General features: G+C 69.3%; 46 protein-coding genes and 2 pseudogenes (1 of these 48 cut by a window edge). 20 read left to right on the forward strand and 28 right to left on the reverse strand.

Annotation, left to right across the window (positions count from 1 at the left end; translation table 11 throughout):
* From yvcK to uvrA, 5 genes are all read right to left on the reverse strand, one after another.
* Positions 1-597, reverse strand: the 5' portion of a protein-coding gene (gene yvcK / locus ACH4EW_RS23685) for a uridine diphosphate-N-acetylglucosamine-binding protein YvcK (RefSeq protein ID WP_398259964.1). It extends 438 nt beyond the left edge of the window; only the first 597 of its 1,035 coding nucleotides appear in the window; the start codon lies at positions 595-597; the stop codon falls past the left edge of the window.
* Entirely contained in the window at positions 594-1,553 is a 960-nt protein-coding gene (gene rapZ, locus ACH4EW_RS23690) for an RNase adapter RapZ (RefSeq protein WP_398259966.1), read from the reverse strand. Before rapZ ends, yvcK begins: the two co-directional genes overlap by 4 nt.
* Complete coding sequence (gene uvrC / locus ACH4EW_RS23695) at positions 1,550-3,661, reverse strand: excinuclease ABC subunit UvrC (RefSeq protein ID WP_398259968.1); 2,112 nt, start codon at positions 3,659-3,661, stop codon at positions 1,550-1,552. Before uvrC ends, rapZ begins: the two co-directional genes overlap by 4 nt.
* A gap of 245 nt (positions 3,662-3,906) precedes the next feature.
* Positions 3,907-4,335 (reverse strand): Rieske (2Fe-2S) protein, encoded by a 429-nt coding sequence (locus tag ACH4EW_RS23700; protein ID WP_398259970.1) that lies wholly within the window; start codon positions 4,333-4,335, stop codon positions 3,907-3,909.
* 418 nt (positions 4,336-4,753) lie between these two features.
* Entirely contained in the window at positions 4,754-7,804 is a 3,051-nt protein-coding gene (gene uvrA, locus ACH4EW_RS23705) for an excinuclease ABC subunit UvrA (protein WP_398259972.1), read from the reverse strand.
* Positions 7,805-7,979: 175 nt separating this feature from the next.
* On the opposite strand from uvrA, the gene ACH4EW_RS23710 reads away from it, so the two are divergent.
* Positions 7,980-8,669 (forward strand): maleylpyruvate isomerase family mycothiol-dependent enzyme, encoded by a 690-nt coding sequence (locus ACH4EW_RS23710; protein WP_398259974.1) that lies wholly within the window; start codon positions 7,980-7,982, stop codon positions 8,667-8,669.
* 10 nt (positions 8,670-8,679) lie between these two features.
* Positions 8,680-9,336: an MBL fold metallo-hydrolase gene (locus tag ACH4EW_RS23715; protein ID WP_398259976.1), complete on the forward strand. Its 657-nt coding sequence runs from the start codon at positions 8,680-8,682 to the stop codon at positions 9,334-9,336.
* Positions 9,337-9,460: 124 nt separating this feature from the next.
* Here ACH4EW_RS23715 and ACH4EW_RS23720 read toward each other — a convergent pair whose 3' ends face one another.
* The 5 genes from ACH4EW_RS23720 to ACH4EW_RS23740 all read right to left on the reverse strand — a co-directional run bounded on the left by ACH4EW_RS23720 (position 9,461) and on the right by ACH4EW_RS23740 (position 16,573).
* Positions 9,461-10,465: a TerC family protein gene (locus ACH4EW_RS23720; RefSeq protein WP_398259978.1), complete on the reverse strand. Its 1,005-nt coding sequence runs from the start codon at positions 10,463-10,465 to the stop codon at positions 9,461-9,463.
* A gap of 258 nt (positions 10,466-10,723) precedes the next feature.
* Positions 10,724-12,664, reverse strand: coding sequence for a TerD family protein (locus ACH4EW_RS23725; protein ID WP_398259980.1), 1,941 nt, complete (start codon positions 12,662-12,664; stop codon positions 10,724-10,726).
* Between the two features lie 128 nt (positions 12,665-12,792).
* Complete coding sequence (locus ACH4EW_RS23730) at positions 12,793-13,371, reverse strand: TerD family protein (RefSeq protein ID WP_073747806.1); 579 nt, start codon at positions 13,369-13,371, stop codon at positions 12,793-12,795.
* 131 nt (positions 13,372-13,502) lie between these two features.
* On the reverse strand, positions 13,503-15,623 hold the full coding sequence (gene uvrB, locus ACH4EW_RS23735) for an excinuclease ABC subunit UvrB (protein ID WP_398259982.1): 2,121 nt from the start codon (positions 15,621-15,623) through the stop codon (positions 13,503-13,505).
* A gap of 62 nt (positions 15,624-15,685) precedes the next feature.
* The gene (locus tag ACH4EW_RS23740; protein WP_398259984.1) at positions 15,686-16,573 is read right to left on the reverse strand and encodes an MHYT domain-containing protein; all 888 of its coding nucleotides are present in this window, start codon (positions 16,571-16,573) and stop codon (positions 15,686-15,688) included.
* A 213-nt stretch (positions 16,574-16,786) separates the two neighbouring features.
* Between ACH4EW_RS23740 and ACH4EW_RS23745 the strand changes: the two genes are divergently transcribed.
* The 3 genes from ACH4EW_RS23745 (at position 16,787) to ACH4EW_RS23755 (ending at position 19,793) form a co-directional block, all read left to right on the forward strand.
* Complete coding sequence (locus tag ACH4EW_RS23745; protein WP_398259986.1) at positions 16,787-17,743, forward strand: glycerophosphodiester phosphodiesterase; 957 nt, start codon at positions 16,787-16,789, stop codon at positions 17,741-17,743.
* A gap of 59 nt (positions 17,744-17,802) precedes the next feature.
* Positions 17,803-18,345: a methylated-DNA--[protein]-cysteine S-methyltransferase gene (locus tag ACH4EW_RS23750; protein ID WP_398259988.1), complete on the forward strand. Its 543-nt coding sequence runs from the start codon at positions 17,803-17,805 to the stop codon at positions 18,343-18,345.
* 170 nt (positions 18,346-18,515) lie between these two features.
* On the forward strand, positions 18,516-19,793 hold the full coding sequence (locus ACH4EW_RS23755; protein ID WP_398260123.1) for an MFS transporter: 1,278 nt from the start codon (positions 18,516-18,518) through the stop codon (positions 19,791-19,793).
* Positions 19,794-19,797: 4 nt separating this feature from the next.
* Here the strand turns inward: ACH4EW_RS23755 and ACH4EW_RS23760 are convergent, their stop codons facing one another.
* A complete protein-coding gene (locus ACH4EW_RS23760; protein ID WP_398259990.1) occupies positions 19,798-20,160 on the reverse strand; it encodes a cupin domain-containing protein in 363 nt (120 codons plus the stop codon).
* Between the two features lie 133 nt (positions 20,161-20,293).
* Here ACH4EW_RS23760 and ACH4EW_RS23765 point away from each other — a divergent pair, with 133 nt between their 5' ends.
* The gene (locus ACH4EW_RS23765) at positions 20,294-21,331 is read left to right on the forward strand and encodes a pseudouridine-5'-phosphate glycosidase (protein WP_398259992.1); all 1,038 of its coding nucleotides are present in this window, start codon (positions 20,294-20,296) and stop codon (positions 21,329-21,331) included.
* Between the two features lie 62 nt (positions 21,332-21,393).
* On the opposite strand, the gene ACH4EW_RS23770 is transcribed toward ACH4EW_RS23765, so the two are convergent.
* The gene (locus ACH4EW_RS23770) at positions 21,394-21,900 is read right to left on the reverse strand and encodes a cupin domain-containing protein (RefSeq protein WP_398259994.1); all 507 of its coding nucleotides are present in this window, start codon (positions 21,898-21,900) and stop codon (positions 21,394-21,396) included.
* Positions 21,901-22,079: 179 nt separating this feature from the next.
* On the opposite strand from ACH4EW_RS23770, the gene ACH4EW_RS23775 reads away from it, so the two are divergent.
* The gene (locus ACH4EW_RS23775; RefSeq protein WP_398259996.1) at positions 22,080-22,232 is read left to right on the forward strand and encodes a hypothetical protein; all 153 of its coding nucleotides are present in this window, start codon (positions 22,080-22,082) and stop codon (positions 22,230-22,232) included.
* 91 nt (positions 22,233-22,323) lie between these two features.
* On the opposite strand, the gene ACH4EW_RS23780 is transcribed toward ACH4EW_RS23775, so the two are convergent.
* Positions 22,324-22,734, reverse strand: coding sequence for a RidA family protein (locus ACH4EW_RS23780; RefSeq protein WP_398259998.1), 411 nt, complete (start codon positions 22,732-22,734; stop codon positions 22,324-22,326).
* Between the two features lie 229 nt (positions 22,735-22,963).
* Here ACH4EW_RS23780 and ACH4EW_RS23785 point away from each other — a divergent pair, with 229 nt between their 5' ends.
* Positions 22,964-23,452 carry a DUF3574 domain-containing protein gene (locus ACH4EW_RS23785; RefSeq protein ID WP_398260125.1) on the forward strand — a complete coding sequence of 163 codons (489 nt, stop codon included), beginning with the start codon at positions 22,964-22,966 and terminating at the stop codon, positions 23,450-23,452.
* A 181-nt stretch (positions 23,453-23,633) separates the two neighbouring features.
* Here ACH4EW_RS23785 and ACH4EW_RS23790 read toward each other — a convergent pair.
* From ACH4EW_RS23790 to ACH4EW_RS23800, 3 genes and pseudogenes are all read right to left on the reverse strand, one after another.
* A pseudogene (locus ACH4EW_RS23790) lies at positions 23,634-24,951 on the reverse strand (SWIM zinc finger family protein).
* The gene (locus ACH4EW_RS23795; protein WP_398260000.1) at positions 24,948-27,935 is read right to left on the reverse strand and encodes a DEAD/DEAH box helicase; all 2,988 of its coding nucleotides are present in this window, start codon (positions 27,933-27,935) and stop codon (positions 24,948-24,950) included. The pseudogene ACH4EW_RS23790 and the gene ACH4EW_RS23795 overlap by 4 nt, the downstream one beginning before the upstream one ends.
* 161 nt (positions 27,936-28,096) lie before the next feature.
* Positions 28,097-29,065, reverse strand: a complete 969-nt coding sequence (locus ACH4EW_RS23800; RefSeq protein WP_398260002.1) for a slipin family protein — start codon at positions 29,063-29,065, stop codon at positions 28,097-28,099.
* A gap of 235 nt (positions 29,066-29,300) precedes the next feature.
* Here ACH4EW_RS23800 and ACH4EW_RS23805 point away from each other — a divergent pair, with 235 nt between their 5' ends.
* Positions 29,301-29,648 (forward strand): hypothetical protein, encoded by a 348-nt coding sequence (locus ACH4EW_RS23805; protein ID WP_398260127.1) that lies wholly within the window; start codon positions 29,301-29,303, stop codon positions 29,646-29,648.
* Positions 29,649-29,886: 238 nt separating this feature from the next.
* On the opposite strand, the gene ACH4EW_RS23810 is transcribed toward ACH4EW_RS23805, so the two are convergent.
* The 3 genes from ACH4EW_RS23810 to ACH4EW_RS23820 all read right to left on the reverse strand — a co-directional run bounded on the left by ACH4EW_RS23810 (position 29,887) and on the right by ACH4EW_RS23820 (position 32,758).
* Positions 29,887-30,330, reverse strand: coding sequence for a hypothetical protein (locus ACH4EW_RS23810; protein WP_398260004.1), 444 nt, complete (start codon positions 30,328-30,330; stop codon positions 29,887-29,889).
* A 477-nt stretch (positions 30,331-30,807) separates the two neighbouring features.
* Positions 30,808-31,503, reverse strand: coding sequence for a class I SAM-dependent methyltransferase (locus tag ACH4EW_RS23815; protein WP_398260006.1), 696 nt, complete (start codon positions 31,501-31,503; stop codon positions 30,808-30,810).
* 136 nt (positions 31,504-31,639) lie between these two features.
* Positions 31,640-32,758: an ADP-ribosylglycohydrolase family protein gene (locus ACH4EW_RS23820; RefSeq protein WP_398260008.1), complete on the reverse strand. Its 1,119-nt coding sequence runs from the start codon at positions 32,756-32,758 to the stop codon at positions 31,640-31,642.
* Between the two features lie 77 nt (positions 32,759-32,835).
* On the opposite strand from ACH4EW_RS23820, the gene ACH4EW_RS23825 reads away from it, so the two are divergent.
* Positions 32,836-33,114, forward strand: coding sequence for a DUF6343 family protein (locus ACH4EW_RS23825; protein WP_398260010.1), 279 nt, complete (start codon positions 32,836-32,838; stop codon positions 33,112-33,114).
* Between the two features lie 58 nt (positions 33,115-33,172).
* On the opposite strand, the gene ACH4EW_RS23830 is transcribed toward ACH4EW_RS23825, so the two are convergent.
* The 4 genes from ACH4EW_RS23830 to rpsA all read right to left on the reverse strand — a co-directional run bounded on the left by ACH4EW_RS23830 (position 33,173) and on the right by rpsA (position 37,112).
* Complete coding sequence (locus ACH4EW_RS23830) at positions 33,173-33,541, reverse strand: tetratricopeptide repeat protein (protein WP_398260012.1); 369 nt, start codon at positions 33,539-33,541, stop codon at positions 33,173-33,175.
* A 68-nt stretch (positions 33,542-33,609) separates the two neighbouring features.
* Complete coding sequence (gene coaE / locus ACH4EW_RS23835) at positions 33,610-34,212, reverse strand: dephospho-CoA kinase (protein WP_398260014.1); 603 nt, start codon at positions 34,210-34,212, stop codon at positions 33,610-33,612.
* 214 nt (positions 34,213-34,426) lie between these two features.
* The gene (locus tag ACH4EW_RS23840) at positions 34,427-35,365 is read right to left on the reverse strand and encodes a PAC2 family protein (protein WP_398260016.1); all 939 of its coding nucleotides are present in this window, start codon (positions 35,363-35,365) and stop codon (positions 34,427-34,429) included.
* Positions 35,366-35,600: 235 nt separating this feature from the next.
* Complete coding sequence (rpsA, locus tag ACH4EW_RS23845) at positions 35,601-37,112, reverse strand: 30S ribosomal protein S1 (RefSeq protein ID WP_072483117.1); 1,512 nt, start codon at positions 37,110-37,112, stop codon at positions 35,601-35,603.
* 369 nt (positions 37,113-37,481) lie between these two features.
* Here rpsA and ACH4EW_RS23850 point away from each other — a divergent pair, with 369 nt between their 5' ends.
* Positions 37,482-38,294 (forward strand): class I SAM-dependent methyltransferase, encoded by an 813-nt coding sequence (locus ACH4EW_RS23850; protein ID WP_398260018.1) that lies wholly within the window; start codon positions 37,482-37,484, stop codon positions 38,292-38,294.
* Between the two features lie 50 nt (positions 38,295-38,344).
* Complete coding sequence (gene hrpB / locus ACH4EW_RS23855) at positions 38,345-40,843, forward strand: ATP-dependent helicase HrpB (protein WP_398260020.1); 2,499 nt, start codon at positions 38,345-38,347, stop codon at positions 40,841-40,843.
* A 40-nt stretch (positions 40,844-40,883) separates the two neighbouring features.
* On the opposite strand, the gene ACH4EW_RS23860 is transcribed toward hrpB, so the two are convergent.
* The 3 genes from ACH4EW_RS23860 to ACH4EW_RS23870 all read right to left on the reverse strand — a co-directional run bounded on the left by ACH4EW_RS23860 (position 40,884) and on the right by ACH4EW_RS23870 (position 43,840).
* The gene (locus tag ACH4EW_RS23860; RefSeq protein WP_398260022.1) at positions 40,884-41,855 is read right to left on the reverse strand and encodes a DUF3068 domain-containing protein; all 972 of its coding nucleotides are present in this window, start codon (positions 41,853-41,855) and stop codon (positions 40,884-40,886) included.
* A 37-nt stretch (positions 41,856-41,892) separates the two neighbouring features.
* Positions 41,893-42,033 (reverse strand): SPW_0924 family protein, encoded by a 141-nt coding sequence (locus tag ACH4EW_RS23865; RefSeq protein WP_351202575.1) that lies wholly within the window; start codon positions 42,031-42,033, stop codon positions 41,893-41,895.
* Between the two features lie 133 nt (positions 42,034-42,166).
* Positions 42,167-43,840, reverse strand: coding sequence for a lytic transglycosylase domain-containing protein (locus tag ACH4EW_RS23870; RefSeq protein ID WP_398260025.1), 1,674 nt, complete (start codon positions 43,838-43,840; stop codon positions 42,167-42,169).
* A gap of 185 nt (positions 43,841-44,025) precedes the next feature.
* Here ACH4EW_RS23870 and ACH4EW_RS23875 point away from each other — a divergent pair.
* Positions 44,026-44,762: pseudogene (locus tag ACH4EW_RS23875) on the forward strand (DUF4184 family protein).
* Between the two features lie 53 nt (positions 44,763-44,815).
* Here ACH4EW_RS23875 and polA read toward each other — a convergent pair.
* Complete coding sequence (polA, locus tag ACH4EW_RS23880; RefSeq protein WP_398260027.1) at positions 44,816-47,527, reverse strand: DNA polymerase I; 2,712 nt, start codon at positions 47,525-47,527, stop codon at positions 44,816-44,818.
* A gap of 160 nt (positions 47,528-47,687) precedes the next feature.
* Here polA and ACH4EW_RS23885 point away from each other — a divergent pair, with 160 nt between their 5' ends.
* From ACH4EW_RS23885 to ACH4EW_RS23915, 7 genes are all read left to right on the forward strand, one after another.
* Complete coding sequence (locus tag ACH4EW_RS23885) at positions 47,688-49,979, forward strand: FdhF/YdeP family oxidoreductase (RefSeq protein WP_398260029.1); 2,292 nt, start codon at positions 47,688-47,690, stop codon at positions 49,977-49,979.
* Between the two features lie 101 nt (positions 49,980-50,080).
* Entirely contained in the window at positions 50,081-50,551 is a 471-nt protein-coding gene (locus ACH4EW_RS23890) for a PaaI family thioesterase (protein ID WP_398260031.1), read from the forward strand.
* Between the two features lie 661 nt (positions 50,552-51,212).
* Positions 51,213-52,421 (forward strand): branched-chain amino acid ABC transporter substrate-binding protein, encoded by a 1,209-nt coding sequence (locus ACH4EW_RS23895; protein ID WP_398260129.1) that lies wholly within the window; start codon positions 51,213-51,215, stop codon positions 52,419-52,421.
* Between the two features lie 110 nt (positions 52,422-52,531).
* Positions 52,532-53,461, forward strand: coding sequence for a branched-chain amino acid ABC transporter permease (locus ACH4EW_RS23900; RefSeq protein WP_398260033.1), 930 nt, complete (start codon positions 52,532-52,534; stop codon positions 53,459-53,461).
* A 5-nt stretch (positions 53,462-53,466) separates the two neighbouring features.
* Complete coding sequence (locus ACH4EW_RS23905; protein WP_398260035.1) at positions 53,467-55,260, forward strand: branched-chain amino acid ABC transporter permease; 1,794 nt, start codon at positions 53,467-53,469, stop codon at positions 55,258-55,260.
* Positions 55,257-56,165, forward strand: coding sequence for an ABC transporter ATP-binding protein (locus ACH4EW_RS23910; RefSeq protein WP_398260037.1), 909 nt, complete (start codon positions 55,257-55,259; stop codon positions 56,163-56,165). The genes ACH4EW_RS23905 and ACH4EW_RS23910 overlap by 4 nt, the downstream gene beginning before the upstream one ends.
* Positions 56,162-56,878 (forward strand): ABC transporter ATP-binding protein, encoded by a 717-nt coding sequence (locus ACH4EW_RS23915; protein WP_398260039.1) that lies wholly within the window; start codon positions 56,162-56,164, stop codon positions 56,876-56,878. Before ACH4EW_RS23910 ends, ACH4EW_RS23915 begins: the two co-directional genes overlap by 4 nt.
* A gap of 73 nt (positions 56,879-56,951) precedes the next feature.
* On the opposite strand, the gene ACH4EW_RS23920 is transcribed toward ACH4EW_RS23915, so the two are convergent.
* Entirely contained in the window at positions 56,952-57,611 is a 660-nt protein-coding gene (locus ACH4EW_RS23920) for an ANTAR domain-containing response regulator (protein WP_398260041.1), read from the reverse strand.
* Positions 57,612-57,671 lie beyond the last annotated feature (60 nt).

Below are 57,671 nucleotides of genomic sequence, written 5' to 3' on the forward strand. Positions count from 1 at the left end.
CGGGTCGTTCGGGACGAGGTGGACGGACTGCACCTCGCCCGGGGTGAGCGCCACGGTGGCCTGGCCGCGCACCGTGTCCACGTCGTCCGGACGGGCCGGGTCGTGTCCCCGTACGAGCGCCTGCAGCTCCAGCGGCACGGCGGACATGGGCAGCACCCGACCGTGCGCCCCGAGGAGCTTGCCGACCAGGTCCAAGGCCTGGACATGGTCGCCGAGCTGCTCCCAGAGGGCGACGATCAGCAGATTGCCGACCGCGTGCTCGTGCAGATCGCCCTTGGACTGGAAGCGGTGCTGGATGACCTGGGCCCAGGTCTGGCCCCAGTCGTCGTCACCGCACAGGGCGGCGAGCGCCTTGCGCAGGTCGCCGGGTGGCAGGACGCCGAGCTCCTCGCGCAGTCGGCCGCTGGAGCCGCCGTCGTCGGCGACGGTGACCACGGCCGTGAGATCGCCGGTGATCCGGCGGAGCGCTGTGAGCGACGCGGACAGGCCCATGCCGCCGCCGAGGGCGACGACCTTGGGCTGCGCGCCGCGCTTGCGGCCGGAGAGCGCGGAGGTGGCTCTGCGCAGCCGCCGCAGGCGCAGATTACGACTGGTCACTCGCGCCCCATGTCCCGGTGGACGAGGACGGTCTCGATGCCTTCGGTCGCAAGCCTGGCCGCGAGCTTCTCGGACATGGCCACCGAGCGGTGCTTGCCGCCTGTGCAGCCGACGGCGATCGTCACATAGCGCTTGCCCTCGCGGCGGTACCCGGTGGCGATGAGCTGGAGCAGTTCCGTGTACTGGTTGAGGAATTCCTTGGCGCCGGGTTGATCGAAGACGTAGTCGGAGACCTCTTCGTTGAGCCCGGTGAACGGGCGCAGCTCGGGGACCCAGTGCGGGTTGGGCAGGAAGCGGCAGTCGACCACCAGGTCGGCATCGACCGGCAGGCCGTACTTGAAGCCGAACGACATCACCGTGGCGCGCAGCTCCGGCTCCTCGTCGCCGGCGAACTGGGCGTCCATCTTGGCGCGCAGTTCGTGCACATTGAGGCTGGAGGTATCGATCACCAGGTCGGCGTCGCCGCGCAGTTCGCGCAGCAGGTCGCGTTCGGCGGCGATGCCGTCGACGATCCGGCCGTCGCCCTGGAGGGGGTGCGGACGGCGGACCGATTCGAAGCGGCGGACCAGTGCGTCGTCGGACGACTCCAGGAAGACGATGCGCCGGGTGACGTGCTTCGCCTCCAGGTCTGCGAGGGACTCGCGGAGGTTGTCGAAGAAGCGGCGGCCCCGCACGTCGACGACGACGGCGATCCGGGCCACGTTGCCCTGCGAGCGGGCGCCGAGCTCGACCATCGTGGGGATCAGGGCGGGCGGCAGGTTGTCGACGACGAACCAGCCGAGGTCCTCCAGACACTTGGCCGCGGTGCTGCGCCCGGCGCCCGACATCCCCGAGATGATCACCAGCTCGGGGATGGTCGCATTCCCGTCGCCCGTGTCGATCGTGGTGCCCGTACTCACGTGTCCTGCTCCGTCTGCTCGGTCGGTGCTGTCGTGCTCGTGTTCGTGCTCAGTCATGTCGTGCTGCCCCCGTCGTCATCTTCGATGATCTCTCCTGTCGCCGTGTTCACGGCGGGTGTGGCCGGTGCGGCCGAGGCCAGGGCGACCGCCACGGATTGCGCCGTCCTGCGGCCTATCCCCGGCACCTCGCAGATCTCGTCGATTGTCGCCTGCTTCAGCTTCTTCACGGAGCCGAAATGCTTGATCAGCGCCCGTTTCCGGGTCTCGCCGAGGCCGGCGACGGCATCCAGGGGGCTGGAACGGATGCGCTTGGCCCGCTTGGCGCGCTGATATGTGATCGCGAAGCGGTGGGCCTCGTCACGGACGCGCTGGAGGAGGTAGAGGCCCTCGCTGGAGCGGGGCAGGACGACGGGGTCGTCCTCATCGGGCAGCCAGACCTCTTCAAGGCGTTTGGCGAGGCCGCAGACGGCGATGTCGTCGATCCCGAGCTCGTCGAGGGCACGCCTGGCGGCGGCGACCTGCGGCTGGCCGCCGTCGACCACGACGAGCTGCGGCGGATAGGCGAACCGCTTGGGACGGCCGTCGTCCTCACGGGGCTCGGCGTCCGGATCGGGGGTGGTGTCCGGCACGGGGGTGGTGGCTGCGCCGGGGATGGTGTCCGACCCGACGGCCGGCGCGGCCGGGCCGGTCAGGGCCACCGGGTCGGCTTGCGGGGCCGGGACGGGGCCGGTCGGCGCGGGGGTTTCCTCCCACTCCCCCGTCCGCTCCTTCTCCTGGAGGTACCGCTTGAAGCGGCGGCCGATCACCTCGTGCATCGACCGGACGTCGTCCTGGCCCTCGAAGCCCTTGATCTGGAAGCGGCGGTACTCGCTCTTGCGGGCCAGCCCGTCCTCGAACACGACCATGGAGGCGACCACGTCGTCACCCTGGAGATGGGAGATGTCGAAGCACTCGACGCGCAGCGGAGCCGTGTCGAGGCCGAGCGCCTCGGCGATCTCCTCCAGGGCGCGGGAGCGGGTCGTCAGATCGGAGGCGCGCTTGGTCTTGTGCAGCGCCAGGGCCTGCTGGGCGTTGCGCTGGACCGTCGCCATCAGGTCCTTCTTGTCGCCGCGCTGCGGGATGCGCAGGCTGACGTGGGAGCCCCTGCGGTCGGCGAGCCACTGGGAGACCGCGTCGGGGTCCTCGGGGAGGGCCGGGACGAGGACCTCCTTGGGGACGGAGTCGCCCGTCTCCTCGCCGTACAGCTGCTGCAGCGCGTGCTCGACCAGGCCCGAGGTGTCGACGTTCTCGACCTTGTCGGTGACCCAGCCGCGCTGGCCGCGCACCCGGCCGCCGCGCACATGGAAGATCTGGACGGCGGCTTCGAGCTCGTCCTCGGCAACCGCGATCAGGTCGGCGTCGGTGGCGTCGGCGAGGACGACGGCACTCTTCTCCATGGCCCGCTTGAGGGCCTCCACATCGTCGCGGAGCCGGGCCGCCCGCTCGTACTCCATCTCTTCGGCCGCCGCCATCATGTCCTTCTCCAGGCGTCGGATGTACGTGCCGGTGCGACCGGCCATGAAGTCGCAGAAGTCGCCCGCCAGTTCGCGGTGTTCCTCGGGGGTGACCCTGCCTACGCAGGGGGCCGAGCACTTGCCGATGTAGCCGAGGAGGCACGGGCGGCCGGTCCGCGCGGCGTTCTTGAAGACACCGGCGGAGCACGTACGTACGGGAAAGACCCGGAGCATCAGGTCAACCGTCTCACGGATGGCCCAGGCGTGGCCGTACGGACCGAAGTAGCGCACGCCCTTCTTCTTGGCTCCGCGCATGACCTGGACGCGCGGGAATTCCTCGTTGAGCGTGACCGCGAGATACGGATAGCTCTTGTCGTCGCGGTACTTGACGTTGAACCGGGGGTCGTACTCCTTGATCCAGGAGTACTCCAGCTGGAGCGCCTCGACCTCGGTGGCGACGACGGTCCACTCGACGGAGGCGGCCGTGGTGACCATCGTGCGCGTACGGGGGTGGAGATGGGCCAGGTCCTGGAAGTAGTTGGCCAGGCGCTGGCGCAGGCTCTTCGCCTTCCCGACGTAGATCACCCGGCGGTGCTCGTCGCGGAATCTGTAGACCCCCGGGGAGTCGGGGATCTGTCCCGGCTTGGGGCGGTAGCTGGAGGGGTCTGCCATGTGTCCCACCCTACTTGCGGGCAGTGACAGTGCAGATGGCTCGGCAGTGGTGCCGTGCTCCGGGGCGCGGGGTGAGGGAGCGCGCCCCGGAGCACGGAGTCAGCGGGCGCCGTTGCCGGTCACGGGGATTGCCGGCGGGGGCGGTTGCGCGATGCCGCCGGCACGGCGAGGGTCCCGTTCCGGCGCGGCAGGGGATAGGGCCCGGCCTCGTCGGGACTGGGAGTGAGTCCGTCCTCGGCAGGGCGTCAGGCCTCGGGGCCCGCGACGAGCTTTCCGCCCTCGATCCTGACCGGGACCGAAGACAGCGGCACGGTCGCCGGGCCGCGCATCACCTTGCCGGTCGTCGTATCGAAGCGGCTGCCGTGGCAGGGGCAGTTCCCCACGTTGTCCTCGACCTTGTCCAGCAGGCAGCCCCCGTGGGTGCACTGGGCGCTGAACGCCTTGTACTGCCCCTTGGCCGGGCACGTGACGACGACCCGCTGGTCGCGGTAGAGCTTGGATCCGCCGACCGAAACCTCTTCCGCTGCGCCGAGCTCGACCGGTGCGGTCGGCGTCGGGGTCTCGGCGTGGCCGAGCTTGGATTCGGTCGAGCAGGCGGACACTCCCAGCCCGGCGGCGCCGGCAAGAGCGGCACCCTTCAGCACGGTACGGCGGGCGGCGGGCTGGCCGGGCATGCGGTCTCCACTGGTCAGAGGGGCAGGGTGCAGAGGGTTCCGGCGGCGGCTGAGGCGCCGGGAGCACCACGGGTGCCCGCGGGCATCAGAGCCATCGGTGACAGAACCGACGATACCGGCGGAGATCGGAGAGTCGTTGGCCGGGCCACCCAAGTCCGATTGTCCCTGTTCAGAGCGTTAGGAACGGCTGGACAGGAACACCGGGGGTGTACGGACAGGCGCGCGGGGGCATGCGGGCACGCGACGACGCGGGGGCAGACCGGCGCGCCCTGCAACGTGCAGTCGTCGGGCGCGAGAGCGGGGGGGCGCGCAGGCCTCACCGAGGCCCGTGGCGGCAGGGCCGCGCCGCCCCCATTTGCCGGTCGGCCCGAAGCGGCGGCCCCTGATTTCCGGGAGCCGCCGCCCGGCCGCGGGGCCGTCAGGCTCTGCGCGCGCGGGTTGCCTTCTTCGCCGCGGGCTTCTTCGCCTCAGCCGTCTTGGCCGTGGCGGACTTGGCGGCCTGGCCCGCACTCGTCCTGGCCGTGGCCGTCTTCCTGACCGGGGCCGACTTTGCGGCGACCGCGTTCTTCGCGGCCACCTTCCGCACGGGCTTGCGGGCCGCGGGCACCGAGGCCTCGCTCACCCGGTCCGGGTCCAGGATGCATTGGAGGAACTTGCCGGTATGGCTGGTCGGAACCCCTGCGACCTGCTCCGGGGTTCCCTCGGCGATGACCAGACCGCCGCCGTTGCCCCCTTCTGGGCCCATGTCGATGACCCAGTCCGCAGTCTTGATGACATCGAGGTTGTGCTCGATGACGATTACCGAGTTGCCCTTGTCGACCAGCCCTGACAACACCTTGATGAGTTTGCTGATGTCCTCGAAGTGCAGACCCGTGGTCGGCTCGTCCAGGACGTAGACCGTGCGGCCGGTGGAGCGCTTCTGCAGTTCGCTCGCGAGCTTCACACGCTGCGCCTCGCCGCCGGAGAGCGTCGGCGCGGGCTGGCCGAGCCTGACGTATCCGAGGCCGACCTCATGAAGCGTGCGCAGGTGGCGGGCGATCGTCGGGACGGCTTCGAAGAACTCCAGGCCCTCCTCGATCGGCATGTCCAGCACCTCGGCGATGGACTTGCCCTTGTAGTGAACCTCCAAGGTCTCCCGGTTGTAGCGCGCTCCGTGGCAGACCTCGCACGGTACGTACACATCCGGCAGAAAGTTCATCTCGATCTTGATGGTGCCGTCGCCGGAGCAGTTCTCGCAGCGGCCGCCCTTGACGTTGAAGGAGAAGCGGCCCGGCAGATAGCCGCGCACCTTCGCCTCCATCGTCTCCGCGAACAGCTTGCGGACATGGTCGAAGACGCCGGTGTACGTGGCCGGGTTGGACCGGGGTGTTCGGCCGATGGGTGACTGGTCGACGTGCACGACCTTGTCGACCTGGTCGTCCCCGGCGACCCGGGTGTGGCGGCCGGGGACCGACTTGGCGCCGTTCAACTCGCGTGCCAGGTGGGTGTAGAGGATGTCGTTGACCAGCGTCGACTTTCCGGAGCCCGAGACACCCGTGACGGCCGTGAGTACGCCGAGCGGGAAAGAGACGTCGATGTCCTGGAGGTTGTTCTCCCGGGCGCCGTGCACCGTGAGTCTGCGCGCCGGGTCGACGGGGCGCCGGATGTCCGGCATCGCGATCGACTTCTTGCCGGCCAGATACTGGCCGGTGATCGACTCGCCGTTGCCGAGCAGTTCGTTGAGCGATCCGGAGTGGACCACCTTGCCGCCGTGCTCACCAGCGCCGGGGCCGATGTCGACGACCCAGTCGGCGACCTTGATGGTGTCCTCGTCGTGCTCGACGACGATGAGCGTGTTACCCATGTCGCGGAGCCGGACCAGGGTCTCGATCAGCCGGTGGTTGTCCCGCTGGTGCAGGCCGATGGACGGCTCGTCCAGCACGTACAACACGCCGACCAGGCCGGATCCGATCTGTGTGGCCAGCCGGATGCGCTGGGCCTCACCGCCGGACAGGGTGCCTGCCGCGCGGTTCAGCGAGAGGTAGTCGAGGCCGACGTCGACCAGGAACCTCAGCCGTTCGTTGACCTCCTTCAGCACCCGTTCGGCGATCTTCTTGTCGCGGGCGTTCAGCTTCAGCCGGCCGAGGAATTCGGCGCACTCGCTGATCGACATCGCGGAGACCTGGGCGATGGACTTCTCCATCACCGTCACCGCCAGGACGATCGGCTTGAGCCTGGTGCCCTCGCAGGTCGGGCAGGGCACCTCTCGCATATAGCCCTCGAAGCGCTCCCGGCTGGAGTCGCTCTCGGCCTCGGAGTACCGCCGCTTGACGAACTGGACCGCGCCCTCGAAGGCGGGAGTGGTGTAGGCGCGCTCGCGCCCGTAACGGTTGCGGTACCGGACCTCGGTCTGGATCTTGTGACCGAAGAGCAGGGCCTTCTTGGCACGCTGCGGCAGTCCGGCCCACGGGATGTCCGTACGGAATCCGAGCGCCTCGGCGAGGGCGCCGATCAGCCGGCCGAAGTAATCCTTGGTATGGCCGTGCGACCAGGGGTGGATCGCGCCCGCGTCGAGCGACCTCTCCTCGTCGGGGACGATCAGCTCCGGGTCGACCTCCATCCGTGTGCCGATGCCCGTGCAGTCGGGGCACGCGCCGAAGGGCGAGTTGAAGGAGAAGGAGCGCGGCTCCAGTTCCTCGAAGGAGAGGTCGTCGTACGGGCAGTAGAGATGCTCGGAGTACATCCGCTCACGCTCGGGGTCGTCCTCGGGAAGGTCGACGAAGTCGAGCACGACCATGCCGCCGGAGAGCCCGAGCGCGGTCTCGACCGAGTCGGTCAGCCGACGCTTGGCGCTGTCCTTCACCGTAAGGCGGTCGATGACCACCTCGATGGTGTGCTTCTCCTGCTTCTTCAGCTTGGGCGGCTCGGAGAGGTGGATCGTCTCACCGTCGACCCGGGCCCTGCTGTAGCCCTTGGTCTGCAGATCGGCGAAGAGATCGACGAACTCGCCCTTGCGCTCGCGCACCAGCGGCGAGAGCACCTGGAAGCGGCTGCCCTCGGGAAGACCGAGCACCTTGTCGACGATGGCCTGCGGCGACTGGCGCGAGATCGGCCGGCCGCACTCGGGGCAGTGCGGCTTGCCGATCCGGGCGAAAAGCAGACGGAGGTAGTCGTAGACCTCGGTGATGGTGCCGACCGTCGAGCGAGGGTTGCGCGAGGTCGACTTCTGGTCGATGGAGACGGCGGGCGAGAGGCCCTCGATGAAGTCGACGTCCGGCTTGTCCATCTGGCCGAGGAACTGGCGGGCGTACGAGGAGAGGGACTCCACGTAGCGTCGCTGCCCCTCGGCGAAAATCGTGTCGAACGCGAGAGACGACTTGCCCGACCCGGAAAGCCCGGTGAAGACGATGAGGGAGTCGCGGGGAAGGTCGAGCGAGACGTTCTTGAGGTTGTGCTCGCGAGCGCCACGGACGATGAGACGGTCGACCACGCTGGTCCGCACCTTTCTTGAGAGAAGTGGGGGAACTGAGCCCCCGTCCCAGGGTATGGGGGGCGCCACAGCGATGTACGAAGCTTGCGACTCCGAGCGTATAGCACGCGCATTCGATTTACGGACGGTCGCAGACTCCTTCACCCGAATGAGTGGCGAGGCTAGGCTCAGCCTCATGATTGATCACGCGCACGACCTGGACGCCGTACGTGAAGCGACCGATCGGCTGCTCAGCGCCACCGAGAAATTGGACGACGCCGCGCTTGCCGAGCCGTCGCGATTGCCGGGCTGGAGCCGCGGCCATGTCATTGCGCACCTCTCCCGTAACGCCGACGCGCTCGTAAATGTTCTCCAGGGCCGGCCCATGTACGCAGACAGCGAAACCCGCGACCGCGACATCGAGCGCGGCGCACCCCGGCCGAAGGCCGAGCAGCTGGCCGACCTGATCGAAAGCGCGGCACGCTTCGTGGACGCGGCCTCGGCCCCGGCCGACTGGTCCCGCACGGTGACGATGCGCAACGGCGTGACCGACTCGGCCTCCCGGATCCCCTTCCGCCGCCGCATCGAGATCGAGCTGCACCATGTCGACCTGGGCATCGGCTACGAGCTGGAGGATCTCCCGGACGAGTTCGTCACCCGGGAGATCGACTTTCTCGCCGAGCGGTTCGACGGACACCCCGATGTCGTGTCCACGGGTATGGCCGACGAAAAGGGCCGGATCCGGACGACGGGCGGCGGCGCCGAAGGTGGTCGTGTCACGGTCCGCGGTACGGCCCCCGAGCTGCTCGGCTGGCTCTGCGGGCGCCGCGACGGCTCGGCACTGACCGTCGAAGGCGGCCCCCTTCCCGCACTGCCCCCGCTATAGGCTGAGACATATGACGTACAGCGGAGCGGTCAAGGTCGGCGGGCGTGCGGATGTACACGAGTTGACGGATCTGATGATCTCCAAGGTCGCCGTCGGCCCGATGAACAACAATGCCTATCTGCTGCGCTGCCGGGCCACCGGCGAGCAGCTCCTGATCGACGCGGCCAACGAGGCCGGGACCCTGCTGCAGCTGATCGGTGACGACGGCATCGCCTCCGTCGTCACCACCCATAGGCACGGCGACCACTGGCAGGCGCTCGGCGAGGTCGTGGCGGCCACCGGCGCGCGTACGTACGCCGGGCGGTACGACGCCGCGGGCATCCCGGTCCCGACCGATGTCCTGGTCGACGACAACGGCACGATCCAGGTGGGCCGGGTCACCCTGACCGCGCGTCACCTCGTCGGTCACACCCCGGGCTCCATCGTGCTTGTCTACGACGACCCGCACGGCGCCCCGCATCTTTTCACCGGGGACTGCCTCTTCCCAGGCGGGGTCGGCAATACGCACAAGGATCCCGAGGCCTTCGCGAGCCTGCTCCACGATGTGGAGACCAAGCTCTTCGACCAACTGCCGGACGAGACCTGGGTCTATCCGGGCCACGGTCACGACACCACGCTCGGCAACGAGCGTCCGCAGCTGCCGCAGTGGCGCGCCCGCGGCTGGTGACGGCAGCCGCGGGGGGCACTCTCCACCTGTACAGATTCCGGCCGGGGCGGGCAACGGACAGTTGCGCACCCCGGCCGGTGCCGGTTCCTGCCCGGCCGGACGACCGCCGGGCCACCCGGCAGAGTCAGGCGTCGATGCTGGAACCCTTGTCCGCGACCTTGTCCGCTTCTGCGGCCGCCAGGGCCTGCTCCTGCTTCTTGTTGGCGATGAGACTGGTGATCGTGGTGATCACCAGCACGCCGCAGATGACGCCGAGCGAGACCGGGATGGAGATCTCGGGGACGTTCAATCCGGACTCGTGCAGTGCGTGCAGCACCAGCTTCACACCGATGAAGCCGAGGATGACCGAGAGACCGTAGCTGAGGTGGACCAGCTTCTTCAGCAGACCGCCGATCAGGAAGTACAGCTGCCGCAGCCCCATCAGGGCGAAGGCGTTGGCGGTGAAGACGATGTACGGGTCCTGGGTCAGGCCGAAGATCGCGGGGATGGAGTCCAGGGCGAACAGCACATCGGTGGTGCCGATGGCGAGCATGACGACCATCAGCGGCGTCAGGACGCGCTTGCCGTTGTTACGGATGAAGAGCTTGGTGCCGTGGTACCGGTCGGCGACCCCGAAGCGGCGCTCGATCGTCTTGAGGAGTCGGTTCTCCTCGAACTCCCCCTCCTCCTCGTCGGCCCGCGCCTCCTGGATGAGCTTCCAGGCGGTGTAGATCAAGAACGCGCCGAAGATGTAGAAGACCCACGAGAAGTTGGCGATGACGGCAGCGCCGGCAGCGATGAAGATCGCTCGCAGCACCAGCGCGATCAGCACGCCGACGAGAAGCACCCGTTGCTGAAGGTGGGAGGGAACCGAGAACTTCGCCATGATCAGGACGAAGACGAAGAGATTGTCGACGCTGAGCGACTTCTCGGTGATGAAGCCGGCGAAAAACTCGGCCGACGCCTGGGTCCCGCCGAAGACCAGCAGGCCGAGTCCGAAGAGTGCGGCCAGCGCGATCCAGATGATCGTCCAGATTCCGGCTTCCTTGGTCGTCACGTCATGGGGTTTGCGCCCGATGAAGAAGTCGACGGCAATAAGGGCTGACAGACCAAGGATGGTCAGCACCCAGAGGGTCCATGAAACGTCCACTGCGCCTCCGGCAGTTCGCTACGGCTACTGATCAGCGTCGTCGCTGCCGGAGGTCTCTTCCACCCGGGCGCACGGGCTGTGCACCACGGGCCGACGCCCCGGGACCGGTCACAGTCCGTACTGACGGGCACGCCGCGTATGGGAGTACTCCCCTCCGTCCGAAGAACAGTACAGGAAACACCAAAGAAAGGTAAAGAGGAGGGTAAAGATCCCTCAAAAAGGCTGGCCGGTGGCGCTGATACGTCGTTGCTGTCGCTCTCAGTGGCGCCGAGGACGGCGGGCCGCAGCCACCCTGGCGAGCACCTGCTCGAGCACCCGACTGCCGGGCGGCATCCTCAGCGGCTCGTATGTCCAGGTGTGGCCCACCCAGGGGTCGGCCAGGTGGTCGTCGGCGACCGGGGTGATGCGGAGCAGCGAGCGCCACAGCGGGTCGAGCACCGGCCCGTACGCGCGGGCGTCCTCGCGGTCCGCGACCATCAGCAGATGGACGCCGACCGAGGGACCCTCGTCGGCGAGGTAGCGCAGCTGGGTGACGGCCCGGTCGTCGAAGCCGTGCGGGAAGTCATTGACGATCAGCAGCTGCTGGCCCGTGTCGAGGTCCGGCGGAAGCGAATCGGCGGCACCGGCCCGGATCGCCATCTGCACCAGGTCGACGCGCCGGGTGAGCTGCGCGAGGACCGGGGCAACTCCCGCGGCTCCGGCGGCGGGCGGCCCGGCGAGGGCCCCGGATTCGACCAGGGGGGCGAGCGCTCCGGCTGCCGAGCCCGTGGGGTCGATGACATGGACGGAGAACTCGTCGGCCGGGTAGACGGCCAGCAGCCGGGCCGCGTGCGCGACCGCGTTCTCCACGGCCAGGCGGTGCAGTTGGGCGGTGTCCGGCAGTGTTGCGGCCTCGGAGGCCGTACGGCCGCTGTCGACCCAGATCCCGCGCTCCAGAGGGAGCCGGACCAGTAGCGGGATTCGCAGGTCGGGGGTCTCGGGCAGATGGAGGTCGCCGATGCGCAGCGCCATGGGGATTTCCATCGGGACGCGGTACGCGTGCCAGACGGGGTTGTCCCATCCCGCGTACGCGGGAGGCAGTGCGGGTTCCACTACGGCGGACTCGGCGGCGAGCTGGGCGAGGTCGCGATCGAGGACCTCGCGGGCCCGGGCGGTCAGCTCGTCGCGCTTGGCACGGGCCTGTTCCCGGGCCCTGTCGCCGGCGCCACCGATCCGGTTGCGCGGGTCGGACAGGGTCCGGTCGAGCTCCTGGCCCATGCGGGACTCGGCGAAGTCGACAGCGCTGCGGTACGCGGCGGTGGTGCGTGCCAGGTCTTCGAAGATGCCCCAGATCTGGTTGTAGAGGCGCTCCTCCATGGACCAGCCGGTCGCGTCTCCGGCGACGGGCCGGGCGGGGCGGCCCGGCTCGGCGGGCGGTGCGGTGGGAGGGGGCGGCGGGGGCTCGGAGGACTGGCGGCGCGGGTGCGCGTAGTTGATGGGGCCGCCCGTCGTGGCCGCGGACGGCGGGGTGGTGGGCTCGGGGGGCTGGGCAGCCGTGGGCGGTGCGACAGGGGGCCTGCGGCCGTCCGCGGGCGGTACGGGGCCCGGGCCGTGACCGACCCGGCCCGCGTCCGGGGTGCGCGGCGGGGGCGGTGCGACCGAGCGGGCCATCGCGCGTGCGACGGCGTCCTGGATCGAGTGGGCCAGCTCGGCCGCCTGCGTCAGGCCCTGGTCGGCGAGCATGGCGGCGAGGCCGCCCGCGTAGCCCTGACCGACGGCGCGGACCTTCCAGGCGCCCTGGCGACGGTAGAGCTCCAGGGCGGTGACCGCGGACTCGGCGTCCAGGCCGGTGAGGGTGAAGGTGGCTATCTCGCTGCCTTCGAGCCCGGTGACGGCGACGAACGGTGAGGCGACCGCGCCGAACCGGACCGGGCCGCCGACGCCCGTGGGCAGGGCCAGCAGCACGGTGACCCGGTGCACCGAAACGGGCAGGGCATCGAGGTCCACGGCGAGCCGGTGGTCGGCGGCGGCCTGTCCGGACACCTCGAGCCCGGGCAGCTGGGGCGATCCGGGGTGGGCAACCCACTCGGTGCCGCGCACTGTGCCGTTCTCGTCGCCGAGCGTGGCACCGGCCACGACGGGTGTGCCGGCCGATACGCGGATCTCCAGACGGGTCTGGGGCAAGGTGTGGTTCTGCCCCCGGACCAGCTCGGCCGTCATCGTCCTGTCCCCTCGATGATGTGCTGCTGCGTGGTGCGATGTCGTGCGGCGGGATGTGGTGCAGCTCCCGGCGGCCGATGCCTCCGGGAGCTGCGCGTACCGATATCGACCGGCTGGTCCGGCCGTGCCTACAGGTGCGGCAGGATCGCCGGCATCAGGTCCTGGAAGGTGCGGCCGTTGGCCGGGTTGCCGAGGGCTGTCATCTGCCACCCGTTGCCCGAGCGGTGCACCTTCGCCATGATCTGGGCGGTGTACTGCCCGCCGCCGTCCAGCGTGTAGCGGGCGAGCTCCTGCCCGTTGGTCTCGTCGACAATGCGGCAGAAGGCGTTCTGCACCTCCTGGAACGTCTGGCCGGTGAAGGAGTTCACCGTGAAGACGATCTGGTCGATGTGGACCGGCACCCGCTGCAGATCGACAAGGATCGCCTCGTCGTCGCCGCCCGAACCGGCGCCGCCCACGAGGTTGTCGCCGGTGTGCTTGACCGAGCCGTCGTCACTGACGAGGTGACGGAAGAAGACCACGTCGACCGGCTGCTTGTCGGCAAACAGCACCGCCGAGGCGTCGAGGTCGATCTCCCTCGTACGTGAACCGAACAGACCGCGACGCGGCGCCGCCTGCCAGCCGAGCCCCATCCGTACCGCGGTCAGGGTCCCCCCGTCGCTCTTCTGCAGGCTGATGGCCTGCCCCTTGGTCATATTGACCGTCACGCGCTGTCCCCTCTCCGCTTGCCCCGCAACCGTCCGTGCGCGGTTTTCCAGCACCCTACGCAGTCACACCGGGAATGCGCCCACTTGGGTCGTCTTTGTGTCGGTCCTGCAACACACCGGGTGCGACCGGGTCAGGCGAGACCCGCCTCCCGCATCTGACGCAACTCCTTCTTCAACTCACCGACCTCGTCCCGCAGTCGTGCCGCCACTTCGAACTGCAGGTCAGCAGCGGCCGCCCGCATCCGGTCGGTCATCTCCTCGATGATTCCGGCGAGTTCGGTGGCGGGCCGGTCGGTGACCACCGCGCCGTTGCCCCCGGCCTTCTTGGAGCCGGCTGTCTTGACGCCCAGCACGGGCACAGGTGCCTTGACACCCTTCGACTGCCGGTAGCCGGTGCCGAGCAGCTGCTCGGTGTCGACCTCCTCGCGGGCGATCGTCGCGACGATGTCGTTGATCTTCTTGCGCAGCGGCTGCGGGTCGAGGCCGCGCTCGGTGTTGTAGGCGATCTGCTTCTCGCGGCGACGATTGGTCTCGTCGATGGCCTGCGCCATCGCCGGGGTGATCTTGTCCGCGTACATATGGACCTGCCCCGACACATTACGGGCGGCGCGCCCGATGGTCTGGATCAGGGACGTCCCCGAGCGCAGGAAGCCCTGCTTGTCCGCGTCGAGGATGGCGACGAGCGACACCTCCGGCAGGTCGAGGCCCTCACGCAGGAGGTTGATGCCGACCAGTACGTCGTACTCACCGGAGCGCAGCTCGCGCAGCAGCTCGATGCGGCGCAGGGTGTCGACGTCGCTGTGCAGATAGCGGACCTGGATACCGAGCTCCAGGAAGTAGTCGGTGAGGTCCTCGGCCATCTTCTTGGTGAGGGTGGTGACCAGGACCCGCTCGTCCTTCTCGGCGCGCGTGCGGATCTCGTGCACCAGGTCGTCGATCTGACCCTCGGTGGGCTTGACGACCACCTCCGGGTCGACGAGGCCGGTGGGGCGGATGATCTGCTCCACGAAGCCGTCCCCCCTGGAGAGCTCGTACTTCCCGGGTGTGGCGGAGAGATAGACGGTCTGGTTGATCCGGCCCAGGAACTCCTCCCACTTCAGCGGGCGGTTGTCGAGCGCGGAGGGGAGCCGGAAGCCGTGGTCGACGAGGGTCCGCTTGCGGGAGGCGTCGCCCTCGTACATGGCACCGATCTGCGGCACGGTGACATGCGATTCGTCGAGGACGAGGAGGAAGTCCTCGGGGAAGTAGTCGAGGAGGGTGTTGGGTGCGGTGCCGGGTGAGCGGCCGTCGAAGTGCATCGAGTAGTTCTCGACGCCGGAGCAGGTGCCGATCTGCCGGAGCATCTCGATGTCGTACGTGGTGCGCATCCGCAGCCGCTGGGCCTCCAGCATCTTGCCCTGCTTCTCCAGCTCGGCGAGGCGCTGCTCCAGCTCCTGCTCGATGCCGTTGACCGCCTTCTCCATGCGCTCGGGGCCTGCGACGTAGTGGCTGGCAGGGAAGACGTGGAGAGACTGGTCCTCGCTGATGACCTCACCAGTGAGCGGATGGAGGGTGGAGAGCGCCTCGATCTCGTCGCCGAACATCTCGATTCGGACGGCGAGCTCCTCGTAGACCGGAAGGATCTCGATGGTGTCGCCGCGGACCCGGAAGGTGCCGCGGGTGAACGCGAGGTCGTTGCGGGTGTACTGGATCTCGACGAAGCGGCGCAGCAGCTGGTCGCGGTCGATCTCGTCGCCGACCTTGAGCTGGACCATGCGGTCCACGTACTCCTGGGGCGTACCGAGGCCGTAGATGCAGGAGACGGAGGCGACCACGACGACATCGCGCCGGGTGAGCAGCGAGTTCGTCGCGGAGTGGCGCAGCCGCTCGACCTCCTCGTTGATCGAGGAGTCCTTCTCGATATAGGTGTCCGACTGCGGGACGTACGCCTCGGGCTGGTAGTAGTCGTAGTACGAGACGAAGTACTCGACGGCGTTGTTGGGCAGCAGCTCGCGGAACTCGTTCGCCAGCTGGGCCGCGAGTGTTTTGTTCGGCGCCATCACGAGGGTGGGGCGCTGCAGTTTCTCGATCATCCAGGCGGTGGTCGCCGACTTGCCGGTGCCCGTCGCGCCGAGCAGGACGATGTCCTTCTCATCCGCACGGATGCGCCGCTCCAGCTCAGCGATGGCCGCGGGCTGGTCGCCGCTGGGCTGGTAGGGACTGACGACCTCGAAAGGCGCCACCGAACGTTCGATCTTCGAAACAGGCCGCATACGACCACCGTACGACCCACCACTGACAACCGGGCCGGGTCAGCCGCAGTGCCGGGCCGGGGTCACCATTCTCCCGGCGGCGCGGGATCGGGCGGCCGGGAGTGGAACGACGCCGGGTCGGCATGTGTTCCGAACCGCGGCACCTGCCGCTGGGCCGGGATTCCGGGGGGCCGTCCGGCCCCGTTCATGGCCCCGGGGTCGTCCCAGTCCGGCGTGCCCATCACCATCAGAGGGTCGAACATCACGACCACCGCGGCAAGGAGCAGGAAGCAGCCGGGGCCGATCAGCAGCGGTACGAGGGAGGCGGTCCGCCCGTCGGCCGAAGCGGTGCCGGTGAGGGCTCCGGGGTGCAGATGGACGCTCAGCGCGGCCATGCCCGTGTAGTGCATGCCGCTCACCGCGACGGCCATCACGACGCTGGCGCCGAGGCTGGACAGGAAGCCGTGGACGGAGACGGCTGCCCAGAGTGCGGTCGTGGCAGCCACCACGGCTATGACGACGGAGAGGGCCACGGTGATCGTGTCGTACTCGAACTGCCCGTCAAGACGCATACCGGCCATGCCCAGATAGTGCATGGTGGCCACGCCCAGCCCGGTGATGGTGCCGCCCGTCACCAATGCCATACGGGTAGCGCCCCGATACCCGACGATGAAGATCCCGACGGCAACCATGCCGATCGCGACGGCGAGGCTGGCAAAGGTGATCGGCTTGTCGTAGCCGATGGTCACCCCTTCGACGGAGAACCCGATCATCGCGATGAAGTGCATCGTCCAGATGCCGGAGCCGATGGAAGTCGCGCCGAGGGCCAGCCAGCCGGCCTTGAAGGAACGCTCGGTGCGCAGCGAACGGGTCGTGCACCGCAGCCCGAGGGCCGCGCCGAGGCAGGCCATGAGAAAGGCCACGACGGGCGTCACCGCTCCGTAGTTGAAACCGTCGATCGTGCCCTGCATGCTCGTACGCCCTTCGCGGAAGCCCGGGTTCGGGGTGACCCTAAGCCGCGAGGCCTGGCAGACAAACAGAAGAGCTGCATTTTATCGACATGGAAATCGGCCAGTGTCCCGGTCTCGACAGCGGCGTTCACGTTGTGGCCGTCCTTCGCCTTTCCCCCGTTGGGGTCAGCTGCCCCCCTCGGCCCGGCCGTAACTCTGACGCAAGGAGTACACGTGTACGCACGCACCGCAACCGTCGCCGTTGCCGTCGCTGCCACCACTCTCATGGGTGCCGGCGCGTTGCTGATGTCGACCGTCGGTACGCAGACCACGGGCAGGGGCGCGGCCACGGCCGGGCACGCGAACACGGGCACGGCGATCCGGACCGTGAGTGCGCAAACTTCGGACGCGAAGCCGGGCGCGCCGGTTATCTTCGCCCACCGGGGCGCTTCGGCCTATGCACCGGAGAACACCCTGGCCGCCGTCGACAAGGCCGACGCTCTCGGCATCGACTGGGTGGAGAACGATGTCCAGTTCTCCAAGGACCGTGTGCTGGTGGTCGTGCACGACACCGATCTGAAGCGGACCACCGATGTCGAGGAGGTCTTCCCGGACCGTGCGCCGTGGGCGGTCAAGGACTTCACGGCCGCCGAGATCGCCCGGCTGGACGCGGGCAGCTGGTTCGGTCCGCAGTTTGCCGGAACGCGGGTGCCCACCCTCAATCAGTACCTGGACCGGATCGAGCGCAACCACCAGAAGCTGCTGCTGGAGATCAAGAGCCCGGAGATCTACCCGGGCATCGAGAAGGAGACCCTGCGGGTGCTGAGCCGGAAGGGGTGGCTCGACCGCAACCACGTCAAGAACAGGCTCGTCATCCAGAGCTTCGGCGCGAGCAGCGTGAAGCAGGTGCACCAGCAGCGTCCGGACGTCACGACCGGTTTCCTCGGCACCCCCGAGGTGGCCGGTCTGCCCTCGTACGCAGCGTTCAGCGACCAGATCAACCCCTCGTACACCTCGATCTCCGCCGACTACGTGACGGCGGTGCATGCGCTGAAGGGCGCACACGGCAAGAAGCTCCGGGTCAATACCTGGACGGTCAACGACGAGGCGACCGCGGCGAAGACGGCGGGCTTCGGCGTCGACGGGATCATCACCAACACCCCCGATGTGGTGCGCAAGGCCACGGGCTGACAGCCCGGCCGCCCCGTCTCCGCAGCCCGTTGTCAGTGGCCGGCCGTACGGTGGTTCCCATGAACAGCAACGGGGTCGTCGAGTGGGCCGTCGTCGAGAGCGACATCGGCCCGCTGCTGCTTGCCGCGACCGACGTGGGACTGGTGAGCGTGGTCTTCCACGCCCGTCCCGAGGTGCGGGAGAAGGCGGTCGGGCGATTGCGGTCGCGACTCGGTGCGGAGCTGGTGGAGAGTCCCGGCTCCGCACGGCTCACCGAGCCGATACGCCGGCTCGCGGCGTATTTCGCGGGCTCGTTGCGGGAGTTCTCGCTCGACCTGGACTGGTCGCTGACCTCCGGCTTCAACCGCCAGGTGCTCCGCGAGCTGGCAACCGGGGTGCCGTACGGGGCGGTCGTCGGATACGGGGACCTTGCCGAGCGTGTGGGGCAGCCGGGGGCGGCGCAGGCGGTCGGGGCGGCCATGGGGTCCAATCCGCTGCCGGTGGTGGTGCCGTGCCATCGGGTGGTGGAGAGCGGCGGCGGCCTCGGCGGGTTCGGCGGTGGCCTCGAAACCAAGCGGAAGCTGCTGGCTCTGGAAGGCGTGCTGCCCCAGCCGCTGTTCTGAGTCGGTCGTGGAATTCTGCCCCTCCGGACCCGGGCACCGGGTCCGTGCCCGATCCGTACCCCGGGGGGAGTCTGGTTTCGTACCCGTGTACGGGCTGACACACTGCGCCAGTGACCAACATCCTCAATGCACCTGACACCCCCACCGGGCCCGACCACCCCGCCGGCCGGGTGTCGGTGGCCGAACTACCCGGATTGCAGCGCAGAACGTCAGCAGTGCTCATAGCCAGCCAGATACTCGGCGGCCTCGGCGTGCCCATCGGAATCGCCCTGGCCCCCGTCCTGGCCACGGAGGTGAGCGGCTCCGAGGCGCTGTCCGGCCTCGCCCCGACCGCGTCAGTGGCGGGAACCGCGCTGTTGTCGCTGCCGCTGGCCGCGCTGATGACTTCACGCGGCCGGCGCCCCGGTCTGGTACTGGCGTATCTGATCGGGGCACTCGGCGCGGGGCTCGTGGTGCTGGCCACCGTCGTGGAGAGCTTCCCGCTGCTGCTGCTCGGCATGGCCGGGTTCGGTGCCGGTTCCTCGGCCAATCTGCAGGCCCGGTTCGCCGCCGCGGATCTGGTCGAGCCCGACCGACGCGGCCGGGCGATCTCCACCGTCATCTGGGCCACGACGATCGGTTCGGTCCTGGGGCCGAACATCGCGGCCCCGGTGGGGCATGTCTTCCGCGGCACGGGGATATCGGAGGAGGCGGGCCCGTTCATCTTCGCGGCCGGTATCTTCCTGTTGGCCGCCGTGGTGGTCGGGGTGCTGCTGCGGCCGGACCCGCTGCTCACCGCGCGGGCGCTGGCACCGCAGGACAACGAGTCCCCCGCAGACCGTTCACTGCGTGCCGGTGTCGCAGCGGTCCGGTCGTCTCCCATGGCGCGGCTGGCGTTGGTGACGGTGGCCGTCTCGCACACCGCGATGGTCTCGATCATGGTGATGACCCCGGTCGATCTGGGCCATCACGGCGCCGGACTGGAGCTGATCGGCCTGGTCATCAGCGGCCATATCGCGGGTATGTACGCATTCTCCCCGGTGATGGGCTGGCTGTCGGACCGGTTCGGCCGGCTCGCCGTGATCGGTCTGGCGGTCGGGCTGCTCTCCTGCGCCGCGCTACTGGCCGGCACCGCGGGCCCCAGCCACGGTCAGACGGCGGCAGGTTTGTTCGTGCTCGGGCTCGGCTGGTCGGCCGGGCTGGTCGCCGGGTCGGCGCTGCTCACCGACTCCGTACCGCAGCCCGCCCGCGCCGCCGTGCAGGGTCTGTCGGACCTGACCATGAACACGGCGGCGGGCATCGGAGGAGCGATCGCCGGAGTAATCGTCGCCCGGGCGAGCTACGGCTGGCTGAACGTGGCCGGGGCATGCCTGTTGCTGCCGATGGCGGCGCTGGCGCTGCGCCGGGCGCTCGCCCGGCCGGCCGCACCGGCTGCACCCGGCACATCCGCACCTACCACCGACCTCTGAGGTTTCAGAGACTGATGTGGTAGGCCTTGCGCAACGTCTCATGCACGGTCCACGTCGTGCGGTCGCCCTCGCGCAGCACGCAGGCGTCACCCGGCCCGACCTCCAGCGTCGCCCCGCCCTCGACCGCCACGGTCGCGCGCCCGCTGACGACCACGAACAGCTCATTGGCCTCCGTGTCGGTGACCACGCCCGGCGTGATCTGCCAGATTCCGCGCATCTGCTTGCCGTCGGGCGACTCCCAGAGCACCTTGCCGGTCACCACGGGCTCGCCGGAGACGATCTGTGCGGGGTCGAGCGGGTCCGGTTCGAGTTCGGCGTCCGGAATGTGCACGGCAAACGAGGCAGGATTTTGATCAAGTGTGGTCATGGCCAGTCACCCTAGCGACCGCTTCGGAGCGACTCGGCACCAGGACCGGGAGAACCTGCGGAGGGGGTGGGTGATGCGGCCGGTGCCCCGGCCACACGTTTGAGGTCGATGCGCCCGCGACAGGGATGCGGACATGTCACTCAATGCCTCGCACAGCGCACACCGCTGCGCCCCCGCCCTCTCCGTCGAGGTACAGGCAGCCCTCGCCTCGCACCATCCCGTCGTCGCTCTGGAATCGACGATCATCGCCCACGGTCTGCCACGGCCCCGCAATCTGCAGATCGCCGAGGAACTCGAAGGGCTCGTACGGTCCGCGGGCGCCGTGCCCGCCACGATCGCCGTACTGGACGGACAGGCCCGCATCGGCCTGGACAAGGCCCAGTTGGCGCGGGTCGCCGCGGACCCGTCGATGCGGAAGCTGGGACACCGGGACCTCGCACCGGCCCTGGCGGCGGGTGCGAGCGGGGCGACGACCGTGTCCGCGACGGCGTTCCTGGCCGCACACGCGGGCCTGCGCGTCTTCGCGACCGGCGGCCTCGGCGGCGTACACCGGGGGTGGACGGAAACCCAGGACGAATCCGCGGACCTCCGGCTCCTCGCGCGGACCGGCATCACCGTGGTGTGTGCGGGGGTGAAGTCGATCCTGGACGTCCCCGCCACGCTGCAGCGCCTGGAGACGCTCGGCGTCGGAGTACTCGGATACGGCACCGACCGCTTCCCCGGCTTCTGTCTGAACAGCACGGGCGAGCCGGTCGACTGGACGGTGCGGACGCCCGAGGAGGTCGCGGAGGTGATGCGGGCCCAGGACGCGCTCGGCGGTCCCGGTTCCGCACTGATCGTCGCCAACCCCGTTTCCGTGGAAGACCAGTTGGATCCCGCACTCCATGACCGTGTGCTGACCGAGGCGCTTGCCGCATGCCGGGAGCGCGGCATCGTGGGCCAAGCCGTCACACCGTTCCTGCTGGACCAGCTGATGCGGGGAACCGGCGGCGCTTCGTTGGAGGCCAATCTGGCAGCCGTGCGCGGAAACGTATCGCTTGCCGCCCGGATCTCCGGCGCATGGGCCGTCGCCGCACGGGACACAGCAGCACACCAGAACGCTGAGGACACGGCAGCGCACGCGAGTACGCAGGGCACGGCACCGCACCGGCGCCCGACGGCAGGCCGATGACCCACGGCGGCCTTCTCGTCGGCCGACAGCCCGCCGGTCCCGGCGGTGGGCGGGCGTCATTGCTACTTCCTCGCGTCGCAGTCCACCTCGTCGGCGTCGTCGGAGAGCGCACTGCCCTGGGGCAGCAGATAGGTCACCCAGAGCACGACGGGCTCGGTCCCCAGGTTGCGTCCGATGTGGCGGTGATCGGCTCCGGACGGCTCGATGAAGGACGAGCCCGCGGGCGTCACCTCGACCGAGCAGTCGTCCAGAGTGCGCGTCAGTGTCCCGGACTTGACGACGGCGATCAGCTGCCCGCTATGGGTGTGCCAGCCGGTGGAACCGCCCGGCTCGACGGTGATGGTCCGGAAGGTCACATCGGTGCGGCCGTTCGGCGTCTTCACCTTCAGCTTTCCCGCCGATGTGCCCTCCGCGACCACCGTGCCGCTCACGCCGCTGCCGGGTGTGGCGACGGCCGCCGACGGTACGAAGCCGAGCACGGCCACGCAGCCGCCTGTGACCAGAGCCTTGGCGAGTCGCCCCTGCCGTATCCGCCGCCCGCGGCTCTCCTGCTGTCTGCCGGCCTTCACGTACGACTCCTCTGCCTCAGCGTCCCGGAAGCGTCCTGGACGTCCCGAACCGGACATGCCAAATGCCCCCACGCTACCCGGGAGTTGAGTCGCACAACCCTCCCGCAGCGACGGTCACTCGCCGCGAATCTCGGCGGCGAGCGGCCCGAAGGGCGCGCTGTACGCGTTCCCGCGCTCTGGTGCTGCTGACGTCCCGTACGGCCGACGGCACCGGCGTCCACTTCCACAATCCATCCGGCACGACGGCCACAACGCGTGTCGCGGAGCTTCCGCTGCCCGACTTCGAGCGCTTCTTCGCGGGGCGCGGGGTGTCACTGCCCACGAGCGTGTGACGGGAGTTCACGGAAAACGGGAGCGGGCCCAGGGGGGCGTGCCCCGGCTCACCTGTGACCCGAAAAGCCACTGAGACATGCGGGGCGGCGTTCAGCCGGGCAGTGCCGCGGTGAGGTCGACCTCGATCAGTTGTTCGGGGAACCCGAGCCGTGCGACGCCGAGCAGCGTGCTCGCGGTGGTGAACGCGGGCCCGATGACCGAGCCGGTGAGTCGGCGCCAGGCGGCCCCAAGGTCCGTGACATCGTCGCTGGCCACGTAGATGACCGACCGGACGACCCGGGAGGGCTCGGCGCCCACGGCCGCCAGGGCGAGAAGGGCATTGGCCGCCACCTGATCGATCTGGGCATCGAGATCGCCGGGACCCACCAGCGTGCCGCGACGGTCGAGCGGACATTGCCCGGCCAGGAACGCGGTCCGGCCCGTCTCCACCACAGTGATGTGGTGATAGCCGGGTGTGGGGTGCAACTGGTCCGGGTTGATCCGGCCGATCTGCGCAGTCATGCGGATGAGTCTGACAGCCCGTGCCACGCGGTGCAGCCGGGTTTCGACGGGCCCGCAGGCCGACCCGTACGGGTGGATTCCGGCGTACACCCATGTCCTGCCGCCGTGCGGTGGGGGCCGCTTGCCACAGTGAGCCGCGCGCATCCGCGCCGCAGGCCCACGCAGACTCCGCCCTCACAGGCTCCGAACGAAGGTCCCCGCCGTGCCTCGCCTCCCCCACTTCACCAGCATGAAGGGTCTCACCGGCCCGAAACAGCACACCGCGCTCACCGCGTCCGCCGCCGCCCTGGCCGCACTGGCCGTGGGCATGCCCGTCGCGTACGCCACGCTCGGCAACGATGCCCCCTCCGCCTCGCAGTCGGCGAAATCGGGCGGCGCCGCGCTCGGGACGCCATACATCGAGACCCGGTTGCTCTTCGGCACCGAACGTCCCGACGGTGGGCTAAATGTGACTGATCGTCAATTCATGTCGTTCATCGAAGAGGAGGTCACGCCGCGCTTCCCGAACGGGCTGACCGTCCAGGACGGCCGGCGGCAGTGGCGGGATTCCCACGGGGCGATCGAACGGGAGCGCAGTTACGAACTGACCCTGCTCTACCCGGCATCCGAGGCACGCGTACGCGACGTCCAGATCGAGCGGATCCGGAACGCCTACGAGAAGGCGTACGCCCAGGACTCGGTGGCCCGGATCGAAGAACGCACAACCGCCGACTTCTGACACCACCCGTCACCCTGCTGCGCCGCTCCCCGGTCACTCGGCCGTACGGGCCCCGCGCCCGTGCGGCCGAGTGAGCCGACGCGACGGCCCGTTTGCCGATCGTCGCCGTGCTGCTGATCGGTCTCTTCGACTATCTGCGGAGTTGAGAGGTCGAGGGCCGGTCCGGGGCCGTCCGGGGTGGTCAGCCTCCGCTGAGTGCCATGAGCGCGCCCACCGGGTCGGAATCCGGGGTGGCGCGGGGCCACCAGTCGTCCTCGCCCGGCTCGGATTCATAGCCGTACCAACGGCCGTCGTGGCCGAAGCGGAGCTGGAGTGTGCCGCTGGGGTGCGTGAGGTGGTTGTGCCAGGGGTGGAAGCGGGGGAATTCGGCGGCTGCGAGCGCGGGGCGGGCCCGGTCGAACGGGCCGGCCGGAGGATCCCAGGGCGTTTCGAGGACGTCCAGCCCCTCGGCGCCGCCCTGGCGCCAGGCCGCGACGGCGCGGGCCAGGTCGGTGGGGGTGCGGCCGGTGGCGTACGCCAGCTCGCGGTAGAGGGCGCGGGTGGTGGCGGTGAGCCCGGCGGTGGGACGGGACGCGGCCAGCCGTACCGCGTCCTGCCAGGCGGTGAGGCCGGCGAGCGGGTCGAGGCCGGTGGTGAGGAGCGTGTGCGCACGGGCCGCCGCATCCGTGGCGAGGTGGTCGAGAGCGAGCGGGTCGCGGGCGCCGGGCAGGCTCGGGTACGAGGGTGGATGCCCGGGATGCGGCGGGACCGGGAGCGGGGCGGGGAGCGGCGGGAGGTAGCGGTCGGCGAAGGCTTCTCGGGCCGGTACGGAAGGGGTGGCCGGGGCCGTGGGGCGTTCCCTGGCGGAGTGTGCGGCGTTACGACGGCCCAGCTCTTCGAGGAGTTCGCGCTCGCCCCGGCCGCGCAGCAGCAGAAGGACGAACGGGTCGGTGTCCAGGAGCCGGGCCATCTGGTAGCAGAGGGCGGCCACATGCTTGCAGGGCCAGCCGTGGTCGGGACAGGAGCAGCCGGGGTCGAGGTCGCCCGCGGTGGGCAGCAGCCCGACACCCGCCTCGGCCGCCGTGTCGACCAGCGAGTTCGGCATCTCCTTGGTGAGCAGCGCGGCAAGGTGACCGGGGCGGGCGGCGACCGCGTCCAGGAACATTTCCCAGTCGGCGTCGGTGAGCGGTCGCAGACGCAGCTCGGCGCGGTAGGGACGGGGGCGGCTGCCGTGGACGTAGGAAACGACCCGTCCGGGGGGTGACGGTGATCGCTGCGACCTTGCCGCTGTCGGCGTACGTACGGCCGCGGGAGAGCCGTCCTTCGTCCATCGACAGGGACTCCAGGGCAGCCACCCAGGCGCGGCCCCACCAGCTGTCCGCGAAGGGTTCGTCGCCGTCGGACGTGCGGGGCGGCACGGCCTCGAAGGTGCGCCGCAGATCGTCGGGGCCGGGGCGCGAGCGTGCGACAGGACGGGGCTCGGGGCGGGCGTATGAATGGGGCTGGGGACGGGGGCTCATGACGGCCTCCGGAGCGAGACGAGATCGGCCAGGTCACGATCGCTGAGTTCGGTCAGCGCGGACTCGCCGGCGCCGAGGACCGCGTCGGCCAGGACCCGCTTGGCCCGCAGCAGCTCGGCGATCCGGTCCTCGACCGTGCCTTCCGCGATCAGCCGGTGCACCTGCACGGGTTGCGTCTGGCCGATGCGGTATGCCCGGTCCGTGGCCTGTTCCTCGACGGCCGGGTTCCACCAGCGGTCGTAGTGGATGACGTGGGCGGCCCTGGTGAGATTCAGTCCGGTGCCCGCCGCCTTGAGGGAGAGCAGGAAGACCGGGACCTCGCCGGACTGGAAGCGGTCCACCATCCGCTCCCGCTCGGCCACCGGCGTACCACCGTGCAGGAGTTGAGAGGGTATGGCGCGCGAGGCGAGGTGGGCGGAGAGGAGCCGGGCCATCGTGACGTACTGGGTGAAGATGAGGACGGAGCCGTCCTCGGCGAGGATCGTGCCGAGGAGTTCGTCGAGCAGGGCGAGCTTTCCCGAACGGCCGACGAGGCGGGTCGGTTCCTCCTTCAGATACTGCGCGGGATGGTTGCAGATCTGTTTGAGCGAGGCCAGCAGCTTCATGATCAGACCGCGGCGGGCGATGCCTTCCGAGGCTTCGATGAACGCCATCGTCTCGCGGACCGCTGCCTCGTAGAGCGTGACCTGCTCGCGGGTGAGGAAGACGGGGTGGTCGGTCTCCGTCTTGGGCGGCAGCTCGGGGGCGATGCCCGGGTCGGACTTCTTCCGGCGCAGGAGAAAGGGCCGGACCAGCCGGGAAAGCCGTTCGACCGCTTCGTCGTCGGCGAGCCCGGCAGCCGTCCCGGTGTTCTCGACGATGCGGGCGTGCCGGGCTCGGAACGCCTTGAGGGGGCCGAGCAGTCCGGGGGTGGTCCAGTCGAGCAGGGCCCACAGCTCGGAGAGGTTGTTCTCCACGGGGGTGCCGGTGAGGGCGACTCTGGCCGGGGCCGGGATGGTGCGCAGCGCCTTCGCCGTGGAGGAGTGCGGGTTCTTCACGTGCTGGGCCTCGTCGGCGACGATCAGTCCCCAGCTGTGGCCTGCGAGTTGCTCCACGCTCGAACGCATGGTGCCGTATGTGGTGAGGACGAAGCCGCCGTCGGGTTCGGCGAGTGTGCGGTCGGTGCCGTGGAAACGGCGCACGGGGACACCGGGAGCGAAGCGGTTGATCTCCCGGTGCCAGTTGCCCAGGAGGGAGGCGGGGCAGATCACCAGGGTGGGCGCGGGGTGAGCACGGTGCAGATGGAGGGCGATGAGGGTGATCGTCTTGCCCAGGCCCATGTCGTCGGCGAGGCAGCCGCCGAGGCCGAGTGAGGTCATCCGGTCCAGCCAGGCGAGGCCGCGCAGCTGGTAGTCGCGGAGTGTGGCATCCAGGCCGGGCGGCGGGGCGATGGCGGTGTCCTCGGCGGTGATACGGGTACGGAGTGCGGCCAGCGCCCCGACCGGCACCGCTTCGACCTGCTCACCGTCGACCTCGGCGCTGCCGGTCAGGGCGACGGCGAGGGCATCGACCGGATCGAGCAGGCCCAGCTCCCGCTTGCGTGCCTTGCGTACGAGCGCGGGGGCGACGACGACCCACTGGTCCCGCAGCCGCACCACGGGCCGGTGGGCCTCCGCCAGGACGTCCATCTCCGCTTCGGTGAGCTGCTCGTCGCCCAGCGACAACTGCCAGTTGAAGGCGAAGAGCTGCTCGGCGTCGAAGAACGAGGTGCCGTCGGTGGCCGAGCCGGGTGCGGGCCGCACGACGGCGGCGGCAGTGAGCGACCGGGCGAGCTCTCTGGGCCAGTGGACGCTGACCCCGGCCTCCGCCAGCCGGGCTCCGGCGTCGCTCAGCAGCTCGTACAACTCGTCCTCTTCGAGTGCGAGCACATCGGGCACCGGCTGGTCCAGCAATCGCTCCAGCGGCGCCCAGACACGGGCGGCGCGGCGCAGCGCGAGCACGGCATCGATCCTGGCCCGCGGGCCGAACTGCTCTCCCGCCCCGCCGTTCCACAGTGCGGCGGCGTCGACGACGTAGGTCGGGTCGGCCAGGCTGTGCACCTGGGTGATGGCCGCGGCGGCGTGCCGCGCGGCACGCCGCCGCGCATCCGTGCCCGCGCCGGAGACGCCGTTGCCGTCGGAGGCGTCGTTGCCGTCGCTGTCGCCGCTGTCGTCGCTGTCGTCGGGGCTGTCGTACGTATCGGCCGTGTCGAAGAGCTCGTACGCCGACAGGTCCAGGCGCAGCGAGACCCGTACGCCCGCGTCGAGCCCGGTCGCGACTTCGACGGCCCAGTCACGGGCGCCTGGCAGGTGCTGAGCCTCACGGGCCGCGAAAGGTGCCCCCATCGCGTACGCCGCGGCGGGTGTACGGGGCAGGGTGTCGGCAACCGCGTCGAGGAACGCCCCGAGCAGCCACTCGGGGTCGGGGATTCGGAGCGGTGTGCGGTCCGGGAGCGGGACCGCGTGCCCCTCGGCCGGCATGGCGGCGGCGATCGCGCGGAGATGGGCGATGTCCTCGGCGTCGCACGGTCCGGCCCGCCAGGCGTCGTGGTCCTCACCCGTCAGGCCGGGGAGCAGCCTGCCGCGGGCCACCAGGTTGAGCGCGTGGAGTGCGGCGGCGCCCCAGCAGCGGGTGGCGGGGTGGGCGGACTGCTGATGCCGGGCACCGGCCAGCAACGGCACGGCATCGGACACGGACAGCAGCACGGCGGGCACCGTACGCCGTTGGATACCATCGCGCTGTCCGTGCCTGCGGACGAGGGTGATCTCGGCGGCAGTCGCGAAAGGTGCGGAACTCTCAGGGGCTGCGGAGTGTCCGCGGAAGGCATCCGGCTCCGGGAGAGAGCCCCCATCGGGATCCCAGAACGCGACGCGCCCGTCCCTCGGCAGCGATGCGGGCAGGAAGACAGCGGCACAGCGCATGAGGCGGGCGGCCGACGCGTCCAGCTGATGCTGCGCCGCGATCATCGGTCCCCTCCCGTCCCGCCGCGATCCTCTTGATCGTCTCGATCCCTATAACTCCAATCGAGTCTAGGCGGGGAGTCTGACAACCGGTCGTTCACCCGCATTCCAGCAGGTCGAATGCGGTATGGACCGCCCCGACCGGCCCACGCAGCGGCCGGTTCGGCTCAGTGCCTTGCGAGCGGCTTCGGGCGAGGAGGCTGCGCAGGTGCAGTGGCTGCGGGAACAGCGGACGCGGGAGCAGGGGCGGAAGCAGGCGCGGGAGCCACGGATGGCGGCTGCGGGCGCGGCCGCGGCCGAGGACGTGGCTGCGACTGCGCGGGGCGCTGCGGCTGTGCGGGCTGCTGCGGCTGCATCACCGGCTGCTGCTGTACGGGGTACTGCGCCCTCTCCAGGAAGCGGAGCAGCTCCACCGGGAACGGCAGCACCAGGGTGGAGTTCTTCTCTGCCGCGACCGCAACCACCGTCTGCAGCAGGCGCAGTTGGAGTGCGGCCGGCTGGGCGGACATCTCCTTCGCCGCCTCTGCGAGCTTCTTCGACGCCTGGAGTTCGGCGTCCGCGTTGATGACCCGGGCCCGCCTCTCACGGTCGGCCTCGGCCTGGCGGGCCATGGAGCGCTTCATCGTCTCCGGCAGCGACACGTCCTTGATCTCCACCCGGTCGATCTGCACACCCCATCCGACCGCCGGACTGTCGATCATGAGCTCGAGACCCTGATTCAGTTTCTCGCGGTTGGAGAGCAGATCGTCCAGATCGCTCTTGCCGATGATCGACCGTAGTGAGGTCTGTGCCATCTGCGACACCGCGAACCGGTAGTCCTCCACCTGGATCAAGGCACTCGCCGCATCGACCACCTTGAAGTAGATGACCGCGTCCACCCGCACCGTCACGTTGTCCCGTGTGATGCCGTCCTGCGCGGGCACCGGCATCGTCACGATCTGCATATTGACCTTGCGCAGTCGCTCGACACCGGGGATCACCATGGTGAATCCGGGCCCTCGCACGTCGTCACGGAGCTTGCCGAGCCTCAGCACGACGCCCCGCTCGTACTGCTTGACGATCTTGGCCGCAGCCGCCGCGTACAGCCCGCACGCCGAGGCAGCCGCAACTGCTGCGATCACGAGTTCCTGGACCATGACGGCCCCCTGAAAGCCGGAAACGTATCACTCAAAGCGTCGCTATTACCACGGTATGCCCAGTATCAACCAATATGAACACGGGCCGGGATTCTCCGGCGCGGCTGTCGCCCGGCCGGGCGCGCACCGGATGCCGAGTCGCCCGGGAGTGGGCAGGGTGACCAGCGTCAGCACGATATCCGTGGCGTACGCAGCGCTGACGGATGAGCCGGACGAGACAGACGAGGACCCGCCCATGCCCGTGATCGATCACCGACGTCGCCGTCTCGGCACCGCAGCCGGGGCCGCGCTCCTGACCCTCACCGTCGCGGGCTGCTCCGGCCTCGGCCGGACCGCGGTCGGGCCGGTCACCTACACCACCGAGCGGGACGCCGTGATCATGGTGAACAGCCCGTCGGTCAGGGGCTGCCACCGGCTCGCTCCCGCGGGCGCCAAGGAAGTGAGCAACGGCACCCTGATCGACATCATCCTGTACCGCACACGCGACTGCACCGGCCCTGGTACGACGTACCTCGCGACCAAGCTCAGCGACGTCAACGGTGCCCACGCCCTCCCGTGGCGCAGCTTCAGCACGGTCCACTGACCGGCGCACGCCGGTCGGAGCACCCAGGCGGTGTCCGCGGAGTCCCGCCCGGTCCGAAAAAGTCCTGGGGCGTGTTTCGAAAGTAGCGTCGTCCGCCCGCAGGGCGGGGCCGGGGGTGTCTGGTGCGTGCGATCGCAAGGCGGAGGGAGGAGAGCGCAGCGGGCTGCGCCGACGACCGACAACGCAGCGAACGTGCGTGCCGGACGCCCCCGGCCAGACGGGACTTTCGAAACACGCCCTAGCGCCCGGTGCCGAAGTTGATGGAGCCGATCTCGGCGGCCTGGATCACCGGGCCGCCGATCCTGGGCGTCCCACTGATCGTGTTGCGCACCTGGCCGGCGCCCCCACGCCCACCTGGAGAGGGCGACAACTCATCGAGAATGGATTGGAGTTCGACTGCGGCCTGAGGGTCCTCGGCAAGCCTTCGGCGCAGCCGTGCGCGCCACTCGACTTCGGCATCCCCGATCAGCGCGCCGTCACCTCCGCCGTCCCGCGCGCGGGTCAGCTCGTCGCGCAACTCCTCCAACTCGCCGGCCAGTTCCGCCTCTTCCTCGGGTGTCGCCCCGCCCCGCGCGAAGAACGTCACCAGCCGCTGGCGTACCTGCCCCCAGGAATCGGCCACCATGTGCTGCACGAGCGCCGTTGCCCCCGACGCCGCCAGTGCCACCAACTCGGCTTCCACCGGGCCTCCTTCGACCGTTACTTGCACACACCGTCGGCCACCACGGTATCCGCTGACGGCCCGGCACCGGACGGCATCGGCGGATGCTGCCCGGTGTCGGGCCGTCAGCCGGGCGAGAACCGGTGCGTGGTCGTTGTGCGGGCCTGCGGACCAGCGCGAAGAGATCCGCCGTCCGGGCCCGCCGCTCCCGGGCGATCAGGACGAACAGCACGATGAGCAGCGCGGGCTTGGCGAACGCGCTGAACCCGAAGAACAGGGCAAGTACGACCCGTGCTGCGGTCAGCGCGACGGCACCGCGGCTTCGGCGGCCGGCTCCGGTGTCGGCAAGGGCGGCAGGGGCGGTGCTCCGGGAGGGTGTGGCTTCGAACATCTGGGTCTCCTCGGCGAGGCTTCGCAGGGTGTTGCTCACGAAGAGGTAGACCTGACCGCGGTCCGGAACTCATCGCTTTCCGGACCGCGGATCTTCTCCGTCCGAGGCTACTCGGGCACGGCCCGCACCCATGTCCCGTCATCCGTGAGATACCGGTCGACGGTCAGACCGGCCGCCTCCAGGTGCTTCTCGAACTGCTCCTTCGACAGCGCCCGCGACAGGAACGTCTGGGTCCATCGCGCATCGTCGAAGAGGTACTCGGCATGCACCGAGTCCACCCCGTCCCCCACGGGCTCCGCGGATACGATCCGCACGGTGTAACCACCCGGATCGACCCGCTCCCGCGGCAGATCGGTGTGGTAGTCGGGGCCCTCGCGCTGGATGAGTACGACTCCGCCGTCCTTGACGTGTTTCCGGCAGGCCCGCAGCATCCCCGCACGCACCCGGTCCTCGCTCGTGTGCACCAGGAACGACGCCAGCATCACCACGTCGAACCTCTCGTCGCCCAGGTCCAGCGACTCGATGGGGCTCTGCACGGTACGGGCGCCCCGTACGTGCTCCAGCATCTGTGCCGACTCGTCAACGGCGGTGACGTCGAAGCCGCGCTCGATGAGTGGATGGGTCACCCGGCCCGCCCCGCAGCCCAGTTCCAGAATGCTCGCCCCGGCGGGCACGGCCGCCGCTATCACCTCCGGTTCATCGCCGACGGACAGTCGTCTGTACAGCTCGACCGCACAGCCGTCCGGCGTGATCGCGCCCGGGCCCGTACCTGAATATCCCTCACGCACCAGTCGTCCGCTCATGTACAGCCGAACGAAAGGCCGTTGGCGGACGTTCCTGCAACGCCGCTCCCACCGTCGCTTCGTCGATCAGTGCGCACAGGCCTGCGGGGCCGTGTACTGACCGATCGTCGGCACCGACGCCGTAACGGCCGAATCGTCAGTACACCGGGTAGCGGTCGGCCGGCCACACGACCGCGTGCTCGAACTCCACGCACAGATCGTCGGCCACCTCGGTGATCACCGCTCGTCCTTCGGTCGCCACCAGCCAGGACGGCGGAAGGTGTACGTCCCCGTGGCGCGCGCCGAGCAGATTGCCGCAGACCGCACCGGTGGAGTCGCTGTCGCCCGAGTGGTTGACCGAGAGCAGCAGCGACTGGGCCACCTGATCTGCGCCCGGCAGCACCAGGGCGCAGTACACGGCGATGGCAAGGGCCTCCTCGGCGACCCAGCCCGCGCCCAGCGTCTCCACCTTCTCGGCGGTCGGCTCGCCCTCGGCGGCCAGATCGACGGCCGCGCGCAGCGCCGCCGTCGTCTCATCGTGCCCCGGGTGGCGGCCCAGCAGCTCCATGGCTCGCAGCACCGCACCCGCCATAGAATCGCCCTCCAGGAGATGGGCGACGATCGCGGCGAACGCCCCGGCCGCGTACGCACCGGTCGGGTGGCCGTGGGTGATCTGCGCGCACCAGTAGGCGAGCTGGAAGCCCACCTGGGCGTCCTCCCCGGCCAGTCCGAAGGGGGCGGACCGCATCACCGTGCCGCATCCCTTGGACCCAGTGTTGACCGGGCCGGGCTCGCCGAGCCGTCCTTTCGGTTCGGGGACATGGCCGGTCGCGAGCCCCGTCAGACAGGCGTTGCCGGGGGCTCTGCGCGCGTACAGCCAGGGCTGCTGCCTGAGCCAGCCGGTCCGTACCGGGTTGTCGCCGCCGCGGGCCGGCGGAGCGGGGTGGTTCTGGGTGTCCAGCCAACGCAGATAGGCGTTCCGCACAACCCCGATCTCGGCGCCGCCGATACCCTTCGACATCGCCCGGGAATGGGCCCTGATCAGCCCTTCGGCCGTGAACAGGGTCATCTGTGTATCGTCCGTGACACGTCCGACGACCCCCTCGTCGTCCGGGAGAAGTCCCTGTACGCCTTGCTCACCGTGCGCGCGGCGGATACCGGCGAGCGAAAGGAACTCCACCGGGTTGCCCAGGGCGTCTCCGATCGCCCCGCCCAGCAGACAGCCCCGGACCCTCGCCCTGCGGCCGGTCCGGTCCCCCCACGATGTGCCGTTCACGCACAATCCCCTCAATCCGACGTCGACAAGTCGTAAAACGCCGTCGCGGGTCCATGCTGGTAAGAGAGGCGATCGCCATGCGTACCGGGAATGAACCGACGACAGCCCGCAGCCCTCTGCGGCTGCGGCTCTGCCTGAGTCTATGGGGGCTGGCCTGGGCCGTCTTCGGCCTGGCTGCCTTCACGCTGGCCGACCGCCCGGGCTGGGCCGCGGCCTGCGGTCTGCTGCTCCTGCTGGTCCTCGTGGACATCGCAGTGATCATCCACCACATCCACCAGGGCCCGCACTACCAGCCGGGACGCAGCATCCCGCCGTACGAACCCGACCACGGCGGACGCGGCAGGTACGGCCACTGACGCAGGCGTGCCGAGGCCGGGACGAGTTCCGGTGCACGCCCGGGCCCGGCGGTGGGCGTCAGTCCTCTGTGCGGAAGCGGGCCGCCTTCAGATACTCCGGCTTCGGGTCGAGTGCGGCGGCCAGCCGGAAGTGGCGGGCGGCCCGGTCGGAGCGGCCGGAGCGCTCGAAGGTGCGGGCGAGCGCGAAGTGCGCGAAGGCATTGTCCGGTTCGCGCTCCAGGACGAGTTCGAATTCGAGCTCGGCAGGACGCAGTTGGGCGGCGGCGAAGAAGGCACGGGCCCTCAGCAGCCGGGCGGCGGTGTTCTCCGGATGGGACGCGATCACCGAGTCCAGGAGCTTGACCGCGCCCCGCGGGTCGCGCGCCGCCAACAGGTGTTCGGCTGCGCGGAAGTCGATGATGTCGGTTTCCGGGGTCCTCTCGGGCACGCTCGCATCCTTCCCTTCGCTACCGGATTCTCAACGTCCGGCCGGTGTCCGGTATTCCGATACGGAAATCAGCCGGCCGCGGCCCGCTGGGTCAGCTCCGACCAGACCTTGCGCACCTGCGGCTCAAGTTCCTCCAGCGGTCCGTCGTTGTCGACGATCAGATCGGCCACGGCACGCCGCTGCTCCCGGGTGGCCTGCGCGGCCATGCGGGCGCGGGCTTCGGACTCGGTCATGCCGCGCAGCCGTACGAGCCGGTCGAGCTGGGTCTCGGGACTGGCGTCCACGACGACCACCAGGTCGTACAGCGGGGCGAGGCCGTTCTCGGCGAGGAGGGGGACGTCATGGACGACGACCGAGTCGGGGCCGACGGCCCGCTCCAGCTCGGCGGAGCGGGCGCCGACCAGCGGGTGGACGATCGCGTTGAGGGTGGCGAGCCGGTCGGCGTCGGAGAAGACGATCGAGCCGAGCTTCGGCCGGTCCAGGGCGCCTTCGGCGGTGAGGACGCCGGCACCGAACGCGTCGACGACGGCCGCGAGCCCTGGGGTCCCCGGCTCGACGACCTCCCGGGCGATACGGTCCGCATCGATCAGCACGGCTCCGTATCCGACGAGCAGCCGTGACACTTCACTCTTGCCGGCGCCGATCCCGCCGGTCAGGCCCACCTTCAGCATGCTGGGCAGCCTAGGGCATGTTTCGAAAGTAGCGTCGTCCGCCCGCAGGGCGGAGCCGGGGGGGCGTCTGGTGCGTGCGATCGCAGGGCGGAGGGAGGAGAGCGCAGCGGGCCGCGCCGACGACCGACAACGCAGCGAACGTGCGTGCCAGACCCCCCGGCCAGACGGGACTTTCGAAACACGCCCTAGTACGAGGGGTGGCCGGGGCGCCCGGTCAGGCGTCCCCCTCGCGCTCCGCGAGGAACCGCTCGAATTCGAGACCGATCTCGTCGGCGGACGGCAGGTCGACCGGCTCGGCGACCAGATTGCCCCGGGTCTCGGAGCCCGCGACCGCGTCGTACTGGTGCTCAAGGCCCTCCACGAGCGAGACGAGCTCCTCGTCGCCCTGGTCGATCTGCCGGTCGATCTCCGTCTGGGTGCGGTGGGCCTCCGTGCGCAGCGCATGGGCAACGGCCGGCAGCACGAGGCCCGTCGCGGCCGTGATCGACTCCAGCGCGGTGAGCGCCGCGTCCGGGTAGGCGGAGCGGGCGACGTAGTGCGGCACATGGGCGGCGACACCGAGGACGTCGTGTCCGGCTTCCATCAGCCGGTACTCCACCAGTGCCTCGGCGGAGCCGGGCACCTGTGCCTCGTCGAACGGGCTGCGGTGGCCGGGCATGAGGTCCGTGCGGTTGCCGTGCGGGGTGATGCCGACGGGGCGGGTGTGCGGGACGCCCATCGGAATGCCGTGGAAGTTCACCGCGAGGCGGACACCGAGGCGCTCGACGATCTGCCCGACAGCGGCGGCGAAGCGCTCCCACTCCACGTCCGGCTCGGGCCCGGAGAGCAGCAGGAACGGCGCGCCGGTGGCGTCCTGGACGACCCGTACGTCGAGCGTCGGGGTCTCGTAGGCCGCCCAGCGGTCGCGACGGAAGGTCAGCAGCGGACGCCGTGCGCGGTAGTCGACGAGCCGGTCGTGGTCGAAGCTGGCGACGACCTGGTGCGGCAGCGTTTCGAGCAGACCGTCGACGATCTGTTCACCGGTCTCACCCGCGTCGATGTATCCGTCGAAGTGGTAGAGCATGACCAGGCCGGCCGACTCCTGGGCGAGCGCCATGTCGACGACGGCCAGTCCCTTCGGCTCCCATTCGTACAAACTCTGCGGATCAGGCACGGTTACCGCTCCTCCTCGTGTTCTTGGAGAGGAACGCCCGGCGGGGCACGGGCATTCCCGGACCGTGCCCGTTCACTCGGCGTTTCATGCCAGAAGTTGCCGGGCGATCGGCCCGTGCCTCCCTGTCGCCCGTCACGCCGTAACCGTGCCGCAGATACGAGTGAGGCCCACTCCCCGAAGGGAGCGGGCCTCACTCTCAGCTACTGCAGCCGATCACCGGCCGGAGGGCAGAGCGTCAGCTCTGGCCGCCCGCCAGCTTCTCGCGCAGGGCAGCCAGGGCCTCGTCCGACGCCAGGGCGCCGGAGTTGTCCGCGGACTCCGAGGAGTACGAGCCGCCACCGCTGCCGCCGGAGGCAGCCGGGGCGCCACCGGCCGGGGCGGCAGCGCCCTCGGCAGCAGCGGCCTCGTCGGCCTCGCGGGACTTGATGACCTGGGCCTGGTGCTGCTCGAAGCGCTGCTGCGCCTCGGCGTACTGCGTCTCCCACGCCTCGCGCTGGGTCTCGTAGCCCTCGAGCCAGTCGTTGGTCTCGGGGTCGAAGCCCTCGGGGTAGATGTAGTTGCCCTGGTCGTCGTAGGACGCAGCCATGCCGTACAGGGTCGGGTCGAACTCGACCGAGGCCGGGTCGGCACCGAAGGACTCGTTGGCCTGCTTCAGCGAGAGGCTGATGCGGCGACGCTCGAGGTCGATGTCGATGACCTTGACGAAGATCTCGTCGTTGACCTGGACGACCTGCTCCGGGATCTCCACGTGGCGCTCGGCCAGCTCGGAGATGTGGACCAGACCCTCGATGCCCTCGTCGACGCGCACGAACGCACCGAACGGAACGAGCTTGGTGACCTTACCGGGAACGACCTGCCCGATCTGGTGCGTACGAGCGAACTGCTGCCACGGGTCTTCCTGCGTCGCCTTGAGCGACAGCGAGACGCGCTCGCGGTCCATGTCGACGTCGAGAACCTCGACGGTGACCTCCTGGCCGACCTCGACAACCTCGGAGGGGTGGTCGATGTGCTTCCAGGACAGCTCGGAGACGTGCACGAGACCGTCGACGCCGCCGAGGTCCACGAACGCACCGAAGTTGACGATCGAGGAAACGACGCCGGAGCGGACCTGACCCTTCTGCAGGGTCGTGAGGAACGTCTGGCGGACCTCGCTCTGGGTCTGCTCCAGCCAGGCACGGCGGGACAGGACCACGTTGTTGCGGTTCTTGTCCAGCTCGATGATCTTGGCCTCGAGCTCCTTGCCCACGTAGGGCTGGAGGTCGCGGACGCGGCGCATCTCGACAAGGGAGGCCGGCAGGAAGCCACGGAGGCCGATGTCGAGGATGAGACCACCCTTGACGACCTCGATGACGGTACCGGTGACGATGCCGTCCTCTTCCTTGATCTTCTCGATCGTGCCCCAGGCACGCTCGTACTGAGCGCGCTTCTTGGACAGGATGAGGCGGCCTTCCTTGTCCTCCTTCTGGAGAACCAGGGCCTCGATCTCGTCGCCGACCTTGACGACCTCATTGGGGTCGACGTCGTGCTTGATCGAAAGCTCGCGGGAGGGGATGACGCCTTCGGTCTTGTAACCGATGTCGAGCAGGACCTCGTCCCGGTCGACCTTCACGATGACGCCGTCGACGATGTCGCCGTCGTTGAAGTACTTGATCGTCTCGTCGATCGCGGCGAGGAAGGCTTCCTCGTTACCGATGTCGTTGACCGCTACCTGCGGGGTGGTGGCGGTGGTCTCGGTGCTGCTCGTCATGTGGGAAAGGGCTCCGGTACGGACAGTGAGTCGTAGGTACTGCTACGCCGGGAGCCCGTATCGCCTCTGCAGAAGCCGGACAGCCCGGGAAGCACCGAACCCGCTGAACGGGAGGCACCTCGTGAACCGAGGGGACATACAACAGACGCGAGCGCGGCCTGCTAGGTCTGAGGCGCGCAGGCTCGCAGCGCAACTTGTAGCATACGGGGGCGGCCGGACACGGTCAATGCGCGAAGGCCTATACCGGGGACACAACGGCTCATATCCGACAAAATTCGTGCTCTCCGACGCCACATCGGCCCGGGAGACAATCTGTGGGTACGGAGCCGTACTCACGGGTTCCCCTCGCAAACTACAACGACGGACACGATGAGCCAAGAGATCTACGCGGCCGAACCCGAAGCGACTCGCCGCAGCGCGTCGGAGGCCGAGAGCAGCCGGGCCAGCCGCGGCTGGTGGGACCGGAACGCCGACGAGTACCAGAGCGACCACGGCGCCTTCCTCGGCGACGACCGCTTCGTCTGGGGTCCGGAGGGGCTCGACGAGGCCGAGGCCGGTCTGCTCGGCCCCGCCGAGTCGCTGAGGGGCCTGGACATCCTGGAGATCGGTGCGGGCGCGGCGCAGTGCTCGCGCTGGCTGGCCGCCATGGGCGCCCGTCCGGTGGCCCTGGACCTCTCGCACCGGCAGCTGCAGCACGCGCTGCGGATCGGAGACGAGGTCCCCCTGGTGGAGGCGGACGCCGGGGTTCTGCCGTTCCGGGACGGCTCCTTCGACCTGGCGTGCTCCGCCTATGGCGCGGTGCCGTTCGTCGCCGACCCCGTGCAGGTGTTCCGCGAGGTGCACCGGGTGCTGCGCCCCGAAGGCCGCTGGGTCTTCTCGGTGACCCATCCGATCCGCTGGGCGTTCCCGGACGAGCCGGGGCCCGAGGGACTCTCGGTCGCGGCCTCGTACTTCGACCGCACTCCCTATGTCGAGCAGGACGAACAGGGCAATGCCGTGTACGTCGAGCACCACCGGACGCTGGGCGACCGGGTGCGGGACGTGGTGGACGGCGGATTCCGGCTGGTCGATCTCGTCGAACCGGAGTGGCCCGCCTGGAACGACCAGGAGTGGGGCGGCTGGTCCCCGCTGCGCGGGCATCTGATCCCCGGGACGGCGATCTTCGTCTGCGTACGGGACTGAGGCCCGGCTCCGGGTACGGGAGCGGGGGCACGTCGTACGAGACTGGGGGCGTGATCCGTACCGACGCCCTGGACCAGTTGCCCGTACGCACCGCTGTGCCCGCCCTGGAGCGGGCGCTCGACGACCGCGGTGTCGCGGTGCTGTGCGCGCCGCCGGGCACCGGCAAGACGACCCTCGTGCCGCTGGTCCTGGCCGGTCTGGTCGGGGGCGGCCCGGTGCGCCGGGTGGTGGTCGCCGAGCCGCGGCGGATCGCGGCACGGGCGGCGGCGCGGCGGATGGCGTGGCTCATCGGTGAGCAGGCCGGCGGGCGGGTGGGTTTCACGGTCCGCGGGGAGCGGGTGGCGGGACGCGGCACCGTGGTGGAGGTGGTGACCACCGGGGTGCTGCTCCAGCGGCTGCAGCGCGACCAGGAGCTGACCGGAGTCGATGCGGTGATCATCGACGAATGTCATGAGCGGCATCTGGACGCGGACACGGTCGCCGCGTTCCTGCTTGACGTGCGGGAGGCGATCCGGCCCGATCTGCGGCTGGTCGCCGCGTCCGCGACGACGGACGCGGAAGGCTGGGCACGGCTGCTGGGTGATGCCCCGGTGGTGGAGGCGCAGGGTGTTTCGCATCCGGTGGAGGTGGTCTGGGCACCGCCCGCCGGACGGGTGCGACCGCCGCATGGGATGAAAGTCGATCCGGCGCTGCTGACGCATGTCGCCTCGACGGTGCGCCGGGCGCTCGCCGAGCGGGACGGCGATGTGCTGTGTTTCCTGCCCGGCGTCGGCGAGATCGGGCGGGTGGCGGGGCAGCTGGCAGGGGTGGCCGCCGAGGTGCTCCAGGTCCACGGGCGGGCTCCGGCGGCGGTGCAGGACGCGGTGCTGGCCGGGTCGTCCGGCAGTCGGCGGGTGGTGCTGGCGACGTCGGTGGCGGAGTCGTCCCTGACGGTGCCCGGTGTGCGGGTCGTGGTCGACTCGGGGCTGGCCAGGGAGCCGCGTACCGATCACGCGCGGGGGCTGAGCGCGCTGACGACGGTACGGGCGTCGCGGGCGACGGGGAGACAGCGGGCGGGCCGGGCCGGGCGTGAGGCGCCGGGTGCGGTGTACCGGTGCTGGGAGCAGGCGGAGCACGGGCGGCTGGCGGGGTTCCCTTCCGCGGAGATCAAGGTCGCGGATCTGGCGGCATTCGCGTTGCAGGCAGCGTGCTGGGGCGATCCGGACGCGTCGGGGCTGGCGTTGCTCGATCCGCCGCCCGCGGGTGCGATGAGCGCGGCCCGCGAAGTGCTGACGGCGGTCGGCGCCGTGGACGCCGACGGACGGGTCACCGACCGGGGCGTACGGATGTCCCGGCTGGGCCTTCATCCGCGCCTGGCACGGGCCCTGCTGGACGGCGCCGCCGAGGTGGGCGGGCGACGGGCGGCCGAGGTGGTGGCGCTGCTGAGCGAGGAGCCGCCGCGGGAGTACGGGGACGATCTGGCAGCCGCGCTGCGTACCGCCCGGCGGGGCGGGGACGGCTATGCGGCGCGTTGGCGGCAGGAGGTCCGGCGGCTGTCCTCGTCGGTCGGGGATGCGGGCGGGGGTTTCGTTCCGGACGATGGTGCCGTCGGTCTGATGGCCGCGCTGGCGTTCCCGGAGCGGGTGGCGCGGGCCCGGGGCGAGGGGGCGTTCCTGATGGCGTCGGGTACGGGGGCAGAGCCGCGGGACGGGTCGGGGCTGCGCAGTGCGCCGTGGCTGGCGGTCGCGGTCGCCGACCGGCCCGCGCACGCGGCGTCCGCGCAGGTGCGGCTCGCCGCCGTCATCGACGAGGACACGGCGCGGACGGCCGCCGGGCATCTGCGGTTCGCGGGCGAGGAGGTCCGCTGGGCCGACGGCGATGTGGTGGCGCGCCGGGTGGAGCGGCTGGGTGCCGTCGAGCTGTCGGTGCGTCCGCTGAAGAAGCCGGCGCCCGAGCTGGTGCGTGAGGCGCTGGTGGAGGGCCTGCGTCGCGAAGGGCTCGGGCTGCTGCGCTGGACGCGTGAGACCGAGCAGTTGCGGGAGCGGCTCGCCTTTCTGCACCGGACGTCGGGGGCGCCCTGGCCGGATGTGTCGGACGGTGCGCTGCTGGACCGTACCGAGGAATGGCTGGAGCCCGAGCTGTCACGGGCCCGGCGGCGCTCCGATCTGGCGCGGATCGACGCGGGGCAGGCGTTGCGGCGGCTGCTGCCGTGGGCGACCGGTGAGGCGGCCCGCCTGGACGAGCTGGCGCCGGAGCGGATCGAGGTGCCGAGCGGATCCCGTATCAGGGTGGAGTACGGCGGGGCGCAGCCCGTACTCGCGGTGAAGCTCCAGGAGCTGTTCGGCCTGCAGGAGACCCCGAGGGTGGCCGGGGTGCCGGTCCTGGTCCATCTTCTCTCCCCCGCCGGCCGTCCCGCCGCCGTCACTGCGGATCTGGCGTCGTTCTGGCGGGACGGCTACCGGGCCGTGCGGGCGGAGCTGCGCGGCCGCTATCCGAAGCATCCGTGGCCGGAGGACCCCACGACGGTGGAGGCGACCCGGTTCACGAAGGCGCGGCTCACGAAGCAGTGAACGCCGGGAAGTCGGCGCAGAACACCCCGGTCCGGCGCGGTCAGGCGACGGCGGGTTCCGGTTCCTCCCGCCGGGAGCGAGCCTCCAGCCACAGGGCGAGCGCGAGCAGTCCGGCAGCGAGCAAGACGAATCCCCAAGGCAGGTACGAGGTGAGCAGCAGGATCAGCACGCGCTGGGACTTGACCAGGGCAACGGTCGAATCGATGTAGTCCTGGCGCATCTTCACATGCCCGGCGAACGCGGTGACGGTGTCCTGGGACATGCCCATCGCCTTGGCGTTGCGCAGTTCCTCCTTGTGGATCTCCTCGCCGTTGACAGGCGCTCCGGTGACCGGGTCGACCCAGAACATCCGCTTGGTGCTGTACCAGCGGGTCATACCCGTCTTGGCGACCTGCTCCGCTGTCACGCCCTTGATGGGCATCTTCTTCGGCATCGGGACCTTGGTCCACGGGATGGTCTGCTCGAAGTAGTAGACGTCCATGCCGCGGAAGGTGCGGGTGCCTTTGTAGTGGATGGGCGAGCTCGTCCGGGTCTGGGCGTCGAAGTACTCGTAGTCGCGCTTCTCGGTGAGGAAGGGCCACTTGAACTCGATGCCCTCGCGCCTGACCGGGTCGCCGTCGACCGATTCGCCGGTGGCGTGGACGGGTGCCTGGCTGTGGGCGTCGAAGATGTAGCGCTCGGGGATCTCGGAGACCATTTTGCCGTTCGGGTCGACGATGTAGCTGAGGGAGTCCCAGACGACGACGTCGCGGCCGGCGCTGCGCTCGATCTTCTCGGACTCCTCCACATTGCCCTTGAGGGTCTGCACGATCGTGACCTTGGGGACCTGCTTGACCTTCATGTTGTCGTTGTAGTCCAGGAGTGTGGCAGGCTTCGCCTCCAGCACCGTCTCCTGGTACTGACTGGGCGGGATCTTCGCCAGCCTCGGGAAGGCGTACCAGCGCAGCAGTGGCGACATGGCGGCGAAGAAGACGGCGAACGCCAGGAGTACGAGGCTGGCTCGGCGGCGCATGGTGGTGCCCTCCCTCGGCTTCTGTTGCTTCTTCCGGTTACTGGCTCTTGGGGCCCGGGACGGTGGTCAGCAGGGGTTTGGGCGAGGTCTCTCCGGGTGGGGCGCCGATCGTGGTGATGGTGAAGACGAGCGCGAGGGCTGCGGCCAGCCCGATGGCGGCGGCGACGAGAGCACGCATGCCGGTCCTCCCGGAGAGCACGGATCTGATGGGTCGTCAGGGTTGAGCACCGTAGCAATGCGGGCGCGAGATGAGAACACGTGGAGCAGCCCCTCTGCCGGGGTGGCGGCAGAGGGGCTGCTGCGATGTGCGGTCAGGCGGCGGGGGCCGCTGGGGACTCGACCTTGAGCTCGATGACGACCGTGGCGCCGCCCTCGGCGGTGAGGCGCAGCTTGTACGTGCCGGCGGTGCCGTCGGCGTAGATCTTCGGGAGCTTCAGGATGCCGTCGGCGTCGGTCTTGAGGTCCGTGAGGGTACGGACCGTCTTGCCGGCCGCGTCCTTGAAGTACGGGCCCTTGTCGTTCCGGACCGGCTCCGCGGCGTCGGTGATCATGGTTGCGGTGACGGCGACACCCGCGGCGGTCGCACCCTTGTAGGTGGCCTTGACCTCGACGGTGTCGGCGAACTCGGCGCCGGGCGCGGCAGTCAGTGCCTTGTCGTCGGTCCTGGCGATCGCGTCGGCCTGCCGGGCGTTGACGGTCGCGGTGTAGGTGACGGCGGGCAGCGAGCGGCCGGTGGCGACGGCCCGCACCGTGAACTTGCCCGTCGCCTCACCCGCCTGCAGAACGGGGGCGGTGACAGTTCCGTCGGCTCCGGTGGCCAGGGTGACCGCGTTCTTCCCGCCGGCGAAGGTGGCGTCCGTGTCACCGGTGATGGTGAAGGTCACGGACACCTTGGCGAGCGGGCCGCCGAGCTTGTTCTTGGCCCGCACCTTGATCCGCTCGGTGAAGGCGTCGCCCGCGGTGGCGGTGAGCGCGCCGGTGCCGGCGTTCTCCACGCCTGCGAGGGTCTCGGACGGCGCGGGCTTGGGGGGCGTGGGCTTGGGGGGCGTGGGCTTCGGGCCGGCCGGAGTGCCGTCACCCGGCTTCTGCGGCTTCTGCTTCCGAGGCGGGGTCGGAGACGGCGAGTCGCCGGGAGTACGGGGGTTCGGGCCCGGGTCCGTACCACCGCCAAGGCCCGGCGGGACCACGCCGGTGCCGTCGGGGATCTCGTGGGTGCCGCGCTGGTAGTAGTCGAACCAGGAGCGGACCGTTCGGAGGTAAGCGTCCGAGTGGTTGTAGCTCAGGACCGCCCGGTCGAGATCAGTGGCGATGGACAGATCGCGGGAGCCCGCACAGAGATAGCGTCCGGCGGCGAGCGCCGCGTCGTAGATGTTGTTGGGGTCCTTGCGGCCGTCTCCGTTGCCGTCCTGGCCCCAGGTCGCCCAGGTGGACGGGATGAATTGCATCGGGCCGACAGCACGGTCGTGCGTCGAGTCCCCGTCGTACGCCCCGTTGTCGGTGTCCTTGATCATGGCGAAGCCCCGGCCGTCGAGGACCGGGCCGAGGATCGGGGAGAACGTGGTGCCGTTCGCGTCGACCCTGCCGCCGCGCGCCTGGCCGGACTCGACCTTGCCGATCGCGGCGAGCAGCTGCCACGGCAGTCGGCAGGCGGCGTCGCTACCGTCGACGGTCTGTTCGGCCTTCTTGTACGCGGCCACGATCGAAGCCGGTATGCCGGACTGAGCACTGCCGGCGATGGGTGAATCGGTGGCTGTTTCCGGCCTGTTGGGCGTGTTCAGCGGGGGCAGGTCCGTGTAGTACGGCGAGTTGCCGGTGGCCGCACTGTCGTCGGGTGAAGGTACCGCTCCGGCGGACTGCTGATCGCCGCTCCCGGTGACCAGCGTTGCGTCAGGAGCCCCTGAGGCGGAGAGCGCCGCCACGGCTGCGGCGGCCACAGCGGTAGTGGTCGCCCCCCTGCGAAGTCGGCGACCGAATTGCGCTGCCATACCTCTGGCCCCTCCCCTTCGACGACTGTCCGCGCTCCCAGCGCCTGGACTCAGGCGAGCCTACGGCAACTTGTGCCGCCACAACACCGTAAGCTGACCGATTTTTACATTTTTTTCATGTTTTGTACAGCAAGTTACACGGCGGCCGTCGGGCAGGCGACGGCGGCTCGCGCATACTTGCCGCCATGCCGTTCACACTCAGTCATGCCGCAGCCGTGCTACCGGGGATGCGGCGGAACGGAACGGCGCGCGGGCCGCTTCTCGCCTCTGCCCTCGTCGCCGGTTCGTTCGCCCCCGACGTGACGTATTACGCGGACACCGCGATCCCGGGGGCCATGGAGTTCGGGCAGGTCACCCACTCGGTGTGGGGCGTGTTCACGGTCGATGTGCTGCTCACCGCGGCGGTGGTGGCGTTGTGGCTGCTGCTGCACGAGCCGTTGACGGCGCTGCTGCCGAGGGCCTGGCAGGGGCGGGTGCATGCGTTCGCGAGAGGGCAGCGGCACGGATCGGGCCGGGGGGCGTGGCGTGTCCGGGACGGTGGGTGGTTCGTACTGTCGGCGGTCATCGGGTCCGCCGCCCATGTCGTCTGGGACGCCTTCACCCATCACGACCGGTGGGGTGTGCGGTTGGTGCCGGTGCTCGACGGGAGCGTCGGAGGATTTCCCGTTTTCCAGTGGGTGCAGTACGGCAGTTCGGCGGTGGCACTCGCCGTGCTCGCCTGGTTCACGGCTTCGGGGCTGCGGCGCACCGGTGCGCACGCTGGTATGCGTACGTCGGGCACATCGACACCCCGCTGGACATCATCCCGACCGCCTGCTTCGGCGCCGGGGCGGGACTCGCGGTGGGCTTGGTGCTCTACGGGGCGTGGATGCGGCTGCGGCAGCCGCGCGCTTCCGTGCCCTCGGTCGCCGGACGGGCCTGATTCGCCAGGGGCGTCCTGAACGAACCCGCTGACCCGCCCGGCACGCCGTCACGTCAGTGCGCTGCGGACTCCCAGTCCGTACCGACACCCACCGAGACATCCAGCGGGGCACGCAACTGCACGGCCGTGGACATCTCGTGGCGGAGGATCTCCTCCACCTGCGCCCGCTCACCCTCGGCGATCTCCAGGACGATTTCGTCATGGACCTGGAGCAGCATCCGGGACTTCAGCCGCGCCTCGGTCAGCGCCCGGTCGACGTGGAGCATGGCGACCTTGACGATGTCCGCTGCTGTGCCCTGGATCGGTGCGTTGAGCGCCATCCGCTCGGCCATCTCGCGGCGCTGGCGGTTGTCACTGTTGAGGTCGGGAAGGTAGCGGCGGCGGCCGAAGACCGTCTCCGTATAACCGGTTGCCCTGGCCTCCTCCACAACGCGGTGCAGATAGTCACGCACTCCGCCGAACCGCTCGAAGTAGGTGTCCATCAGGCCGCGCGCCTCGCCCGCCTCGATGTTCAGCTGCTGGGAAAGACCGAACGCGGAGAGCCCGTACGCGAGTCCGTAGCTCATGGCCTTGATCTTGCGGCGCATCTCCGGGTCGACGGCCGATTTGCCGACGCCGAAGACCTGCGAGGCGACGGTGGTGTGCAGGTCCTCGCCGGAGGTGAACGCCTCGATCAGGCCCGCGTCCTCGGAGAGGTGGGCCATCACCCGCAGTTCGATCTGGCTGTAGTCGGCCGTCATCAGCGTCTCGAAGCCCTCACCGACGACGAAGCCCCGGCGGATCGCCCGGCCCTCGTCCGTACGGACCGGGATGTTCTGCAGATTGGGGTCGGTGGAGGAGAGCCGACCGGTCGCCGCCACCGTCTGGTTGAACGTGGTGTGGATACGGCCGTCCGCCGCGATCGTCTTGATCAGTCCCTCGACGGTGACCCGCAGCTTCGCCTGCTCACGGTGGCGCAGCATGATGACCGGCAGCTCGTGCTCGGTCTGCGCGGCAAGCCAGGCCAGGGCGTCGGCGTCCGTCGTGTACCCGGTCTTCGTCTTCTTCGTCCTGGGCAGGCCCAGCTCACCGAAGAGGACTTCCTGAAGCTGCTTGGGCGAACCGAGGTTGAACTCACGGCCGACCGCGGCGTGCGCCTCCTTCACCGCCTGCTGCACCGCACCGGCGAACTGCTGCTCCATGCCCTCCAGATGGGCCCGGTCGGCGGCGATGCCGTGCCGCTCCAGGCGGGCCAGCAGAGCGGACGTCGGCAGCTCCATGCCGTGCAGCAGCTCGGTCGCGCCGACCTCTGCCAGCCTGGCGGTGAACGCGTCGCCCAGATCCAGGACGGCGCGGGCCTGCGCCATCAGGGCGTCCGCCTCGGCCTGGTCGTCCGCGCCGAAGGCCAGCTGGCCGTCGGACGCCGCCGCGGGGGCCAGCTCCCGGCCCAGATACTCCACCGCCAACGCGTCCAGCGCGAAGGAGCGGCGGCCGGGCTTGACCAGATAGGCGGCCAGCGCGGTGTCCATCGTGACGCCGTCGACCTGCCAGCCGTGCTCGGGGAAGACCCGCATGGCGCTCTTCGCGTTGTGCATGACCTTCGGCCGGTGCGCATCGGCGATCCAGGCGGCGAACGCCTGCTCGTCGCCCTCGTCGAGCTCCGCGGGGTCGAACCAGGCCGCCGCCCCGTCGGCCGCGGCGAGCGCGATCTCGGTGACCGTGCCGCTGCCCACCGCCCAGGTGTCGACGGTGGCGACGCCGAGCGGCTGCTCGCCGTGCTCGGCGAGCCAGGGCGCCAGCTCGCCCGCGCCCAGCACCGCGCCATCCAGCTCGATGCCCGCGGCAGGCGCCGGGGTCTCGTCCTCGGCCGCGCCCGGGTCGACGGCCAGCAGCCGCTCGCGCAGGCTCGGGTTACGGATCTCCAGGACGTCCAGCACACCCTTCACCGCGGTGCGGTCGTACGGTGCGCGCTCCAGGTCCTGCGGGGTCTTCGACAGCTCCACATCGCGGACCATCTCGGTCAGCCTGCGATTGAGCCGCACCGCGTCCAGGTGGTCCCGGAAATTCTGACCGGCCTTGCCCTTGACCTCATCGGCGCGCTCCACCAGCTCGTCGAACGACCCGAACTGGTTGATCCACTTCGCTGCGGTCTTCTCGCCGACGCCCGGAATGCCCGGAAGGTTGTCCGACGGGTCACCACGCAGCGCCGCGTAGTCCGGGTACTGCTGCGGCGTGAGCCCGTACTTCTCCTCGACCTTCGCCGGGGTGAAGCGCGTCAGCTCCGAGACGCCCTTCGTCGGGTACAGCACCGTGATGTTGTCCGTGATCAGCTGGAACGAATCCCGGTCACCGGTGACGATCAGCACCTCAAAACCGGCCGCCTCGGCCTGCGTGGCCAGCGTGGCGATGACGTCGTCCGCCTCGAAGCCGTCGACCGCGAAACGGTCGGCGTGCATCGCGTCGAGCAGCTCGCCGATCAGCTCGACCTGGCCCCTGAACTCATCCGGGGTCTTCGAACGGTTCGCCTTGTACTCGGGGAACTCCTCCGAGCGCCAGGTCTTCCGGGAGACGTCGAACGCCACCGCGAAATGCGTCGGCGCCTCATCACGCAGCGTGTTCGCCAGCATGGACGCGAAGCCGTACACCGCGTTCGTCGGCTGCCCCGACCCTGTCGTGAAATTCTCCGCAGGCAGCGCAAAGAACGCCCGGTACGCCAGGGAGTGCCCGTCCATCAGGAGCAGGCGCGGTCGGTTGTCTGCCGTCTTCTTCGATGCCGTCTCAGCCACGCCCCCGATCCTGCCACGGACCACTGACAATCCCGACCGGACATGTCTCGCCCAACGCTCTGCCGGTGCCTCGTGACAGGATCGAGCACGGAACACGTACCGCATCAATGCGTACAGCGCACTGCGCAGGTTCGCTGTTGGCTCAAAGGGGAAGCACGAAATGGCCACGAAGCCGCCCACAGGTGACCCGGTCCAGGATGCGCCACGGGTCGAGGCAGCACAGCACGCCGCCGCCGGACTGCCGGCCGTCGCCCACAGCCTGCTCATCGCCCAGCAGCAGATGGGCGTGCGGCGCACCGCTCAGACCCTCCTCAAGGTCAACCAGAAGAACGGCTTCGACTGCCCCGGCTGCGCCTGGCCCGAAGGCGACGAACGCCACACGGCGGAATTCTGCGAGAACGGCGCCAAGGCCGTCGCCGAGGAAGCGACACTGCGCCGTGTCACCCCCGAATTCTTCGCCGCGCACACGGTCGCCGACCTCGCCTCACGCAGCGGGTACTGGCTGGGTCAGCAGGGACGGATCACCCAGCCGATGTACCTCCCCGAGGGCGCCGAGCGGTATGAGGCGGTGACCTGGGAGCGGGCCTTCGACATCATCGCCGAGGAGCTGGGCGCGCTCGCCTCCCCCGACGAGGCCCTCTTCTACACCTCGGGGCGCACCAGCAACGAGGCCGCTTTCCTGCTCCAGCTCTTCGCCCGCGAGTTCGGTACGAACAACCTCCCCGACTGCTCCAACATGTGCCACGAGTCCTCCGGCTCGGCGCTGACGGAAACCATCGGCATCGGCAAGGGCAGCGTCTCGCTTCAGGACCTCCATCAGGCGGACCTGATCATCGTCGCCGGGCAGAATCCCGGCACGAACCATCCCCGGATGCTCTCCGCCCTGGAGAAGGCCAAGTCCGCGGGCGCAAAGATCATTTCGGTGAATCCGCTGCCCGAGGCCGGTCTGGAACGGTTCAAGAACCCGCAGACCCCGCTCGGCATGATCAAGGGCGCCGCACTCAACGATCTCTTCCTGCAGATCCGGATCGGTGGCGACCAGGCCCTCTTCCGGCTCCTCAACAAGATGATCCTTCAGACCGAGGGCGCCGTCGACGAAGCCTTCGTACGGGACCACACCCATGGTTACGAGGAGTTCGTGGCCGCGGCACGCAAAGCCGACTGGGAGCAGACCCTCGCCGCCACCGGCCTCGACCGCAGCGCCATCGAAGAGGCCCTCGCGATGGTCCTCGCCTCCAAGCGCACCATCGTCTGCTGGGCCATGGGCCTCACCCAGCACAAGCACTCCGTGCCGACCATCCGCGAAGTCGTCAACTTCCTTCTGCTGCGCGGCAACATCGGCCGCCCCGGCGCCGGAGTCTGCCCCGTCCGCGGCCACTCCAACGTCCAGGGCGACCGCACCATGGGCATCTTCGAACGGCCCGCTCCCGAATTCCTCGACGCCCTCGACAAAGAATTCTCCATCACCTCACCACGCCACCACGGCTACGACGTCGTCCGCTCCATCCAGGCCCTGCGCGACGGCGACGCCAAGGTCTTCTTCGCCATGGGCGGCAACTTCGTCGCGGCCACCCCCGACACGGACGTCACCGAAGCCGCCATGCGCCGCGCGCGCCTCACCGTCCACGTCTCCACCAAGGTCAACCGCTCGCACGCCGTGACCGGCACCCGCGCCCTGATCCTGCCGACACTGGGCCGCACCGACAAGGACGTCCAGGCGAGCGGCAAGCAGTTCGTCACCGTCGAGGACTCCATGAGCATGGTCCACGCATCGCGCGGCAACCTCACCCCGGCCAGCCCCCACCTGCTGTCCGAGCCCGCCATCATCGCCCGCCTCGCCCGCGCCGTCCTCGGCCCCGAATCCACCACCCCCTGGGAAGAGTTCGAGAAGGACTACACGACGATCCGCGACCGCATCTCCCGCGTCGTCCCCGGCTTCGAGAACTTCAACGCCCGCATCGCCCACCCCGGCGGCTTCACCCTCCCGCACGCCCCGCGCGACGAGCGCCGCTTCCCCACCACGACCGGCAAGGCCAACTTCACCGCCGCGCCCGTCGAGTACCCCGAGCTCCCCGAAGGCAGGCTGCTGCTGCAGACCCTGCGCTCGCACGACCAGTACAACACCACGGTCTACGGCCTCGACGACCGGTACCGCGGCATCAAGGGCGGCCGCCGCGTCGTCCTGGTCAACCCCGACGACGCCCGCACCCTCGGTCTGGCCGACGGCGCCTACACCGACCTCGTCAGCGAATGGAAGGACGGCGTGGAGCGCCGCGCCCCCGGCTTCCGCATCGTGCACTACCCGACCGCCCGGGGCTGCGCCGCCGCCTACTACCCGGAGACCAATGTGCTGGTCCCCCTCGACTCCACCGCCGACACCAGCAACACCCCCGCCAGCAAGTCCGTCGTCGTGCGCTTCGAGAACGTCCAGGGACAGACCACCCGGGGATGATCCGGCCGTACCCACAACCCACTAAGCGTTCGCTCAGTCGTCTGATAAGAACGATGCAGCAATAAAGCTATGAACCACGCAGACGATCGGAGCCGGACCCCATGGGCGAGCACACCACACCCAAGTTCCCCCAGGAGATCATCGACGAATACGCCGCCCTCGGCGTCGACCTGCCCGCACTCTTCTCCGCCGGCCACCTCGGCGAGCGGATGGGCGTCACGATCGTCGAAGCCTCCGCGGACCGCGTCGTCGGCACCATGCCCGTCGAGGGCAACACCCAGCCGTACGGACTGCTCCACGGCGGCGCCTCCGCCGTACTCGCCGAGACCCTCGGCTCGGTCGGCTCCATGCTCCACGGCGGCGTCACCAAGCTCGCTGTCGGTGTCGACCTGAACTGCACCCATCACCGAGGGGTACGGAGCGGACTCGTCACGGGCGTCGCCACCCCCGTACACCGCGGCCGTTCCACCGCCACGTACGAGATCGTCATCTCCGACGAGCACGACAAGCGGGTCTGCACCGCCCGCCTCACCTGCATGCTCCGCGACGCACCTCAGCCCGGCGCCGCCTGACCGAAACACCGCACGCAGCACCACACCACTGCCCGGCCGGACCACAATCCGGTCGGGCATACCCATATTCGCGCACAACTACCCTCAAAAAGCGCCAAGTCGAGCACCCAGGCACGTCAACTCCCTTGACTCCAGGCCTTGTTGTGTGACCCACTCATCACCCCCGCCACACGGGAACACCGTCCGCACACACAACGCCGCGTCAACCACACCCGCCCCAAAGTCACGCTGCGTAACATCGCGCCGATACGTACAGGCCGCCCCGCAGCACCCCCCAACCCGGCCCCGCGGACACCGGGCGACTCGCCATGCCCCCACACCCTCCCCCGCACCCACACCGCAGGACAGCAGCAAGATCACCTCAAGCCCCTTAGCAGAGCTGCGAGTTCTCAAAATACGGTCACTCCGGCGGCCGGTAAAAAGCCGTACATGTCCGCACAGCCACCTCAAGCCTTGCTCAACGGCATAACAAGAAAGTCACATCCTGCGGCGGACCCACCCCGCACCACCACGCCTGCGCCTAGAGTCACGGCCAGTCACCGCGCCGCCGGGCGCGTCACAGCACGGCCCTGTACCAAACCCGTACGGCCCGGCGAACGAAACGGCACCTCAAGCAGAGGAGGCCGCGCCAGGGAAAGGACCTTTCGTGCGACACCGTTCTTTGCTCATCCTCACCACAGCGCTCACCACAGGAGCACTGACACTCACCGCCTGCGGGTCGCGCGACGACAGCAAGAACAGCGGCAGCGGCGACACCCAGACCGTCGTCATCGGCGTCGACGCGCCCATCACCGGCGACCTGTCCGCCCTCGGCCTCGGCATCAAGAACTCCGCCGACCTCGCCGCCCAGACGGCCAACAAGGAAAAGACCGTCCCCGGCATCAAGTTCGAGGTCAAGCCGCTCGACGACCAGGCACAGCCCTCCGTCGGCCAGCAGAACGCCCAGAAGTTCATCGACGACGACACCGTCGTCGGCGTCGTCGGCCCCCTCAACTCCGGCGTCTCCCAGTCGATGCAGAAGCCGCTCAACGACGCCGGCCTCACCCAGATCTCCCCCGCCAACACCGGCACCGAACTCACCCAGGGCGAGAACTGGAAGACCGGCGACAAGAAGCGCCCCTTCAAGACCTACTTCCGCACCGCCACCACGGACCAGATCCAGGGCGCCTTCGCCGCGAAGTACCTCTTCAACGACGCGAAGATCAAGCAGGTCTACCTCATCGACGACCAGAAGCCCTACGGCGCCGGCCTCGCCGCCTCCTTCAAGAACACCTTCACCACCCTCGGCGGCAAGATCGTCGGCAACGACCACGTCAACCCCGACGACCGCGACTTCAACGCCGTCGTCACCAAAGTCAAGAAGTCCGGCGCCAAGGCCGTCTACTACGGCGGCGAGTACCCCGCCGGCGCACCCCTGAGCCAGCAGCTCAAGGACAGCGTCCAGATCCCCCTCATGGGCGGCGACGGCATGTACAGCGCCGACTTCATCAAGCTCAACAAGAAGGCCCAGGGCGACATCGCCACCTCCGTCGGCAAGCCCGTCGAGGAACTCGACTCCGCCAAGAAATTCATCGCCGACTACAAGACCGCCGGATACAAGGACGCCTACGAGGCCTACGGCGGCGGCACCTACGACGCCACCTGGGCCATCATCGAGGCCGTCAAAATCGCCGTCGCCGAGAACAACGGCAAGCTCCCCGACAACGCCCGCGCCAAGGTCCTCGAAGCCATGGCCAAGGTCAAGTTCGACGGCGTCACCGGCCCCGTCTCCTTCGACGAATACGGCGACACCACCAACACCATGATGACCGCCTACCAGGTCGACGGCGGCAAGTGGACCTCCAAGCTCAGCGAGGCCTACAAGCCCTGACCCCAACAGGGCCCTCCCGGCCAACGCACTGACTGACACCAGACCGCGCGGGAGCGCTACCAGCGCTCCCGCGCGGTGCCATATCCGAACCACTCCACGGAGGCCCTGCGGTGAACGAACTGCCGCAACAGCTGGCCAATGGACTCATCCTCGGCGCGATGTACGGACTCATCGCGATCGGCTACACGATGGTCTACGGAATCATCCAGCTCATCAACTTCGCCCACGGCGAGATCTTCATGATCGGAGGCTTCGGAGCTCTCACCGTGTACCTCTGGATGCCGGCCGGCGTCTCCCTCCTCGCGATCATCCCACTCATGATCATCGGCGGCGTCATCTGCTCCGTCACCGTCAGCGCAGCCGCCGAACGCTTCGCCTACCGGCCCCTGCGCGGCGCCCCCCGACTCGCCCCGCTCATCACCGCGATCGGACTCTCCCTCGCACTCCAGCAAGCCATCTGGAAGTGGTACCCCGACGCCAAGAAGGACCGCTCCTTCCCCCAGTTCAAGGGCGAAGCCATCGACATCTTCGGCGCCCACATCCAACGCGGTGACCTCTTCGTCCTCATCACAGCCCCCATCTGCATGCTCGCCCTCGGACTCTTCGTCTCCAAGACCCGCTCCGGCCGCGGCATGCAAGCCACCAGCCAAGACCCCGACACCGCAAAACTCATGGGCATCAACACCGACCGCATCATCGTCATGGCCTTCGCCATCGGTGCCGCGTTCGCCGCCGTCGCCGCCGTCGCCTACGGACTCAAAAACGGCCAGATCGGCTTCAAAATGGGCTTCATCATGGGCCTCAAAGCCTTCACCGCAGCCGTACTCGGCGGCATCGGCAACATCTACGGCGCCATGCTCGGCGGCGTCGTACTCGGCATCGCCGAATCCCTCGCCACCGGCTACATGAGCAACGTCCCCGGCATGGAACTCTTCGGCGGCGGCGCCTGGAAAGACGTATGGGCCTTCGTCCTCCTCATCATCGTCCTGCTGCTCCGCCCCCAGGGCCTGCTCGGCGAACGCGTCGCGGATCGGGCGTGATACGGATGACCACCAACCACACCACCGCACCCGGCACCGCGCCCCTCCTCCCGATGCCCACAACCGCAGCCCGCATCGGCACCCTCACCGGCGCAACCCTCGCACTCGCCGGCACCTTCCTCGCCTGGACCTGGACCAGCGAATTCCCCGGCGACCTCACCGTCACCGGCTACCCCGGCGGCCTCCAAGTCCTCACCCTCATCAGCGCCGCACTCACCCTGCTCCTCACACTGTCCGGGTACGGCATCCCAGGCCTCGGCTGGCTCACCCCCGGCGGCACCAACAGCCCCGTCCGCCTCCTCGCACTCGGCACCCTCGGCACCACCGGCTACACCATCGGCGCCATCGCGTACAACCTCGGCGGCGCCGTCAACCTGGAACCCGGCGCCTGGGTCAGCGGCATCGGCGCACTCATCGCCGCCATCGCCGCACTCGGACTCCCCGCCGACCAACCCATCTCCGACACCACAGCCGGCGCCTGGCAACGCTTCCGCAACAGCCTCGGCGCCCCACCGGCCCCCCGCGCCAAAGCACTCCCCGACTGGGCCGAAATCCTCATCATCGTCGTATCGTTCGGCATCGGCCTCTACGTCTTCGCCTACGGCATCGACACCGACTACACCGAACTCTTCATCGGCTTCCTCATCACCGCCGGCTTCGCCTTCACCGCACTCCACCGGGCCGGACTCATCTCCCGCCTCACCGCGCTCACCACCAAGCACCGCAACATCACCCTCGCCGCCGCCCTCGTCGCAGCCGTCTGCTTCCCCTTCACACAGCAGAAAGAGGAATACGCGCTCATCGGCGCCAACATCCTCATCTTCGCGACCGTGGCACTCGGCCTCAACGTCGTCGTCGGCCTCGCCGGCCTCCTCGACCTCGGATACGTCGCCTTCCTCGGCGTCGGCGCCTACGCCGCCGCCCTCGTCTCCGGCTCCACCATGTCGGCCATCGGCGTCGAATTCCCCTTCTGGGCCGCCGTCCTCACCGGCGCCGGCGCCTCGCTCGTCTTCGGCGTCCTCATCGGCGCCCCCACACTCCGACTGCGCGGCGACTACCTCGCCATCGTCACCCTCGGCTTCGGTGAAATCTTCCGCCTCACCGTGAACAACCTCAACGGCAACAGCGGACCCGACCTCACCAACGGCTCCCAAGGCATCCCCAGCATCCCCGACCTCAAATTCTTCGGATTCGACTTCGGACTCAAACACGACATCCTCGGCTTCACCCTCGGCAGGTCCGCCAACTACTACCTGCTCATGCTCGTCTTCACCGCCGTCGTCGTCCTCGTCTTCCGCCGCTCCGGAGAATCCCGCATCGGCCGCGCCTGGGTCGCCATCCGCGAAGACGAAACCGCAGCCACCGCCATGGGCATCAACGCCTTCCGGCTCAAACTGCTCGCCTTCGCCCTCGGCGCCACCCTCGCCGGCCTCGCCGGCACCGTCCAGGCACACGTCAACTACACAGTGACACCCGAGCAATACCAGTTCGCCGGCTCCGTACCACCCAACTCCGCATTCCTCCTCGCCGCCGTCATCCTCGGCGGCATGGGAACCCTCAGCGGACCCCTCGTCGGCGCCGCACTGCTCTACCTCATCCCGGCCAAACTCCAGTTCATGCAGGACTACCAGCTCTTCCTCTTCGGCGTCGCGCTCATCCTCCTGATGCGCCTGCGCCCCGAAGGCCTGGTCGCCGACCGCAGGAAACAACTCGAATTCCACGAGACCGACCAGCCCGACGTACCGGAGCCACGGCAGTCCGAAGAGACCGGCGCCGGCATCGCCAAGGCGGGGGCGTGACCACCATGACCACCACGAAAACCGCCACCACCGTCCTCGACGCGAACGGCGTGACCATGCGCTTCGGCGGCCTCACCGCCGTCCGGGGCGTTGACCTCACCGTCAACGCGGGCGAGATCGTCGGCCTCATCGGCCCCAACGGCGCCGGCAAAACCACCTTCTTCAACTGCCTCACCGGCCTGTACGTCCCCACCGAGGGCAAAGTCAACTACAAGGGCACCGTCCTGCCACCCAAGCCCCACCTCGTCACCCAGGCAGGCATCGCCCGCACCTTCCAGAACATCCGGCTCTTCGCCAACATGACCGTCCTGGAAAACGTCCTCGTCGGACGCCACACCAGGACCAAGGAAGGCCTCTGGTCAGCCCTCCTGCGACTCCCCGGCTTCACCAAGGCCGAACAAGCCAGCCGCGAACGAGCCATGGAACTCCTGGAGTTCATCGGCCTCCAGGACAAAGCCGACCACCTCGCACGCAACCTCCCCTACGGAGACCAGCGCAAGCTGGAAATCGCCCGCGCACTGGCCAGCGACCCCGGACTCCTCCTCCTCGACGAGCCCACCGCAGGCATGAACCCGCAGGAAACCCGCGTCACCGAAGAACTCATCTTCGCCATCCGCGACCAGGGCATCGCCGTCCTCGTCATCGAGCACGACATGCGGTTCATCTTCAACCTCTGCGACCGCGTCGCCTGCCTCGTCCAGGGCGAAAAGCTCGTCGAAGGCACCGCGACCGAGGTCCAGAGCGACGAACGCGTCGTCGCCGCCTACCTCGGCACCCCCTTCGAAGGCGCCCCCGGCGCCGAAGAACTCGCCGAGGTCGAAGCCGCCGAAGCAGGAACCACCAGAACAACCGACACCAACAGCACCACCGGCACCACCGGCACCGAGGAGGAGGACACCCGATGACCGCACTGCTAGAGGTCGAGGACCTCCGCGTCGCCTACGGCAAGATCGAAGCCGTCAAAGGCATCTCCTTCACCGTCGAAGCCGGCCAGATCGTCACCCTCATCGGCACCAACGGCGCAGGCAAAACCACCACCCTGCGCACCCTCTCCGGACTGCTCAAGCCGGCCGGCGGCCGCATCACCTTCGACGGCCAACCACTCAACAACATCCCGGCCCACAAGGTCGTCTCCCTGGGCCTCGCCCACTCCCCCGAGGGACGCCACATCTTCCCCCGGCTGACGATCACCGAGAACCTCCAACTCGGCGCCTACCTCCGCAACGACAAGGCAGGCATCGAAAAGGACATCCAGCGCGCCTACGACCTCTTCCCCATCCTCGGGGAACGCCGGAAGCAGGCCGCCGGAACACTCTCGGGCGGCGAACAGCAGATGCTCGCCATGGGCAGAGCCCTCATGTGCCGGCCCAAGCTCCTGATGCTCGACGAACCCTCCATGGGCCTCTCCCCGATCATGATGCAGAAGATCATGGAGACTATCGTCGAACTCAAGGCCCAGGGCACCACCATCCTGCTCGTCGAGCAGAACGCCCAGGCCGCACTCTCCCTCGCCGACCAGGGCCACGTCATGGAGGTCGGCAAGATCGTCCTCTCCGGCACCGGCGCGGACCTCCTCCACGACGAGTCCGTCCGCAAGGCCTACCTCGGCGAGGACTGACCCCACCCGCACAGACGGAAGAGGCCCGCACCCGGCAACCCGGATGCGGGCCTCCCCCATACGCCCACGGAGACTACTCGGCCTTCTTCTCCTCGGCAGCCTTCTTCTCAGCCGCATCCGCGATCAACGCCTCGGCAAGCTGCTGCATGGACATCCGCCGGTCCATCGACGTCTTCTGAATCCACCGGAACGCGGCAGGCTCCGACAGACCGTAATCCGTCTGCAGAATGCTCTTCGCCCGGTCCACCAGCTTCCGCGTCTCCAGCCGCTGCGCGAGGTCGGCGACCTCGCTCTCCAGCGCCTTCAGCTCCGCGAACCGCGACACCGCCATCTCGATCGCAGGCACCACATCGCTCTTGCTGAACGGCTTCACGAGGTATGCCATCGCCCCGGCGTCCCTGGCCCGCTCGACAAGATCGCGCTGCGAGAAAGCGGTCAGCATCAGGACGGGAGCGATGGACTCCTCGGCGATCTTCTCCGCGGCGGAGATCCCATCGAGAATCGGCATCTTCACATCGAGGATGACCAGATCGGGGCGGTGCTCCCGGGCCAGCTCGACGGCCCGCTGCCCGTCGCCCGCTTCGCCGACGACCGCGTAGCCCTCTTCCTCCAGCATCTCTTTGAGATCGAGACGAATGAGCGCCTCGTCCTCGGCGATGACGACGCGGGTCGTCAGCGGCGGAACGTGCGACTTGTCGTCGTCGGCGGGCTGGGGCGACTCGGGGGCGGTCACGGGGCTCCTCGTTACGGGGCAGATACTGCTCCCTTGAGCCTACCCACCTGCGGTATGGTG

Source organism: Streptomyces sp. NPDC018000, assembly GCF_044328025.1.
In the GTDB taxonomy this organism is placed as follows: Bacteria; Actinomycetota; Actinomycetes; order Streptomycetales; family Streptomycetaceae; genus Streptomyces.

What these genes read in the sequence shown, in the direction of transcription:
- ACH4EW_RS23710 (WP_398259974.1), top strand. Translation starts at nt 7,980, where the DNA reads ATGATTGATCACGCGCACGACCTGGACGCCGTACGTGAAGCGACCGAT.
- ACH4EW_RS23905 (WP_398260035.1), top strand. Translation starts at nt 53,467, where the DNA reads ATGACCACCAACCACACCACCGCACCCGGCACCGCGCCCCTCCTCCCG.
- ACH4EW_RS23700 (WP_398259970.1), bottom strand. Translation starts at nt 4,335, where the DNA reads ATGCCCGGCCAGCCCGCCGCCCGCCGTACCGTGCTGAAGGGTGCCGCT.
- ACH4EW_RS23760 (WP_398259990.1), bottom strand. Translation starts at nt 20,160, where the DNA reads ATGACCACACTTGATCAAAATCCTGCCTCGTTTGCCGTGCACATTCCG.
- ACH4EW_RS23815 (WP_398260006.1), bottom strand. Translation starts at nt 31,503, where the DNA reads ATGAGCGGACGACTGGTGCGTGAGGGATATTCAGGTACGGGCCCGGGC.
- ACH4EW_RS23725 (WP_398259980.1), bottom strand. Translation starts at nt 12,664, where the DNA reads ATGACGGCCGAGCTGGTCCGGGGGCAGAACCACACCTTGCCCCAGACC.
- ACH4EW_RS23850 (WP_398260018.1), top strand. Translation starts at nt 37,482, where the DNA reads ATGAGCCAAGAGATCTACGCGGCCGAACCCGAAGCGACTCGCCGCAGC.
- ACH4EW_RS23805 (WP_398260127.1), top strand. Translation starts at nt 29,301, where the DNA reads ATGCCCGTGATCGATCACCGACGTCGCCGTCTCGGCACCGCAGCCGGG.
- ACH4EW_RS23795 (WP_398260000.1), bottom strand. Translation starts at nt 27,935, where the DNA reads ATGATCGCGGCGCAGCATCAGCTGGACGCGTCGGCCGCCCGCCTCATG.
- coaE (WP_398260014.1), bottom strand. Translation starts at nt 34,212, where the DNA reads ATGCTGAAGGTGGGCCTGACCGGCGGGATCGGCGCCGGCAAGAGTGAA.
- ACH4EW_RS23785 (WP_398260125.1), top strand. Translation starts at nt 22,964, where the DNA reads ATGAAGGGTCTCACCGGCCCGAAACAGCACACCGCGCTCACCGCGTCC.
- ACH4EW_RS23915 (WP_398260039.1), top strand. Translation starts at nt 56,162, where the DNA reads ATGACCGCACTGCTAGAGGTCGAGGACCTCCGCGTCGCCTACGGCAAG.
- ACH4EW_RS23885 (WP_398260029.1), top strand. Translation starts at nt 47,688, where the DNA reads ATGGCCACGAAGCCGCCCACAGGTGACCCGGTCCAGGATGCGCCACGG.
- ACH4EW_RS23765 (WP_398259992.1), top strand. Translation starts at nt 20,294, where the DNA reads ATGTCACTCAATGCCTCGCACAGCGCACACCGCTGCGCCCCCGCCCTC.
- ACH4EW_RS23740 (WP_398259984.1), bottom strand. Translation starts at nt 16,573, where the DNA reads ATGCAGGGCACGATCGACGGTTTCAACTACGGAGCGGTGACGCCCGTC.
- rpsA (WP_072483117.1), bottom strand. Translation starts at nt 37,112, where the DNA reads ATGACGAGCAGCACCGAGACCACCGCCACCACCCCGCAGGTAGCGGTC.
- ACH4EW_RS23800 (WP_398260002.1), bottom strand. Translation starts at nt 29,065, where the DNA reads ATGGTCCAGGAACTCGTGATCGCAGCAGTTGCGGCTGCCTCGGCGTGC.
- ACH4EW_RS23870 (WP_398260025.1), bottom strand. Translation starts at nt 43,840, where the DNA reads ATGGCAGCGCAATTCGGTCGCCGACTTCGCAGGGGGGCGACCACTACC.
- uvrC (WP_398259968.1), bottom strand. Translation starts at nt 3,661, where the DNA reads ATGGCAGACCCCTCCAGCTACCGCCCCAAGCCGGGACAGATCCCCGAC.
- ACH4EW_RS23890 (WP_398260031.1), top strand. Translation starts at nt 50,081, where the DNA reads ATGGGCGAGCACACCACACCCAAGTTCCCCCAGGAGATCATCGACGAA.
- ACH4EW_RS23825 (WP_398260010.1), top strand. Translation starts at nt 32,836, where the DNA reads ATGCGTACCGGGAATGAACCGACGACAGCCCGCAGCCCTCTGCGGCTG.
- ACH4EW_RS23780 (WP_398259998.1), bottom strand. Translation starts at nt 22,734, where the DNA reads ATGACTGCGCAGATCGGCCGGATCAACCCGGACCAGTTGCACCCCACA.
- ACH4EW_RS23750 (WP_398259988.1), top strand. Translation starts at nt 17,803, where the DNA reads ATGAACAGCAACGGGGTCGTCGAGTGGGCCGTCGTCGAGAGCGACATC.
- ACH4EW_RS23715 (WP_398259976.1), top strand. Translation starts at nt 8,680, where the DNA reads ATGACGTACAGCGGAGCGGTCAAGGTCGGCGGGCGTGCGGATGTACAC.
- ACH4EW_RS23860 (WP_398260022.1), bottom strand. Translation starts at nt 41,855, where the DNA reads ATGCGCCGCCGAGCCAGCCTCGTACTCCTGGCGTTCGCCGTCTTCTTC.
- rapZ (WP_398259966.1), bottom strand. Translation starts at nt 1,553, where the DNA reads ATGACTGAGCACGAACACGAGCACGACAGCACCGACCGAGCAGACGGA.
- ACH4EW_RS23865 (WP_351202575.1), bottom strand. Translation starts at nt 42,033, where the DNA reads ATGCGTGCTCTCGTCGCCGCCGCCATCGGGCTGGCCGCAGCCCTCGCG.
- uvrB (WP_398259982.1), bottom strand. Translation starts at nt 15,623, where the DNA reads ATGCGGCCTGTTTCGAAGATCGAACGTTCGGTGGCGCCTTTCGAGGTC.